Annotated in this window: 54 protein-coding genes and 2 pseudogenes (1 of these 56 running past the window's edge); 39 read left to right on the top strand and 17 right to left on the bottom strand. The window is 37.2% G+C overall.

Going from position 1 to position 57,671, the window contains the following annotated elements; translation table 11 throughout:
- Positions 1–8 precede the first annotated feature (8 nt).
- From VB694_RS01000 to VB694_RS01010, 3 genes are all read left to right on the top strand, one after another.
- Positions 9–452 (top strand): SRPBCC family protein, encoded by a 444-nt coding sequence (locus VB694_RS01000; RefSeq protein WP_323358539.1) that lies wholly within the window; start codon positions 9–11, stop codon positions 450–452.
- Between the two features lie 112 nt (positions 453–564).
- The gene (locus tag VB694_RS01005) at positions 565–1,872 is read left to right on the top strand and encodes a DNA methyltransferase (protein ID WP_323358447.1); all 1,308 of its coding nucleotides are present in this window, start codon (positions 565–567) and stop codon (positions 1,870–1,872) included.
- On the top strand, positions 1,856–2,224 hold the full coding sequence (locus tag VB694_RS01010; RefSeq protein ID WP_323358448.1) for a hypothetical protein: 369 nt from the start codon (positions 1,856–1,858) through the stop codon (positions 2,222–2,224). The genes VB694_RS01005 and VB694_RS01010 overlap by 17 nt, the downstream gene beginning before the upstream one ends.
- Positions 2,225–2,305: 81 nt before the next feature.
- On the opposite strand, the pseudogene VB694_RS01015 reads toward VB694_RS01010, so the two are convergent.
- The 4 genes and pseudogenes from VB694_RS01015 to VB694_RS01030 all read right to left on the bottom strand — a co-directional run.
- Positions 2,306–2,463: pseudogene (locus VB694_RS01015) on the bottom strand (type II toxin-antitoxin system HicB family antitoxin); the annotation flags it as partial.
- The gene (locus tag VB694_RS01020; RefSeq protein ID WP_416233455.1) at positions 2,456–3,583 is read right to left on the bottom strand and encodes an ImmA/IrrE family metallo-endopeptidase; all 1,128 of its coding nucleotides are present in this window, start codon (positions 3,581–3,583) and stop codon (positions 2,456–2,458) included. The pseudogene VB694_RS01015 and the gene VB694_RS01020, both read right to left, overlap by 8 nt.
- A 40-nt stretch (positions 3,584–3,623) precedes the next feature.
- Positions 3,624–3,953: a killer suppression protein HigA gene (locus VB694_RS01025; protein ID WP_323358449.1), complete on the bottom strand. Its 330-nt coding sequence runs from the start codon at positions 3,951–3,953 to the stop codon at positions 3,624–3,626.
- 222 nt (positions 3,954–4,175) lie between these two features.
- Complete coding sequence (locus VB694_RS01030; protein WP_323358450.1) at positions 4,176–5,141, bottom strand: glycosyltransferase family 2 protein; 966 nt, start codon at positions 5,139–5,141, stop codon at positions 4,176–4,178.
- A gap of 254 nt (positions 5,142–5,395) precedes the next feature.
- Here VB694_RS01030 and VB694_RS01035 point away from each other — a divergent pair, with 254 nt between their 5' ends.
- Complete coding sequence (locus VB694_RS01035) at positions 5,396–6,595, top strand: argininosuccinate synthase (RefSeq protein WP_323358451.1); 1,200 nt, start codon at positions 5,396–5,398, stop codon at positions 6,593–6,595.
- Positions 6,596–6,729: 134 nt separating this feature from the next.
- Here VB694_RS01035 and VB694_RS01040 read toward each other — a convergent pair whose 3' ends face one another.
- Positions 6,730–7,356, bottom strand: a complete 627-nt coding sequence (locus tag VB694_RS01040; RefSeq protein WP_323358452.1) for a DedA family protein — start codon at positions 7,354–7,356, stop codon at positions 6,730–6,732.
- Positions 7,357–7,783: 427 nt separating this feature from the next.
- On the opposite strand from VB694_RS01040, the gene VB694_RS01045 reads away from it, so the two are divergent.
- Entirely contained in the window at positions 7,784–8,137 is a 354-nt protein-coding gene (locus tag VB694_RS01045; RefSeq protein WP_323358453.1) for an STAS domain-containing protein, read from the top strand.
- A gap of 257 nt (positions 8,138–8,394) precedes the next feature.
- On the opposite strand, the gene VB694_RS01050 is transcribed toward VB694_RS01045, so the two are convergent.
- Both VB694_RS01050 and rpsF read right to left on the bottom strand, forming a co-directional pair.
- A complete protein-coding gene (locus VB694_RS01050; protein WP_323358540.1) occupies positions 8,395–8,961 on the bottom strand; it encodes an Npun_F5560 family protein in 567 nt (188 codons plus the stop codon).
- A 445-nt stretch (positions 8,962–9,406) separates the two neighbouring features.
- Positions 9,407–9,733, bottom strand: a complete 327-nt coding sequence (gene rpsF / locus VB694_RS01055) for a 30S ribosomal protein S6 (protein ID WP_323358454.1) — start codon at positions 9,731–9,733, stop codon at positions 9,407–9,409.
- Between the two features lie 182 nt (positions 9,734–9,915).
- On the opposite strand from rpsF, the gene VB694_RS01060 reads away from it, so the two are divergent.
- Complete coding sequence (locus VB694_RS01060) at positions 9,916–10,689, top strand: fumarylacetoacetate hydrolase family protein (protein WP_323358455.1); 774 nt, start codon at positions 9,916–9,918, stop codon at positions 10,687–10,689.
- A gap of 198 nt (positions 10,690–10,887) precedes the next feature.
- On the opposite strand, the gene VB694_RS01065 is transcribed toward VB694_RS01060, so the two are convergent.
- Both VB694_RS01065 and VB694_RS01070 read right to left on the bottom strand, forming a co-directional pair.
- Entirely contained in the window at positions 10,888–11,367 is a 480-nt protein-coding gene (locus VB694_RS01065) for a Tic20 family protein (RefSeq protein WP_323358456.1), read from the bottom strand.
- An 82-nt stretch (positions 11,368–11,449) separates the two neighbouring features.
- A complete protein-coding gene (locus VB694_RS01070; RefSeq protein WP_323358457.1) occupies positions 11,450–11,647 on the bottom strand; it encodes a hypothetical protein in 198 nt (65 codons plus the stop codon).
- A 483-nt stretch (positions 11,648–12,130) separates the two neighbouring features.
- Between VB694_RS01070 and glyA the strand changes: the two genes are divergently transcribed.
- The 31 genes from glyA to VB694_RS01225 all read left to right on the top strand — a co-directional run bounded on the left by glyA (position 12,131) and on the right by VB694_RS01225 (position 46,560).
- Positions 12,131–13,414, top strand: coding sequence for a serine hydroxymethyltransferase (gene glyA, locus VB694_RS01075; protein WP_323358458.1), 1,284 nt, complete (start codon positions 12,131–12,133; stop codon positions 13,412–13,414).
- A gap of 169 nt (positions 13,415–13,583) precedes the next feature.
- Complete coding sequence (locus tag VB694_RS01080) at positions 13,584–14,627, top strand: MraY family glycosyltransferase (protein ID WP_323358459.1); 1,044 nt, start codon at positions 13,584–13,586, stop codon at positions 14,625–14,627.
- 133 nt (positions 14,628–14,760) lie between these two features.
- Positions 14,761–16,041: a competence/damage-inducible protein A gene (locus tag VB694_RS01085; protein WP_323358460.1), complete on the top strand. Its 1,281-nt coding sequence runs from the start codon at positions 14,761–14,763 to the stop codon at positions 16,039–16,041.
- A 606-nt stretch (positions 16,042–16,647) separates the two neighbouring features.
- Complete coding sequence (locus tag VB694_RS01090) at positions 16,648–17,967, top strand: glycosyltransferase family 4 protein (protein WP_416233456.1); 1,320 nt, start codon at positions 16,648–16,650, stop codon at positions 17,965–17,967.
- Positions 17,968–18,159: 192 nt separating this feature from the next.
- Positions 18,160–18,585 (top strand): hypothetical protein, encoded by a 426-nt coding sequence (locus VB694_RS01095; RefSeq protein WP_323358462.1) that lies wholly within the window; start codon positions 18,160–18,162, stop codon positions 18,583–18,585.
- Positions 18,586–18,643: 58 nt separating this feature from the next.
- Complete coding sequence (locus VB694_RS01100) at positions 18,644–19,480, top strand: ABC transporter permease (protein ID WP_323358463.1); 837 nt, start codon at positions 18,644–18,646, stop codon at positions 19,478–19,480.
- Between the two features lie 401 nt (positions 19,481–19,881).
- Entirely contained in the window at positions 19,882–20,436 is a 555-nt protein-coding gene (gene cysC / locus VB694_RS01105; RefSeq protein WP_323358464.1) for an adenylyl-sulfate kinase, read from the top strand.
- 85 nt (positions 20,437–20,521) lie between these two features.
- Positions 20,522–21,790: an ABC transporter ATP-binding protein gene (locus tag VB694_RS01110; protein ID WP_323358465.1), complete on the top strand. Its 1,269-nt coding sequence runs from the start codon at positions 20,522–20,524 to the stop codon at positions 21,788–21,790.
- Between the two features lie 96 nt (positions 21,791–21,886).
- Entirely contained in the window at positions 21,887–22,726 is an 840-nt protein-coding gene (locus tag VB694_RS01115) for a sulfotransferase domain-containing protein (RefSeq protein WP_323358466.1), read from the top strand.
- Between the two features lie 43 nt (positions 22,727–22,769).
- Positions 22,770–23,435, top strand: a complete 666-nt coding sequence (locus tag VB694_RS01120) for a sulfotransferase family 2 domain-containing protein (RefSeq protein WP_323358467.1) — start codon at positions 22,770–22,772, stop codon at positions 23,433–23,435.
- A 239-nt stretch (positions 23,436–23,674) separates the two neighbouring features.
- Positions 23,675–24,895, top strand: a complete 1,221-nt coding sequence (locus VB694_RS01125; RefSeq protein WP_323358468.1) for a glycosyltransferase family 4 protein — start codon at positions 23,675–23,677, stop codon at positions 24,893–24,895.
- 62 nt (positions 24,896–24,957) lie between these two features.
- Positions 24,958–26,232 (top strand): glycosyltransferase, encoded by a 1,275-nt coding sequence (locus VB694_RS01130; RefSeq protein ID WP_323358469.1) that lies wholly within the window; start codon positions 24,958–24,960, stop codon positions 26,230–26,232.
- A gap of 26 nt (positions 26,233–26,258) precedes the next feature.
- Positions 26,259–27,086: a glycosyltransferase family 2 protein gene (locus VB694_RS01135; protein WP_323358470.1), complete on the top strand. Its 828-nt coding sequence runs from the start codon at positions 26,259–26,261 to the stop codon at positions 27,084–27,086.
- Between the two features lie 36 nt (positions 27,087–27,122).
- On the top strand, positions 27,123–27,776 hold the full coding sequence (locus VB694_RS01140) for a sulfotransferase family protein (protein ID WP_323358471.1): 654 nt from the start codon (positions 27,123–27,125) through the stop codon (positions 27,774–27,776).
- 36 nt (positions 27,777–27,812) lie between these two features.
- The gene (locus tag VB694_RS01145) at positions 27,813–28,751 is read left to right on the top strand and encodes a glycosyltransferase family 8 protein (protein ID WP_323358472.1); all 939 of its coding nucleotides are present in this window, start codon (positions 27,813–27,815) and stop codon (positions 28,749–28,751) included.
- 306 nt (positions 28,752–29,057) lie between these two features.
- Positions 29,058–29,786 (top strand): putative capsular polysaccharide synthesis family protein, encoded by a 729-nt coding sequence (locus tag VB694_RS01150; protein WP_323358473.1) that lies wholly within the window; start codon positions 29,058–29,060, stop codon positions 29,784–29,786.
- A gap of 9 nt (positions 29,787–29,795) precedes the next feature.
- Complete coding sequence (locus VB694_RS01155) at positions 29,796–30,806, top strand: hypothetical protein (RefSeq protein ID WP_323358474.1); 1,011 nt, start codon at positions 29,796–29,798, stop codon at positions 30,804–30,806.
- Positions 30,807–30,876: 70 nt separating this feature from the next.
- A complete protein-coding gene (locus VB694_RS01160) occupies positions 30,877–31,806 on the top strand; it encodes a sulfotransferase (protein ID WP_323358475.1) in 930 nt (309 codons plus the stop codon).
- A 38-nt stretch (positions 31,807–31,844) separates the two neighbouring features.
- On the top strand, positions 31,845–32,972 hold the full coding sequence (locus VB694_RS01165) for a glycosyltransferase family 1 protein (RefSeq protein WP_323358476.1): 1,128 nt from the start codon (positions 31,845–31,847) through the stop codon (positions 32,970–32,972).
- Between the two features lie 19 nt (positions 32,973–32,991).
- The gene (locus VB694_RS01170) at positions 32,992–33,630 is read left to right on the top strand and encodes a class I SAM-dependent methyltransferase (protein ID WP_323358477.1); all 639 of its coding nucleotides are present in this window, start codon (positions 32,992–32,994) and stop codon (positions 33,628–33,630) included.
- A 79-nt stretch (positions 33,631–33,709) separates the two neighbouring features.
- Positions 33,710–34,594: a sulfotransferase gene (locus VB694_RS01175; protein WP_323358478.1), complete on the top strand. Its 885-nt coding sequence runs from the start codon at positions 33,710–33,712 to the stop codon at positions 34,592–34,594.
- Positions 34,591–35,544 (top strand): hypothetical protein, encoded by a 954-nt coding sequence (locus VB694_RS01180; protein WP_323358479.1) that lies wholly within the window; start codon positions 34,591–34,593, stop codon positions 35,542–35,544. Before VB694_RS01175 ends, VB694_RS01180 begins: the two co-directional genes overlap by 4 nt.
- A gap of 84 nt (positions 35,545–35,628) precedes the next feature.
- Positions 35,629–36,684, top strand: a complete 1,056-nt coding sequence (locus tag VB694_RS01185; protein WP_323358480.1) for a glycosyltransferase family 4 protein — start codon at positions 35,629–35,631, stop codon at positions 36,682–36,684.
- 117 nt (positions 36,685–36,801) lie between these two features.
- Positions 36,802–38,169, top strand: coding sequence for an O-antigen ligase domain-containing protein (locus VB694_RS01190; protein ID WP_323358481.1), 1,368 nt, complete (start codon positions 36,802–36,804; stop codon positions 38,167–38,169).
- On the top strand, positions 38,166–39,359 hold the full coding sequence (locus VB694_RS01195) for a glycosyltransferase (RefSeq protein WP_323358482.1): 1,194 nt from the start codon (positions 38,166–38,168) through the stop codon (positions 39,357–39,359). The genes VB694_RS01190 and VB694_RS01195 overlap by 4 nt, the downstream gene beginning before the upstream one ends.
- A 97-nt stretch (positions 39,360–39,456) precedes the next feature.
- A complete protein-coding gene (locus VB694_RS01200) occupies positions 39,457–40,263 on the top strand; it encodes a phytanoyl-CoA dioxygenase family protein (protein ID WP_323358483.1) in 807 nt (268 codons plus the stop codon).
- Between the two features lies 1 nt (position 40,264).
- Positions 40,265–41,239: an aldo/keto reductase gene (locus VB694_RS01205; RefSeq protein ID WP_323358484.1), complete on the top strand. Its 975-nt coding sequence runs from the start codon at positions 40,265–40,267 to the stop codon at positions 41,237–41,239.
- Positions 41,239–42,003 carry a glycosyltransferase family 2 protein gene (locus tag VB694_RS01210; RefSeq protein WP_323358485.1) on the top strand — a complete coding sequence of 255 codons (765 nt, stop codon included), beginning with the start codon at positions 41,239–41,241 and terminating at the stop codon, positions 42,001–42,003. Before VB694_RS01205 ends, VB694_RS01210 begins: the two co-directional genes overlap by 1 nt.
- Before the next feature lie 77 nt (positions 42,004–42,080).
- The gene (locus VB694_RS01215) at positions 42,081–42,668 is read left to right on the top strand and encodes a YdcF family protein (RefSeq protein ID WP_323358486.1); all 588 of its coding nucleotides are present in this window, start codon (positions 42,081–42,083) and stop codon (positions 42,666–42,668) included.
- A gap of 669 nt (positions 42,669–43,337) precedes the next feature.
- Positions 43,338–45,554 carry a polysaccharide biosynthesis tyrosine autokinase gene (locus VB694_RS01220; RefSeq protein ID WP_323358487.1) on the top strand — a complete coding sequence of 739 codons (2,217 nt, stop codon included), beginning with the start codon at positions 43,338–43,340 and terminating at the stop codon, positions 45,552–45,554.
- Positions 45,555–45,765: 211 nt separating this feature from the next.
- Positions 45,766–46,560 carry a DUF2993 domain-containing protein gene (locus VB694_RS01225; protein ID WP_323358488.1) on the top strand — a complete coding sequence of 265 codons (795 nt, stop codon included), beginning with the start codon at positions 45,766–45,768 and terminating at the stop codon, positions 46,558–46,560.
- Between the two features lie 102 nt (positions 46,561–46,662).
- On the opposite strand, the gene VB694_RS01230 is transcribed toward VB694_RS01225, so the two are convergent.
- From VB694_RS01230 to VB694_RS01265, 8 genes are all read right to left on the bottom strand, one after another.
- Positions 46,663–48,054: a UDP-glucose/GDP-mannose dehydrogenase family protein gene (locus VB694_RS01230; RefSeq protein ID WP_323358489.1), complete on the bottom strand. Its 1,392-nt coding sequence runs from the start codon at positions 48,052–48,054 to the stop codon at positions 46,663–46,665.
- Between the two features lie 85 nt (positions 48,055–48,139).
- A complete protein-coding gene (locus tag VB694_RS01235; protein WP_323358490.1) occupies positions 48,140–49,075 on the bottom strand; it encodes a UDP-glucuronic acid decarboxylase family protein in 936 nt (311 codons plus the stop codon).
- A gap of 275 nt (positions 49,076–49,350) precedes the next feature.
- Positions 49,351–51,495 carry a cation:proton antiporter gene (locus VB694_RS01240; protein WP_323358541.1) on the bottom strand — a complete coding sequence of 715 codons (2,145 nt, stop codon included), beginning with the start codon at positions 51,493–51,495 and terminating at the stop codon, positions 49,351–49,353.
- A gap of 38 nt (positions 51,496–51,533) precedes the next feature.
- Positions 51,534–52,190 carry an HAS-barrel domain-containing protein gene (locus tag VB694_RS01245; RefSeq protein ID WP_323358491.1) on the bottom strand — a complete coding sequence of 219 codons (657 nt, stop codon included), beginning with the start codon at positions 52,188–52,190 and terminating at the stop codon, positions 51,534–51,536.
- A gap of 84 nt (positions 52,191–52,274) precedes the next feature.
- The gene (locus VB694_RS01250; protein WP_323289286.1) at positions 52,275–52,469 is read right to left on the bottom strand and encodes an NAD(P)H dehydrogenase subunit NdhS; all 195 of its coding nucleotides are present in this window, start codon (positions 52,467–52,469) and stop codon (positions 52,275–52,277) included.
- A gap of 277 nt (positions 52,470–52,746) precedes the next feature.
- Entirely contained in the window at positions 52,747–54,060 is a 1,314-nt protein-coding gene (rodA, locus tag VB694_RS01255) for a rod shape-determining protein RodA (protein WP_323358542.1), read from the bottom strand.
- A gap of 111 nt (positions 54,061–54,171) precedes the next feature.
- Entirely contained in the window at positions 54,172–55,245 is a 1,074-nt protein-coding gene (locus tag VB694_RS01260) for an Mrp/NBP35 family ATP-binding protein (protein ID WP_323358492.1), read from the bottom strand.
- A gap of 96 nt (positions 55,246–55,341) precedes the next feature.
- A complete protein-coding gene (locus VB694_RS01265; RefSeq protein ID WP_323358493.1) occupies positions 55,342–55,866 on the bottom strand; it encodes an SRPBCC family protein in 525 nt (174 codons plus the stop codon).
- A 364-nt stretch (positions 55,867–56,230) separates the two neighbouring features.
- Between VB694_RS01265 and hemF the strand changes: the two genes are divergently transcribed.
- Both hemF and VB694_RS01275 read left to right on the top strand, forming a co-directional pair.
- Positions 56,231–57,274 carry an oxygen-dependent coproporphyrinogen oxidase gene (gene hemF / locus VB694_RS01270; protein WP_323358494.1) on the top strand — a complete coding sequence of 348 codons (1,044 nt, stop codon included), beginning with the start codon at positions 56,231–56,233 and terminating at the stop codon, positions 57,272–57,274.
- Between the two features lie 363 nt (positions 57,275–57,637).
- Positions 57,638–57,671: pseudogene (locus tag VB694_RS01275) on the top strand (STAS domain-containing protein) (its annotated part continues 326 nt past the right edge of the window); the annotation flags it as partial.

Raw genomic sequence — 57,671 nt, forward strand, 5'->3', positions numbered from 1 at the left:
AAAATCTAATGGCTGAATGGTTAGAACATAGTGTACAGGTAGAAGTCGAAGCTCCCATAGAATTAGTATGGGGGTTATGGTCTGATTTGGAACAAATGCCTAAATGGATGAAATGGATTGAGTCGGTAAAGATTTTGCCCGATGATCCTGAAATTTCACTTTGGAAATTGAGTACAGGTGGTTGGGATTTTACTTGGAAATCTCGCATTCTCAAAGTTGTTCCTAACCAAATTATTCAATGGGAATCAGTTGATGGTTTGCCAAATCAAGGGGCGATTCGTTTTTATGATCGTCATGCTGGTAGTATTGTGAAAATGACTGTTTCCTATGCTATCCCTGGTCTTCTTGGTAAGCTCATGGATAATCTGTTTTTAGGAAAGGTTGTAGAATCGACAATTCAAGCGGATTTGGAGCGGTTTAAGGAATACGCTTTGAATGTGAAAGCTGATTGATATAGATGGGGAAAACAGGCAGTACAAAAGCTTTAATTTAAAACTTTTCCTGATTACTGCCTGGTAAAATTTATAATTATGAATAAATAGGAAATTATTACAATATAATTCTATGCTTCAATTAAATTTATTTGACTCAAATACCAGTTTAATAGAAACCCAAAAATTACCAAATAATCAAAAATTATCTACTAATATATTTACTAATAATTACCCGATTCATAGATGGTACAATTTCATAGCTGGGTTTTCTCCAGAATTTGTGAGGTTTTGCATACAAGAAGCTAAAGTGAATTGTGATGATATTGTAATTGATCCTTTTTCTGGATTGGGGACTACACTCGTTGAAGCAACTTTTCAAAATGTTTCTTCAATAGGATTTGAAGCCCATCCTTTTTTCTATGATATATCACAGGCAAAAATATTTCCTACATCAGATATACAACAGGTAAAATATTTAGAAAATCTCTTGTTATCAATTCAACCTTACACTGGCAGTTTTAAAGCGATATGGTCTGAATCTGCTTTGATTTTTTTAAATAAGCTTGTTTCAGAAGATAATTTAGCTTTATTAGCAAGCTGTCTAGGAATAGAAAACACAATTTCTCAAGAACATAAGTCATTATTTCGTTTAATAGTATCTAAAGTTCTTGAAAAAACTTCTTTAGCTCAAACTGATGGTATTTATAAAGCTCCCACAACTTTAAAAAAATCTATATCTTTTTATGATTCTGTATCTATTGTATGCAAACAAATATATGAAGATGTTGAAAATCTACAAGATAATTTTTACTCAAAAGCAAAATTAAATTTTGGAAGTTCAGAAAATATGGAGTTAGTTGAAAATGAAAGTTGTTCACTTTGTATTACTTCTCCACCTTATTTAAACAACTTTGATTTTGCGGAAATGACACGGATGGAATTATATTTCTGGCGTTATGCAGGTTCATGGAGAGAAATCACAGAAAAAGTCCGTCGTCATTTAATCGTTAATACGACAACAGCACCTACAGATTTAAAAAGAAATCAAGATTTTTTCTCTTCTGCATTATCAGAAAATTTTAAGTTAAAATATTTAAACTCTATAATAGAGAATTTAAAAAATGAGCGGAAAATCAGACCTGGTAAAAAAGATTATTACTTATTAATATATCCATATTTTGCCCAAATGCAAAATGTTATTAGAGAATTGCATAGAATATTGCGTTCTGGTAGTAATCTTCATCTTATTGTTTCTGATGCAGCATTATATGGAGTTTATATTCCCACTCATGAAATCTTGAGTCAATTAATGATAGAAACCGGATTTAATATTATTAATATAGAGAATATGAGAAAACGGGGTGAACGTTGGCTACTTAAAAAAAGGACGGGTTCAAATAAATTAGGAGAGTATCATATTCATGCAAAACGAATTTAATATAGACTTAGATATTGAGCAAACCAACGATTCAGACGAAAGTAGCGGTACACTGTATGCTATTGCTATGGATTTCATGAAAGGTTATATAGATGTTTATTTAAAATTAGTAAATGAAACAAAAGGATTTGCTATAGTTGAAGCTAAAGATGCTCAAGATTATGAGCAAAAACTAATAATTTTAACCGGAATTAATAGCAATCTTGATCCGAAAAATGCAACCGCAATTGATGTAGTTCAAGAATGGCAAAGACGACAAGCGATAATCTTTGATGTAGAAGCATCAATAACTAAAGGTGTTTATATCAAAATGCGAGAAGTAGCACAAACCCTTATTATGGATATACAGTAATTATACGTAAACCTATAATTACGTAGGGTTTGCTTAATAAACCCAACAACGCTTGTTGGGTTATTATATATAAATACTCTTCTATGCTGCGTGACAAACTGTGTGTTCTGGAAGTGAATCACCGACACGACAGCTTCATAAGCAATAATGAGAGAGTCTAAGGCTTCAATTCTATTTGCTACTATTAATTCGTAAGTATCCCCATGAGTGTGCCATTTTTGTCCTGGAAAATCAGGGAATCATACTTTGTTGTTCTAAATCACCAATGCTAAAACTTGTTTTTAAGTCGTTCATCTGATTTCGTTCAATTAAGCCATCATTCTGAAGCCTTCCCACAACAATACCTGGATGAATACCAAGCAGTTTGGAAAAATCAATCACAATTTCTTTAGAATTTAACTGATATAGTTCATCATTATACTGATTCGGGATTAAAAATTCCCGCGCCCATTGATTCGCTTCCCTTTCTTGTTCTGATTCTAAACTTTCCTCTCCATCAAATTCATCCAAAAAAATATCTTGCTTACTGTGAAGTAATATATGTGCTGCTTCATGGAAAAATGTAAACCAAAAACGATCATTACTTTTACCGTAGTCCGAAATTTGAATAAGAGCTTTATGAGTATTTAACCAACGTGCCATTCCACTAATATGCGCTCTCTTGATAGATGGCACTAGAATAAGCAAGACTCCTGCATCCTGACATAACTGTTGAATTTGAGATGTAAAATCCTGTGGTGACAGCATTGTTAATGTGCGTATTTCACGTACTGCATTCTCAAATTTCTCTTTACTATATTGTGGACATTCAATTTCTTCAGCTTCTATTTCACCTAATCTTATCCATGCTGAAATTGCACCAATATCACTTTTTTCTTGGCGGGTTCGGCGAAAAGCAACTTCCATTGTTTCATAGTTATTTAACCATTCTTCTGGGGAAGAAACATCGAAGAAATATAGTAATTCTCGAACTAAACTAGGTCTATTGGTTGCGTCTATACGATATTTAGTAATTGCTCCTCGCTTCATCAATTCTCTAACTGGTAATTTTTCCAGCCAATCTGTCCATTTTTGCAACTTTTTTTCTTCTTGTTGAAGACGCACAAGTTCTGAACGATAATCGGATTCTCGATTCAGCCAGAACCTTGCTGTACCTCCTAAGACTTGTTCAAGCTTGAAGGCCATTTTATCGTCAATAGACTCTTGTCCTGTGATCAGCTGACCAATATATTTATTAGTGCATTCTAAGTCTTCAGCTAATTGTTGTTGCGTCCATTGACGCTCTTCTAATAAATCGGCTATTGTATCACCAGGAGGAGATACCCAATCTGGAGTAAAGGGACGAGTTAATTCAGTCATAATAATCAACAATCTCAAAAATATGAATTTTAATTACTTCTTAAGGATGATAATCAACAATCTCAAGAATACAAATTTTAGTTACTTGTGACCAATCAATACTTCCATCATCTTTGAGAGGAACTGGATAATTATCAGGCTCAAATACAAGACGCATTCCTCCTGCTAAATATACGGCATATTGACCTAATCTGTCACGTTCTAAACGATGTGGTTTTCCTGCTGTTAAACTTGTTACATTTTCGACAGTAACTAGCTCTCTCATTCGTGCTTTCAGTTTTTTAGCATTATCTGCACCTAATTTTCTTTGTGCTTCTGTATCTCGCTCACATAGCTTTTGCACTTTGTTATTTTTAAAGCTTATTTCCATTTTTAATATATATGTACTATTTTAGCATTTCGATCAATGTTTTTCAATATAACCCAGAATATTGATGAGATTCTCGCTTTTACCTGCGACCATTAGCAAGTGCGATTGCCCCTACCTTATTGGTATATAAAGGCACGGTAATTATACATCAATATACTATTTATGCTGCTTTAGCATCAAGACCGTGGACAACTTTGATAATTTTACCTTTAGCCTCTAAAATCATTTACCCTGCATCTCAGCATAAGCAGCATAAACACCCTTCACGTTATACCAATTCAAAAAAATCCGCGCAATTTCTAACGCCAACTGAGGCTTACCCAAATTAATCAACCATTGCAAAAAAGGAGCCATTGTCCTTTCATTTAATAACCCATTTAACGAAAGCATACCCCACAACAAACGATGAAACCAAGTCATTTGAATCATCATTTTTACTTCCCATGTAGGATGCTTTTGATAAAACAAAACTCCCATCCTTCCCCGTTGAATTTCCTGATCAATTAACTTAGGAATTTGTTGTAAACTAAATGCCGGATGCCAGTGATAACCAACAGCTTCAGGACATTTAATTAATTGCAAACCCAAATTTTTTAACCTCACACCTAATTCCAAATCTTCCCAACCATAAAGTTGAAAACCAGTATCAAATAAACCAGCTTTTTCTAACCAATGTTTAGGAATAGCCACATTACCCGTCGCAAAGAAAGCCGCAGAAAAATCGGTGATTTTATAAGGTTCAGCAGTAGGATTTTCAAAATTACAAGTATTAATTACAGCACCATAAGTAAAAAAGCAATCGCTTCCTAATTTCTCCCTTCCCTGTACCAAAGCATCCGCATGAGCTTCTAAGAAATTAGACAAAACCACCAAATCACTATCAATAAAAATAATTGTGTCACCTTGCGCTTTTTCTACCCCTAAATTTCGCGCCGCAGCAGGACCAGCATGATTCTGCTCAAAACAATGTACATGAATAAACTCATCTTTATGTGCTGCTAACCAATCTAAAGTGCCATCAGTAGAACCATCATCTACTAACACAACTTCATAACCTTGTATATATTTTTCTTGACTAAACTCCTGTCCTTCCAAAGCGCGGAGGCACTTTTCCAAAATTGGTAAGCGATTATAAGTTGGAATTACAATACTAAAAAACACAGTTTCACCCCAAAAAATATTGCCCATATTGAGAATAAGACAAATATAACAAAGTCACGGTTTCTGAAAAAAGCACCTGTTGAAGTGACCTGATCTGAATTGTAAGATACCATATTTGTACGGATAATCTATTCTTTAAATCAATAAACAGCTTATAGGGTCAGGATTTTTAATTTTTAATTTTTAATTTTTAATTAGATTACCGTTGCATAAGAAAATATACGCTAGGCAAGTCAGATATAATAATGACTCATTCTTTGTTTTCCTAAGTGGAGAAACTAATGGGTCGCGCCAAAAAGGTTGTCTTAGCATATTCTGGTGGAGTTGATACTTCTGTTTGCATACCCTACTTAAAAAAAGAATGGGGAGTTGAAGAGGTAATAACCCTAGCAGCAGATTTAGGCCAGGGAGATGAATTAGAACCAGTTCGAGAAAAAGCTTTAAAATCCGGTGCAAGTGAATCCTTGGTAGCGGATGTTAAGGATATTTTTGTTAAAGAGTACGCATTTCCGGCAATTCAAGCCAACGCTCTCTATGAAAATCGCTACCCTCTGGGAACAGCCCTTGCTCGGCCTTTAATTGCCAAGATTTTAGTAGAAGCAGCTGCAAAATACGGTGCTGATGCGATCGCTCACGGTTGTACAGGTAAAGGAAACGACCAAGTTCGCTTTGATGTCTCCTGTACAGCCCTCAATCCCAATCTTAAAATCCTCGCACCAGCTAGAGAATGGGGAATGAGTCGAGAACAAACCATAGCTTATGGTGAAAGCTTTGGTATTCCTGCACCCGTCAAAAAATCCTCTCCCTTCAGTATAGATAAAAACTTACTTGGTCGCAGCATTGAAGCTGGTACATTAGAAGATCCAGCAAATGAGCCACCAGAAGAAATCTATGAAATGACCAAAGCCATAGCTGATACTCCCAACGAACCGGAATATCTAGAAATTGGCTTCCAAAAAGGGCTTCCTACCACCATTAACGGTACATCAAAAAACCCAGTTGAGTTAATTGAACAACTCAATAAAATCGTGGGAAATCACGGTATTGGCAGGATTGACATGATTGAAAACCGCCTAGTAGGTATCAAATCACGGGAAATCTACGAATCACCAGCAATGATAGTTCTCATTAACGCCCACCGTGATTTAGAAAGCTTGACTTTAACAGCAGATGTCAGTCAGTACAAACGGGGTATTGAAGAAACATATACCAAACTCGTATACAACGGACTTTGGTATAGTCCACTTAAAGCCGCAGTAGATGCCTTTATTCAACAAACACAAGAAAGAGTTTCTGGTGTTGTGCGGTTAAAACTGTTTAAAGGTAACGCTACTATAGTTGGTCGTTGGAGTGATAATTCCCTTTATACTCCTGATTTAGCAACTTACGGTGCAGAAGATCAATTTGATCACAAAGCCGCTGAAGGCTTCATTTACGTGTGGGGTCTACCTACCCGCATTTGGGCGCATAACAACAAGTAAAAAGCAGGGAGCAGGGGAGCAGAGGAGCAGAGGAGCAGAGGAGCAGGTGAAAATATTGTTCTTTTTCCCCCCAATCCCCAATCCCCAGCCCCCAGCCCCCAATCCCCAATCCCCAATCCCCAATCCCCAATCCCCTATTCCCCCAAATGCTTGACCTGGCGTGATTCCCACCAAATAGGAACAGCAATCACAGCAACTAAGATAAGTAATGCCAAAATTGCAAATTGACTTACCCACGCTACTAATTGTTCTAGGGACACAATTCTTCCTGCAAAAAAAGCTAATGTTACCATCACACTAGCCCAAGCTGTAGCCCCTGCTACGTTATATACCAAGAATTTACCAAAAGACATTTCCGCAATTCCAGCGAGTGGAGAAGCAAAAATTCTTAACAAAGCGAAAAAGCGACCAAAAAATACAGCTTTAGCAGCATTTTCACTAAATTGATCTTTAATACTCAGCAGTCGGGTTTCAGATATACGGAATATCTTGCCAACTTGTAGCAGGAAAGTCCAACCACCAAACCTACCAATCCAATAGCCACAAGTACCGCCAATTACAGCACCTGTAATAGCGTCACCCAGAACTAGCCAGTAATTTAGTTCATCACTACCAGCCAGGAAACCGCCTACTAAAGTCACGGTTTCACCGGGAAGAGGAATGCCCAAATTCTCTAGCAAAATTCCTAAAAAAATTGCCCAATAACCATAAGATTGAGCAAATTCTTGGATATTTTCTAGTGAAATTAGCTCAAAAGACATCCAGCACCGCCGACTTTATAAATTTTTACGTTTACTATATCTTGGCTTGGTTTTGGTGAGGGTGTCAATATAATTAATATTTATCAATTCAATGAATTACCAATTCATAATTTTATGTGCATTCTGGAGATGAGATTTAATTATTAAAAAGTTATAAAACTACATATAAACCATAAGAATTCTGTAACAGTTAAATTCGCTACCGAAATTCACAAGCATTTATGCCTATACTGTATATATCTAGGAAATTTTATACTCTATAAAACCATGATTCTTGTAGCACATCTATCTATATAGACTATAATTACATTAAGTGCTGGTTAATTAATTAAAACCAGTATTTTCACTGTTGACGCTTAATCACTATTAATATGTGTTCAGTTCCCTGAACATTTCCACTGCCCAGTTCAACTACCCAGTTAAATTCATGACTCTTACACAAGAACGCCAAGTGATTTTGTTTAAACCCCAAGGAAGCATAGACTTACAGGTTGGTAAGTCCTTGAGCGAACAGATGGCTGGAGTAATACCTCAGCCTGATCAACTTTGGGTCATCGATCTAGCAGAAGTTGAATTTATGGATAGTTCTGGTTTAGTTCCCCTAGTCCAAGCACTTAAAACTGTACGTCAAAGCGGCTGTCGCTTAGTCCTTTGTAACGTACAGGCTCCTGTTAGGTTAATTTTAGAACTTACCCACTTAGATTCAGTGTTTGAGATAGTTAACGATTACCAAGATATACTTTCTGAAATTAACGGGCAAAGTCTGGTGACAGCGGGTTAAATAATCAAGTTCAGTAAAATTTTTCCCCCTTTCTAGATTTGTAACGTATTACTCGATACAAGCAACCTTTAAACTGTCGCTCTAGCAAGCTGAATCTCTATTTGACCTCCAAAATATCAGTAGGTTAACTAGAAGTTCGGTAGCTAGGCGATAAAAATTTTATTGTGGCTAACATTGACAAAATTTGCCGGCGTTTTTCGGGTAAATGCGGGGAATAAATCACCTGCTTAAAAAAATTAATCAAATTTAATATCCATTTAGATATTCTGATGAGCAGACAAATTAGCTTCTCCAGGGATAGGACTAGAGAAGTTTGGTAAATCAATACCACTATGACTTGAGTTGCGAGTTTTTAGTGCTAACCGATAACTCACGCTTTGTAATTCTGCCTGTAGCTGGCGATTTTCTCTTTGGAGTATTGCTACCTTATCTCTGACTGGAGCCATCCGTTCCTCAAATTTACGACGATAAATTTGGGGTAATTCTTGTACTACTTGCTCTAACATCCGACTGCGATCAGTTAATTCTTGAACTGACTGTCTTAACTGATGAATCTCTGAATCACGAGATGTAATTTGCTCTTGATAAAACGTTACTTGCTCCTCGACAGCTTGAAGTTGTTCTCTTAGAGCCTCTAATTGATTCAAATCGTACTCCGACTCTGAGTCAGTCCGTTGAGGGATAAAACTAGTATTACCCTTGACCAGTCGGAACAGTTCTTGAGATAGCTGTTGTACTAATTGATCTCGGAGTTGCAACTCTTGACGCAACTGCGATACTTCAGTAGAAAGAGCTTGGATGTTGGGGGTTTCAGGTTGGCTCACAGTGGCTGACATCTCTTAGGTATAACTGCGACAATATTAATTTTGGCAAGTGCTGAAAGAATTATTCAAGTTTGGAAAAAAGTTCCAATCTATGTTTGTTATGTCCTTTCCTATACTTTATGTGTATGAGAGAAACACTTACTTCATGATTTGATCAAAAACATATCGCAATTAAGGGAAATTGACAACTGTTAAAATACCCAAATTTATGCAAAAATGCCGATTATTAACTAATAAAATTGTCAATATTCTAGCAGAGTAGTCAATTCGCAGTTATGCACCAAGATTAATGGTGGAGAAAGGATATAGGGTGTAGGTAAAAAAATATCTTACCTGCACTTAACATCCAATCAGAACAAAGTATTTGTATGCTGCTGCTGCTACCCAAAATCTTGGTAGATTTGGTGTGAGAAATTTTGGAAAAATTCCTCACTCAGAAGTTTTTTTAAGCGGTTACAGCTTCTGTCTCAGGTTTTTCTTCGCGTACTTCCTGTTTAGTAGTCATGTAGCGAATTACTTCTTCACTTAATCGCATAGCACGTTCCAAAGGAGCGATCGCACCTGTTGGGGCTGTGTAATTAAATTGGATGTAAATGCCATCTCGATGCCTGTTGATTTCATAAGCAAGACGACGCTTACCACGATTTTGAATTTCCAGATTCTGTGCGCCTTGTTCAGTTAACAAGTTCTGGTATCTAGAAACTGCTTGCTCTACTTGCTCATCTCCCAAGTCAGGGCGGAGAATGTACATTGTCTCGTAAACTATGGTCATATATTTTTATTCACCTTATGGACAAAAAAGGCTGCTGACGTAGATTTATACAAGTAAAAATAGAACCTACTGGTAAAAATCAGCATCTGAAGCAACAAGGAACTATAATCTTACCAGTTTTCAATTTAAATCATCAGCCTAATCTACCAAAATTTGGATCTCTAAGGATATTCATCAAGCTTATGGCACAACGCTATGTGCGAGTTAAAAGTCAGGAAGGGCAAATTTACTATGGGTTGCTGCAATTATCTCTCAAAGTGGAAGTGTTGGACGCTCCACCTTGGTTGGAAGGGCAACCCACTGATTTAATTTTGGAACCAGACAAATACCGAATTCTGGCTCCTTGTTCACCTTCTAAAATTGTGGCCGTAGGCAAGAATTATGCAGATCATGCCGCAGAAATGGGAACTTCCGTACCTGCTGAACCGCTGATTTTCTTCAAGCCATCTACATCTGTGATTGCCTCAGAAATGGAAATTAAATATCCTCCACAGTCACAACGGGTAGACTATGAAGGCGAGTTAGCATTAGTGATAGGCGATCGCACTTGTGACTGTACACCAGAGGAAGCTCAAAGCAAAATTTGGGGTTACACCATCGCTAATGATGTCACAGCCAGAGATTTACAAAAAAATGATGCTCAATGGACTAGGGCTAAAGGTTTTGATACATTCTGCCCTCTAGGTCCTTGGATTGTCCGAGAATTGAACCCAGGAGCCAGATTACAGACCTTTTTGAATGATGATCCCCACCCAGTCCAATCTGCCTGTATTGATCAGATGGTTTTCCCCCCAGATTTTTTGGTGTCTTATATTAGTCAAGTGATGACACTATTACCTGGGGATGTAGTGCTAACAGGTACACCTTTTGGCGTAGGTGCATTAAATGTAGGCGATCGCATCCGTGTCGAAATCGAAGGTATTGGCCGACTGGAAAATAGTGTGATCAGCCGTTAAGATCAAGCTAGTACCGCTTTGCGAAAGTCAAAAGTCAAAAGTCAAAAGTCAAAATTAAAACAGAATAGACTTTTCGGAGATTGAAAACGGTTCATTCACTTACGCCGCCGTGTACTAGTATTTTTTGAGATTTTGGGAACAGATGATTGTCAAAACTACTGTTAATCCAAAATCTAAAATTTCCAATTAGTAATACTCCTAGCGCACTTGCATATGCACAGCATCAGAAATAGCTGGTATTTCTGCATAACGCCCCATCAGCGACTGAAACACAGAATAGACAACAGCTACTACAATACCTAAAAAGATAGTATTAGCCAGAGTTTCTATAGCAAAACTAGCACCAGGAACAGGAGTTAAAATTCGCAGTAGTATGGAACACAAAAATATGACAATATCTAGAAGAATCGCCTGCATTGTGTTGAAACGAATAAAATGACTAATTTTTTCGTTTCTCACCACCAAAATGAACAAGGCAAAAAACACAATAATTTGACCTATTGATCCTAAGCCATCGTACACTAATTTAACTGGTAGCACTGGCAACAACACCACTCCCAACACTGGAAACTGTCTCAACAAAAAGCTACCAAAGACTAGACTCTCGACCAGAGGCAGTAAATAAGGTAAGCAAGCGAAAATTCGATCAGGAATCGTTGTAGTGCCGCGCCAAGACATAGTAAATTCTCCTATGGCTAAATTTGAATAGCTATTTGAGCGTTATGATAACGCAGTTGCTTGATATTGCTGGAAAATTAGATTATTTTATATTGGCGAGTCGGAAACCCATCACACACTCATACTGCTCTGACTGTTGTTCCGTCAATTTGTTAATAGCTTGACCACAGCGCAGTTGACCCCTATACCAACGGGGTTGACCACTGTTGTTAGCAAGCAAACAAGACTGACAAACCTGCTCAGGGGCAAAGATTTGATCATCAGTTAAAATGACTAACATCTAAATCCCTCCTGTAAATCCTCATTTTTAACCACATTTCACTCAGAGATGGACATTCTTGATCAAGGAACAAAGAATAATTTAAAAGCATGAGAGGTTAACATAGCAACCTTACAATGCTCTTTTGAGCAAAAATGTTGACAATAGCAAAAAGTTGCTAACTGCACTTATATTTATTGTATATTGTATATCTTAGAGATTAATTTTTTTTGTAAAAAGTAATACCTATAAATTCTGATAACCAGGTTGATTCCAGACGATTAGCTTTATATGATGACATTCCTGTTAATTTAATCATAGTAACTATCAAACCAAAATGAATGATAGTAAAGCTTGCTTCTAGTGAATGCATTCATTGAGAGCGTGTCTAATCATAAATAAATCAGCAACAATCACTCTGATCAGTCGACAGTCCTAAACATTTACTTTGATTTTTTTCCACCCAAAAATAGAGTTTTGCCAAATTCCACAAGGATAATTAACGTGAATAAAACTAACTCAGACTTGCTTAAATCCTCAGATTCTGTTATCGACGACTTAATCAACCAAGAATTACAACGTCAACGTGACCATCTAGAATTGATCGCCAGTGAAAACTTTACTTCTGCTGCTGTATTAGCTGCACAAGGTTCTGTATTAACCAATAAATACGCAGAAGGCTTACCAGGTAAACGTTACTACGGCGGTTGTGAATTTGTTGACAAAATTGAACAAATAGCCATTGACAGAGCCAAACAACTATTTGGTGCTGCTCATGCTAACGTTCAACCCCATTCTGGCGCACAGGCAAATTTTGCCGTGTTCCTGACCCTGCTAGAACCAGGTGACACAATTATGGGGATGGACTTGTCCCACGGTGGACACTTAACCCACGGTTCACCTGTGAATGTTTCCGGGAAATGGTTCCAAGTGCGCCACTATGGAGTCAGCAAAGAAACAGAACAACTAGACTATGACCAAATTCGTGATTTAGCCCTCAAAGAACGTCCTAAGCTATTAATTTGCGGTTATTCAGCTTATCCTCGGATCATTGACTTTGAAAAATTCCGCAGTATTGCTGATGAAGTTGGCGCTTACCTGCTGGCAGATATTGCTCACATCGCTGGGTTAGTAGCGACAGGTCATCATCCTAACCCCCTTCCCTACTGTGATGTTGTGACGACAACAACTCATAAAACCCTGCGCGGTCCTAGAGGCGGTTTGATTTTAACCCGTGATGCAGAATTGGGTAAAAAGCTGGATAAATCAGTTTTCCCTGGTACTCAAGGCGGACCATTAGAACACGTAATAGCTGGTAAAGCCGTAGCATTTGGGGAAGCACTCAAACCAGAGTTTACAACCTATTCAGGCCAAGTGATTGAAAATGCTCGTGCTTTAGCTACCCAACTACAAAACAGAGGCTTGAAATTAGTATCTAATGGCACAGATAATCATTTAATGCTGGTAGATTTACAGTCTATTGGCATGACGGGTAAAAAGGCAGATCAGTTAGTGAGTGGTGTAAATATTACAGCTAATAAAAATACAGTGCCTTTTGATCCAGCATCACCATTTGTTACCAGCGGTTTAAGACTGGGTTCACCCGCTATGACGACAAGAGGCTTAGGTGTGGCAGAATTTACAGAAATTGGGAATATTATTAGCGATCGCCTACTTTCTCCAGATTCCGAGGCAGTAGCCAAAGATTGTCAACAGAGAGTAGCAGCCTTGTGCGATCGCTTTCCCTTATATGCTCACCTAGAAATCCCCGTACCAGTTCTAGCCTAAGCGATTTTAGATTTGAGATTTTAGATTTGGGATTACCACCTCAAATCTAAAGTCTTATCTTCACTATCTAAATATTCTTATGCTGATAAATGCCTAAAATGTAGTAGATATTAAGTATAAAACGCCCTCGCACATTTTTCTCTTACTAAATACTTCTTAAAAAATACCGATGCCTGCTCAGATTTATCATCTGCTTGCTTTTCTTATCTCCGCAGTAGTCGTTCTCTGGACTATACCCGATGTCAAAAAAATTGGCATCAAAAGCGGAAATTTAGATAAACCCGGCGGTCGAAAACTTCATCAACGTCCAATGGTACGCTTGGGAGGAGTTTCTATCTTCGCAGGTACTTTCATATCCCTATTAATTGTCTGGTGGTTAGGTGGATTTACTAACTTACCACCAGAAAAAGAATGGCAAATTTGGGGTGTAACATTAGGTGGACTAGGCTTTTTTCTCATCGGTTTAGCAGACGATTTATTAAACCTGTCTCCCTTAGTACGCCTACTCATACAAATAATTGTTGCTGCTGGAGCATGGAAAGCAGGAGTTAGCATAGATTTTATTACCATTCCCACCATCGGCATAGTTAATTTAGACTGGCTGAGTTTACCAATCACAGTAATTTGGCTAGTGGGAATGGTGAATGCGATTAACTGGATTGACGGTTTAGATGGACTAGCAGCTGGTGTCACAGGAATTGCTGCTGTAGTGATGTTGTTAGTATCCTTGTTTATGCACCAACCAGAAGCAGCCTTAATTGCAGCCGCCTTAGCTGGTGCATCATTGGGATTTCTTCGCTACAACTTCAACCCAGCCCAAATCTTTATGGGTGATGGTGGCTCTTATTTTATGGGATTCACCTTAGCATCCGTAGGTGTAATTGGTCTGGTAAAAATCCCCGCTTTTACAGCTGTCATCTTACCCTATTTGATTTTGGCAGTACCAATTGTGGATATGTCAGCCGTGATTTTATCCCGACTCCGCCACGGTAAATCCCCTTTTATCGCTGATAAACGCCATTTACACCACCGTCTACTGCAAGTTGGTTTATCCCACAGATTAACGGTTCTGTTTATTTATTCCTTAACTCTTTGGGTAGGTAGTTTAGCATTAGCTATTGCCGGTATTCCCAGTGGCGTTACCTATGCCTGTGCATCTACCTCTGTGTTAAGTTATGCTATTTGGCGAGTCTGGAAACTTTCTCGACAATAAGGTGACAGTTGACAGTTGACAGGTGACAGGGAATAGAGAGTAGAAAATAGGGAGTAGAAAATAGAAAATAGAAAATAGGAAAGTTGATGAATTTTCCCCAATCCCCAATCCCCAATCCCCAGTTCCCGATCTCATGAGTGCAGAAATTATTTGTGTTGGTACTGAATTGTTACTAGGAGATATCCTCAACAGTAATGCTCAATTTCTTGCCCAGCAATTAGCACAGCTAGGCATTCCCCATTACTATCAAACTGTGGTGGGGGATAATCCTGATAGACTTAAGCAAGTTATCGAAATCGCTACTTCCAGGGCAGAAATTTTGATTTTCACTGGTGGGTTAGGACCGACACCAGATGATTTGACCTGTGAAACCATCGCTGATTTTTTCGGCGTTCCCTTAGTGGAAAGTGCCGAAATTATTGAAGATATAACTGAGAAATTTACCCAACGGGGACGGGTGATGTCTCCTAGCAACCGCAAACAAGCCTTAATTCCCCAAGGGGCAGAAATTTTACCTAATCCCACAGGAACAGCACCGGGGATTATTTGGCAACCCCGACCGGGATTAACCATTTTTACTTTCCCTGGTGTTCCTAGTGAAATGCACCGAATGTGGTCAGATACAGCAGTACCTTGTCTTAAAAGTCAAGGTTGGGGACAGGAAATTATTTATAGTCGGAGTTTAAAATTTTGGGGTATTGGCGAATCAGCTTTAGCAGAAAAAGTATCTGCTTATCTGAATTTACCTAATCCTACAGTTGCACCTTATGCTGGTAACGGAGAAGTAAGACTAAGAATTTCTGCCAAAGCATCTGATGCAAAAGCAGCAAAGGATTTAATAGCACCGATTGAAAAACAACTTAGAGAAATTGCTGGATTAGATTATTACGGTGCGGATGATGATACATTGGCTGCTGTTGTTGGTGAATTATTGCGGTCATCAGAAGAAACTTTATCAGTAGCAGAATCTTGCACTGGTGGAGGACTAGGGCAAATGTTAACAGAAATTCCCGGTAGTTCTGATTACTTTTGGGGTGGAGTAATTTCTTATGATAATTCTGTAAAAATAGGATTATTGGGAGTTAACCCCGAAGATTTAGACAAATTTGGGGCTGTGAGTGCTACTGTAGCCGAACAAATGGCTGTTGGTGTCAGAAACCGTCTGCAAACTACTTGGGGATTAAGTATTACAGGAATTGCTGGGCCGACTGGGGGAACTAATACAAAGCCTGTGGGTTTGGTGTATATTGGTTTAGCTGGTTCAAGAGATGAGGTAACAAGTTATGAGTATAGATTTGGAACTATGCGAACTCGTTCTTCTATTCGTCACTTGAGTTCCTGTACAGCTTTGGATAATCTGCGTCGTATTTTGTGCAAGCAAAATGACGGATGCTTTGATAATTCAGCACCATAATCATAAATTAAGCTTATGTAGGTAATCTTTGTGTTAAAGGGTGTTAATATAATCAAAATCAATCTAGGAACACGAAAACAAAATGTAACCCATTAAACATCGGAACTTTCTTGAATAATTTAATTCTGAATATATAAATAACAATTTTATCAAATGTTGATAAGGCTGTTGTCTAGTTTCTGTTATTATTCGAGAGAAATTTTGATAATGATTTTTGTTTTAGTTTACTAAAATAAACATCTGAAGTCCTTAATTTTGCATCTACTGTCCTTTGAAATAGGGACAAATGGAGCATTAATTTAAAACAGTGATATTGCTGAGTTATTTTTTCCGGAACAGATTGTAATTTGTTGTCAATTAGTATATGTAACCTTTTGACAACACTTAGTAAAAATTCAATTACTAAGAACAAGCAGGTTAAAAAAAAACCGGAAAATCTTTGTCAATAATCTTGCCTGATCAGCCTAAAAATTTCTACAGTAAAATACGCTCATGGCATTCTGGCCGAAAAAATTAATTACTTCCAATCGAAGCACGTCCTCATTGCCCCATCAGGATTTGAAAAATGATACAGACAGCCTAGCTATATCAAACAATGCAAATACTGTGAATCAGCCAGGTTACAAACAGACAAATTTTACTAAAGCGAGGTTATCTGCTAGAGATTTAACCGATATTTCTCAAACCCAGGAAAATCTCAATTCCCAAAAAACTAAAGTATCAATAATCACGGAATTTTTTCCCCCTGATTATGCGGCTACGGGGCAGCTGATTGAAGAACTAGTCAAACAATTAGAGCCGCAAGGGGTAAGTATTGAGGTGTTTACGGGGCAGCCAGGGTATGCCTTTTCTACTGCCAATGCTGCGGCTGTTGAGCAATCCGGTGATATTCGCATTCAGCGATCGCGATCAACCCAAGTGTGGTCTGGAAGGATTCGTGGTAAGGCAGCAAATGGAGTTCTCTTTACATTGCGTGCCTTTTTACACATTATCAAAAATTTCCGTCGGCATAATGTATTTTTGGTAACTTCTGCCCCGCCTTTCTTGCCCATAGCAGCATATCTGGCGCACCTAATTTTGAGAATTTCTTATGTTTGTTTAATCTATGATCTTTATCCAGATATTGCGATCGCATTGGGAGTAATATCCAAAAACCATTGGCTGGCAGGGTTTTGGAGAGAACTCAACAGAAAGATTTGGCGTGGTTCTAAAGGGATTGTGGTTCTGAGTCCTGATATGAAGAAGAGAGTAATAGCAATCTGTCCTGAAGTGGCAGATAAAGTCTCTGTAATTCACAGTTGGGGAGATCCTGAATTGATTGTACCCATTCCCAAAGAAAAGAATTGGTTTGCCCGGGAACATAATCTAGTTAATAAATTCACCGTCCTCTATTCTGGTAATATGGGCAGGTGTCACGATATGGACACCATTCTTGAAGCTGCTAAACAACTGCAAGACGAACCCATTCAGTTCGTTTGTATTGGGAGTGGAGCAAAGCGAAAAGATTTTATGGAGGCAGTGAATAAATTAGGACTAAGAAATTTCCTATTTTTACCCTATCAAGACAAGCAAGTTCTGCCTTACTCTCTGACAGCTTGCGATCTCTCCCTAGTGAGTGTAGAAGCTGGAATGGAAAGTCTAGTAGCTCCCAGTAAGCTTTACCCAGCTTTAGCTGCTGGAAGACCGATAGCCGTGGTTTGTGCAAATGACTCTTATTTGCGACAGATGATAAATGATAGTAAGTGTGGGGTGAGTGTGGAGAACGGAGATAGTTTTGCTCTAGCTGAATTTATTCGGCTGCTGAATAGCGATCGCAAACTAGCAGAACTAATGGGCAAAGCATCTCGACAGTATTTGCAGTCAAATTTTACGCCACAAATCATTGCTAAAAAATATTTCCGTGTGCTACAGAGTTGTAATCTGTAATCTGTGAACTAAACTAATCCCAGAAGTACAAATGTGATAAGATATCGAACTGATTAACAAAACTGAAATTTTCAAATTTAATAACTTAACTTTTAAATTAGGAGCAGGGCTTTGATGGTCTTACTTGATCTCAGTCCCTCCACCGCAACCTTCTGGTGATCTTTTTGTATCAAACTGATTTGGGAGGCCGAAGTGCAGAGAAGGTGTGATCGAAATCGGAATCGTTCTAAACGTCGAGCTATCTATTGTCCAGTACATAACTGCTACATGGATAGCATGAGTCAAAAATACAGCTTATTTGCTGAAAGTGCCGGACAACTACAACAGAGAGGGATGAGACGGAAAGAAGCCCTGATGTTAGTAGCAGCCAAAACCGCAGTCCCTTTACAGGGAGAGTGGTTAGAAGCTTTTTGGTGTGACGATTGCCAGGAAACAAAATGGTATCACATCCATAAACGTGAATCTGTATATGAGTTATCATTAGCACGAGCCGAACTTTGGCAACAGGCTACAGGTGTAATTAATCCCCATCGAAATCCTTCCGTGGGAGAATTTACCTTCAGGCAATCCCAAGTAATTGGTGGTAACAGTATCAAAGATTTTTGGGTGAGTAACTAATAATTAATAGCAAGTATTTGCAGCCAGTAATTGAGATTGGCATCACTAAATTGATGATATGAAAGACACCATTTCCCAGCCAGAATTAATAATTGAAGCCGGAAGAGCAGAAAGTCAATATTGGAAAGATTTATGGCGCTATCGGGAATTATTTTATTTCCTAGCTTGGCGAGATATTTTAGTAAGATATAAGCAAACTAGCATTGGTATTGCTTGGGCTTTAATTCGTCCTTTTCTAACAATGGTTGTGTTTACAATCGTGTTTGGTAGGTTGGCAAAATTACCATCTCAGGGTGTGCCTTATCCTATCCTGGTATTTTCGGCCATGTTACCCTGGCAGTTTTTCGCCAATTCTCTGGCAGAATGCAGCACTAGTTTAATTACCAATTCTAATCTAGTTTCCAAAGTTTATTTTCCACGATTAGTAGTACCGACAAGTGCGGTAGTAGTAAGTTTTGTGGACTTTATGATTTCTGGAATAATTTTATTGGCACTCATGGCCTGGTACAATTTCGTTCCCAGTTGGCGAATTGTGACTTTACCGTTGTTTATTAGTATTGCCTTTGCTGCTTCAATGGGAGCAGGATTGTGGTTTGCTGCTTTAAACGTTCAATATCGAGATTTCCGTTATATTGTGCCGTTTATTGTCCAATTTGGTCTGTATGTTTCCCCAGTAGGTTTTAGTAGTAGCCTTGTTCCCGAACAGTGGCGGTTAATTTACTCATTAAACCCAATGGTAGGAGTAATTGATGGTTTCCGGTGGGCAATTTTAGGCGGTAATTCAAATTTGTATCTACCCGGATTTATTCTCTCTTTAGCACTAGTATTTTTGCTATTGTTTAGTGGTATTTGGTATTTCCGCAAAATGGAAAGAAAGTTTGCCGACGTGATTTAGACTCGCTGATAGATATCTTTGGATAATAAAGACTTTTATTATCTATACTAAACATGGTTGGGACATGGACTTTTTCAAGATTACGAAAAACCTCAATGTCTAGGGGTTTAGCTCATGCTTTAACCATACCTATAAAATCCAATAATTAAGCCGTTTTGAGTATATCAAAAACTAAGTAGAAAATATATTGGACATTAGCAACAGAAACACTATAATGTCATAGATGTCATACGAGATTTGATACCCAATCTGCTTTTCGGGAAGTTACTTATTACCGATTGTAGGTAGTAGGATTTTTGGACAGACATATTATTCAGAACTAATAATTAAAGTCCAACCTACAAACAAGGAAAAGCAAAGTACATAACTATTGATAAACAGATTATACCAAGGAGTGAAAAATGATAGATATTGGAGCAACAATTTGGTTTACAGGATTGAGTGGTGCTGGTAAAACAACCATCAGCACTGAAGTTGCGAAAACATTACGTCAGCGTGGACTCAAAGTAGAGATATTAGATGGAGATATAGTGCGCCAAAATCTCACCAGAGATTTAGGGTTTAGTAGAGCAGATAGAGATGAAAATATTAGACGAATTGGTTTTGTGGCTAATTTATTAACGCGGAATGGGGTGGTAGTATTAGTTTCTGCTATTTCACCATATCGTGATGTGCGGCAAGAAGTACGCCAAAAAATTGGTAGTAGTTTTATTGAAGTTTATGTCAATGCGTCCTTGGCATCTTGTGAAGATCGTGACGTTAAAGGCTTATATAAACGAGCGCGTCAGGGGGAAATTAAGTTTTTTACAGGTATTGATGATCCCTATGAACCACCTTTAAAAGCAGAAGTTGAATGCTTGACTGATCAAGAAGATATTGAACAAAGTGTGACAAAAGTAATAGAACAGTTTGATATTCTGTGTAGCAATGCAGCGGTATCTTCTGCTTGTTTATAATTGAGCTAATCTAGATTATTTGGAATTATCAGAGAAGCATTAACTTTGAGAATGGTTAATGTTTCTCTTTACAAAATTTGTACCTATGTCAGACACAGTTATTCGCGTTGAAAATCTGGGTAAAAAATACATTATTGGCCATCAGAAGCAGGAACGTTATACTGCTCTGCGAGATGTGGTTAGTAATCAAATTAAGTCTCTTGGTAGTTTCATTCATCCTAAATCTGAAGTTGAGAATCCTAATGTTGAAGAATTCTGGGCTTTAAAAGATGTTTCTTTTGAGATTAAGCAGGGGGATAGAGTTGGGATTATTGGCCGAAACGGTGCAGGAAAATCAACTCTATTAAAGATTTTAAGCCGAATTACTGAACCCACTGTAGGAAGGATTAAAATTAAAGGTAGGGTTGCGAGTTTATTAGAAGTAGGTACTGGGTTTCATCCAGAATTGACTGGGAGAGAAAATATATTTCTCAATGGGGCAATTCTCGGAATGAGTAAGGTAGAGATTAAACGCAAGTTTGATGAAATTGTGGCGTTTGCTGAGGTGGAAAAGTTTCTAGATACGCCAGTGAAGCGGTATTCTTCGGGGATGTATGTAAGATTGGCGTTTGCGGTAGCAGCGCATTTAGAACCGGAAATTTTAATAGTAGATGAAGTGTTAGCCGTTGGGGATGCGGCATTTCAGAAGAAGTGTTTGGGTAAGATGGAAGATGTATCTAAAGGTGAAGGTAGAACAGTATTATTTGTTAGTCATAATATGGGTGCGATTAATCAATTATGTGAAGATGCTATTTGGTTGGATCAAGGAAAATTAATTGTTCATCAAAGCACAGAAAATGTAGTTTCTCGATATCTCACGAAAAATGCTCATGAAGGTCAATTTTTATCGGACAATGGCATTGCTAATGTAGGAGTTGATGAGTTTAAACTTTTATCTATATCAATCAAAAATATACAAGGAGAGGTTACATCTTATATAGACTTTCGACAACAGTTTTTTATTGAAATTCAATATCAAATAAACGAATATTTACCATATTGTAGAGTTGGTTTTTTATTGTCAACAACAGATGGAATTACTTTGTTTGAATCTTATGATACAGATGGGCATAATTTAAAAACTCCACGTCAACCAGGTAAGTATATAATTAAATGTAAAATCCCAGAGAAATTATTAAAACCTGGTCAGTATATACTGACTTTTAATGCGGGTATTCCTTCAGTGAAAAATCTGGTGTCGTTAGAAAGTCTTATCAAGATAAATATAGAAGATACTTCTGGTGATTCTTTGTCTTTAAATATCAAGAGAAAGGGGATAATTTTTCCAGCCTTAAATTGGGAAAGTGTAGGTTAATATTATTTATTTAATCACCAATATTGATTCAACACAATTCATAATTTGATTACAGTAAAAAAATATAAATGAGTATATCATAATACCAAGACAATCATGATTAAAGCTTTGAAAGGTCTGAATAAAATACTAGATGCTACCATACAAAGAAATTTGTTGGCAGCCCAAAAAAAGTATATACCCCTACAAAGTGACTTATTTATTGTAGAGTTTCCTAAGTCGGGAGTAACTTGGTTAACCAACATATTAGCAAATGTTGAGCTTTTAACAACTTCAGACATATCTCCAAGTTTCCAGTGCGGAAAACCCATTTCCTTTGGAAACCGTGAGTCGTTCATATCTGATATACACGTTGGTTATCCATCTAATTATTACTCACATATTTTCGGTGGGAAACTTATCAAAAGCCATGCAAAGATGACATCTGATATTCAGAGATTAATTTATCTTTATAGGCATCCTGTGAGTGTCATGAAGTCTTATTATCGTATGTGCAAAGGTTATCAAACAATTTCAAATCAAATTACATTTTCAGAATTCGTAAGAGATTCCAATATGGGAGTTGAGGCTTGGAAACAGCATATTAGAAGCTGGTTATTTGATTCACGAGTATCACAAAGAATATTTTTTGTTTCTTATGAAAATCTTGTTGATAACACAAGTCTTTATATTGAACAAATCTACCAATTCTTTGGAATTTATGCTTTGCCTCAACATATAATCGAGGAAGCAATTCAAATATCTAGTTATGAAAATATGAAAATCTTGGAAACAAACCGTAGAGAAATAGATTTGAGATTCAAATGGAGATTTGATAATAATTATAAATTTATTAAAGGCAGCACAGAAGAAAATCTTGATAATGAACAGGAGGCAGTGGAGTATATACGTTTGCAATGCCTAGAAGAATTACGGTGGCTTGGATATGAAAGTTAACTAAACCAAACACATTCTAATATAGAACATATAGACATTTAAAATGATGTACTCAAAATTAAAAACAAAGTTGCTGTCATTCAGTTCTCATCGTAATTTATATAGTAGTGATGTTCTATTAAAAATCCCACGTCAATTCAGACGTGATAAAGTGATATTTATTCATGTCCCAAAATGTGCTGGTTCGGCATTTTTAGATTCTTACTTAGGGTATCAACTTGGTCATGTAAGGGTAGAGACTTATTTCAAGTTAGATCCATTACTATTCTCCGAATCATTTGTATTTTCATTTGTCAGAAATCCTATTCATCGCTTTATATCTGCATATAATTATATTCAGCGCACTACACTGTGGAGTTATTTGCCTGAGATAAAGCAAAAACTTGATACCTATGCTTCGTCTGTAGATGAACTTGCTAAAACTCTCTCCAAGGAGTCAGAAATTCTATCCCTTCCGTGGTTTGAACCTCAACATCATTACTTAACAGTCAATAATATTGTAGCTGTTAACAGAGTGTTTAAAACAGAAAACTTTGCTGAGGACTTAGAGGTTTTAAAAACTGAAACTGGTTTGAATTTTAGATCAGAATCACCAATCAACGTTTCTCCTAAGCTTGTAACAGATTATAAAGAAATCCTTTCATCTGAATCTATAAAAAATCTGGAAATGGTTTACGAAAAAGATTTTACTCTTTTTGGATATTTTTAGGTACTTATGAGGGTTTCGTCTTTGAATCTTCTTGAAATCAGATAACATGAATGAGAATGATGAATATAAAACATTTTATTAAACTCTTAATTAAAGAAAAGTGTAGAAGACAGTTTTTTTGCACGAGAAAAACTAAAATCAACTTCTAGGTATATATCTACTAACACAGATATTCTGGGCATAGAAATTGAAGTTGTTGATTCTGATTCTTTGTATATGGAAGCTTTAAAAGCAGTATAATGAAAATTTTACATATTAATCAGTCTGATATTGGAGGAGGAGCAGCTATAGCAGGATATCGCCTTCATCAAGGATTATTACAACAAGGCATTGACTCAAAACTGTTAGTTGGGATTGTGAAAACTGATCGCGACCCGCGCATAGCAGATGTTTCTCGTAAATACCGGGTTGACAATCATATTTATCGGTTTACTAGTGGGCTTGGACTCAACTATATTAACCTACTGAGTACCTTTGATATTCCCCAACACCAATTTTATCAAGAAGCAGATATTCTCAATTTTCATAACTTACATACTGGCTATTTTAACTATTTGGCTATTCCTAAATTAACTGAAACCAAACCCGCTATTTTTACACTCCATGATATGTGGAGTTTTACTGGGCATTGTGCTTATAGCTATGATTGCGATCGCTGGAAAATAGGTTGTGGTAAATGTCCCTATCCAGATATATATCCTAAAATTCGCCGTGATAACACTCAACTAGAGTGGAAACTGAAAAATTGGGTTTACAGTAGTTCTAATCTAACTATTGTTGCTCCTAGTAATTGGTTAGCAGAGCAAGCCAAAGCAAGTATACTGAGTCGCTATCCCATTCACTGTATTCCTTATGGGATTGATACAGAAGCTTACCAACCAATTGACACTCAACAATGTAGGGAGGTACTTGGACTACCAATCGGTCGAAAAGTTATCATGTTTGGAGCTACAAACCTAAATGAAACTCGCAAAGGAGGAGATTTAGTTTTTAATGCTCTGCAAAATTTACCTCACTCTCTTAAAGAAGAAACTGTATTATTGACCTTTGGTAATAAAGGAGAAGAAATTGCCAAGCAGATAGGAATGAAAGTTTTCAGTCTAGGCTATCTTAACAGCGATCGCTTAAAATCTATTGCTTACTCTGCGGCTGACTTGTTTATATTTCCCACCCGTGCAGATAATTTACCCCTGGTATTACAAGAAAGTATGGCGTGTGGAACACCAATGGTATCTTTTAAGATAGGTGGTGTACCTGATTTAGTCCGTCCAGGAATTACAGGTTATTTAGCTCAACCAGAAGATACGCAAGATTTTTGTGATGGAATTGTCAAATTACTGGAAGATGAACAATTACGGAAAACAATGAGTCAAAATTGTCGAGCGATCGCCATTTCAGAATATTCCTTAGAATTGCAAGCAAGCCGCTACATAAAACTATATAAACAGGTGTTGCAATAATATGCAGCCGCTAGATTGAGATTATATAATCAACAATTTATGTAATTAAATCCCCAATGAAAATGAAAAAAATTCTTTTAGTTGATTTATGTATTCTAGGATCACAAGGTGGAGGACATAGTGAATTTTATTTCATGAATATTCTTTCCATCTTAAGTAATCACAATGATATTGTGTATGCCTGTTGTAGTAACAACAAGACATTGAGAGAGAATATCGAGCGGGAGAATTTAAAAAATTGCCAAGTCATAGATATTGATGTAACTTTATCAGATAAAATTATCCGCAGATTATTATTGCTCCTTGATACATTTATCCCTAAAATACCCGGAATGAAATATCTCCGGTTTAGTTCTTTAATTAACTTAACTATCGTCAAACGGCTGATTGCCAATTTAGGTGAGGAAATACCTGTCTTTTTCCCTCATACAGATTCCATGATGCCAGCAGTTCCCACATTTATGTCTAGGTTTTTTTTACCCAAGAAATGGGCAGGTTTGCATATCCTACCTTCTTATCAGTTAAACATAACAGATGGTAAAGAGAAAAGTAGAAAACGCTTTTATGCAGAAAAAAATTTCTTACTTCCGTCTTGCCAAGCTATTCTAGTCTTGCACCCACTTTATCAACGGTTCTTAGCCAAAAGATTTAAAGGATTGACTTCCTTTTATCTCCCCGAATTAGTTAATATTAAACCCACATTAAAAAACCATAAGAAGATAAATACCGAACTATTACTCAATATTAAGGACAATGCTAAAGGGAGAAAGATTATCTCCATTTTGGGTAATTTAACACCAAGAAAGAATCTTCCCCTGTTTCTAGAATCTGTATCTAAACTGAGTGCGGAAAAATATTTTGTTTTAGTTTTAGGAAAAATAAAAATTCCCCAATCCACTACCTTAGATCCAGAAATAGATAAAATTGAATATTGGATAAAAATGCTCAATCATAATTCTTATATAGATGTTCATTATTATATAAAAAATGAAGAAGAGTTTTCAGAACTAATTCAATTATCAGACATCGTATTTTGTCATTATAAATCCTATCCTTTTAGCAGCAGTATTTTAACAAAAACTATGGCACATCATAAACCAGTTATTGTTGACAAAGGATACTTGATGGAAAAAATTATTAATAAATATAACTGGAAAATTGCCGTTGAAGGTGAGCCTAATGCTATAGCACAGGCTATTCAAAATTTGATAGATACTGATTTCCAAATAGAAGACTCTAGCTATTCCTCTTTTAGAGAAGATCACTCTCTAGAACGCTTTCAATCAGTTATTCTTCAAGCTTGCAAAACCCTTCAAAACTCAACTCTGAATACATAACATCTATAAATATTGGAACTATAAAAATGATAAATATATACTATCCAAAAGTTTCTGTGGTAACAGTCGTCAGAAATGCTGAAAACTTAATTGACAAAACTATCCAAAGTGTACTCAATCAAGATTATCCTAATTTAGAATATATAGTAGTAGATGGAGATTCCCAAGATCGAACAAAATTAATTATTGAAAACTATATTCATCACATAGATAAATATATCAGTGAGCCAGATGGAGGTATTTACGATGCCATGAATAAAGGCGCAAATCTGGCAAATGGGGATTGGATTTTATATATGAATGCAGGAGATTATTTTTATGCTGGCAATTCTCTTAGCAGTTTAACTAGTACCTTAAATAGTGGTGCTGATGTAATTTTGGCTGGTTTGGAAGAAGTTTTGGTAGATGATTTAGAAATACGACGTTTCCAAAAAATGCCTAAACCACTCAAGGAAATTTGGCGTTCTATGCCAACATCACATCAAGCTACTCTAGTTAGATTGTCTTGTCAGCTAGAATATGGTTTTGATACCAGTTATATCTGGTGTGCAGATCATGATTTGTTGGCAAGGATGTATAGAGATGGTAAGAAATTTGTAAATCAAAATGTGTTATTTTGTGTGTTTGATTGTAATAGTAGTAGTTCCAGAGATATTATGCTATTTATTAGCGAACGCTGGAAACTGAGCAAGGGTTTAGTTCCTCTGTATCGTCGATTAATTCAATATGGTAGTGAATGGATACATTGTAAAGTTTGGGGTCAAATTGTGAAAATAATTAAGTCTATTTTACCAGCAGCAGTAATTCTAAAAATTAGAAACTGGCGTGGTACTTCTGGAATTCAAGCTAATTGAATAAATATATGATTCTTATATCTAAAAAAAGTAATTATGCGATTTAATAAAGTTTTCGGAATTGGTTTACCAAGAACAGGAACTACTTCTTTAAATCTTGCTTTAAACGAACTAGATATAACTTCTGTTCATTTCCCCTTCAGTCTTTATGAAACTGATGATTTATCAATACTGAACGAATACACGGGTTTTGTAGATACTCCTATACCTATGCTGTACCAGAAATTAGACAAGTTATGTCCTGATTCTGGATTTATTCTAACTACAAGACCATTGGAAGGGTGGTTAAACAGCATGGAATGGTTGTTGAGGGAAGGACGTTACATTTGGGAATGGAAATCTAGTTATGATGCTTTTAATCAAGAATTTTTTGGTGCAAGTAATTTTAATTTTGAACTTTATCAATCACGCTATCATACTTTTCATGCAGAGGTTTTTGACTATTTTGAAAATAGAGAAAATTTACTAGTTCTGGATTTGAATTTAGGCTATGGCTATGATGATATTTGTAATTTTCTAGATGTACCAGTTTTGCAAACAGAATATCCCCGTGGTAACGAATCACGCCAAGCTCGATGGTTACAGAAACTAGCTTATAAAAGTGGAAAGTATAACAAGTATTTAGAAAAATTAGTCCGTCGTTGTGATTATTATTATCAACGTACCCAAAACAAACTTAGGTTGCTTTAGAATAATGCTTTTGAAGTGCAGACAGGAGTTAGTACAGTGTTAGATGAAATATCTGTTTTTTTCTCTGCTGATGAGCGTTACGCTCGGTATTGTGCTGTTACAATACTCTCGATTTTAGAGAACACATCTAGTCCAAACAAGTTGCACTTTTATATCCTGTCACCGGATCTCTCTTTGGAGAATACTCAAAGAATTGAAAAACTTTGCGCTCAATTTGCTGCTCAAGTATCGGTCATACCGATTGATTTGGCTTTGTTTAGTTCTTTACCAGAACTTCAACATTTAAGCCTTAACACTTATTCCCGTCTCCGCTGTGCAGATGTGTGTGACGGCTGTGAAAGAATAATATATTTGGATTGTGACCTGATTATATTAGGAGATATTGCTGAATTGTTTGAGTATGATTTTGGCACTAAACCAATTGGCGCAGTGCCTCATGTCCAATTCCCTTACCAAGATTTTTTTCTCAAGCATTTTGATGTCGAGGGCAATGATATTTACTTCAATGGTGGGGTAATGCTAATAAATACTGTTTATTGGCGTGAGAAACAATATGGTGAAGAAACTCTGAAATGGGCAGATAAATATTCAAATAAACTTCATTTTGGTGATCAAGATGCTTTAAATGCTGTCTTTTGGAAAAACTATTGTCACCTACCGGGAGTTTGGAATGTGGAAGCACGACTTTTTAAAGAAAAATTGCTAGGTTTACCTCAAAATGAAGAAATAACCAAGCGAATGGAAAATCCCAAAATTATTCATTATACAGGAGCAGATAAACCTTGGTCATCTCAAAATTATGTGCCTATGCGCCACCTTTACACACACTACAGTGAACAGCTATCTCAAAACTTTGCCTGGTTTCCATCTAAACCAGAACCTAAAAAATGTACCATCCAATCTTTCTTAAAGTTTGTATGGTCATGTTTATATTTTCGTGCCAGCTACAATTTTCATGCTATTTTTAATACTTAATATGGTCAATTAAACACACAAAATAACACAAAATAATTGTATGATAAAACGTAAATATAAGCAATTATTTGATTTGCTTGCTCACATCATTTCCTTTGAAATTTTAATATTTAATGACTAAAAAAAATATCAATATTTTCAATTCAAAACAACAAACAAATCATTGAGTATATAAAAATGAATAATCTTACGATGTCTCTGCGAAGAAATGGAATAACCAAGAAAAATCTACATAAGCTAATAAACAGAATAATTTTTCCAAAACTTTATTGGTCTTTCAAAGATAACATTTACCTAGTGTACACAATGGGTAAAGTAGGTTCAAGCACAATTTATACAACCCTAGACACAGAATTAAAAGTAGCCAATATTGTTCATGTTCACTACTTATCTCGTAAGTGGTTGGAAACAAGAGATCCTTCCATAAGTGACAATCATCCTTCTGTCAAACAAGCCAAGCAAATACAAAAGTTAAAGTCTACTCCTGGTAAGCATTTTAAAATTATTAGCATTGTTCGTGATCCAATTGCTAAAAAAGTTTCAGGATTTTTTCAAAATCCCCATTTATATGGTTTAACACAGCAAGAACTATTAACAATATCTCCTTATGATGCTTGTGATTTGATCGTCAAAAATCGCATGAAATTCTATGATGCAGTTGAGTGGTTCGAGCAAGAATTTGCTGAATTTACAGGAATTGATATTTATCAGCAATCCTTTAATCACTCTGAAAAACAACAATTTATTGCTGGTAAAAATTTAGATGTCATGATTCTACGGTTGGAAGATTTTAAGGATAACGAAACTATTTTGCTTAATCTCCAAAAGTTTATTGATTTCCCAATACAAAAAATAACTAATGCAAACGTTACAGAGGAAAAACCATTTGCTGCTTTAAATAAGCAAGTAGTTGATATGATTAAATTTCCTGATGATTTTGTCAATGATATCTATGCTTCTAAATATTGTCAACACTTCTATACACAAACTGAAATTAATAAGTTTAAAATTAAATGGACTGGTGCAAAAGGGTGATAATTTTAAATGACTAATATTTTTCAGGAACAAAATATCGGTGTTTACTTTTCAGCCAATGATAAAGTTTACGATTGGACAATAGCATTTCTTAACAGTTTTCGCACCTTTAACCCAGATTTACGGCTGATTTTAATTCCTTTTACTGAGGAGTGCGATCGCCTTTTACAACTACAAGAAAAATACAATTTTGAACTATATATTGATTCCTCATTTCCGCGTTTAGAAGCCATTGGTAAAGCCTTTGAACTAGGACTTACTCCCACAGGACATTACTGGTTCAGACGCTATGCTGCTTTTTGGGGACCATTGGATAGCTTCATTTACTTAGATGCTCGCCAAGTAGTATTGGCAAATCTGACACCCTTGATTACAGCCCTTGATCAATTCGGTTTTGACTTCCTACATTATGACTGTGCTATTAACCAAGTATATGAGCCTGGAGAATTCCGCCAACAGTTATTGAGACAAGGACGCGGAAGAGGCTTTAATTCTGGTCGGTGGGCTTCTAAAAAAGGGCTTTTTTCTCTTGAAGAATTTGAAAAATTAGCAGCAGAATCATTAAAAATCCGTGAACAACTTAATCCCCGAAATACGGATCAGGCATTTATTAATTATTGCTGTGATATGAAGCCTGTGATTTATGGTCATTTTGCAGAAGTGCTAGGAGGAATTTGTCAAAATGGTTGGGCAAGGCAATCTGGACATATTTATCAAGAAAATGGTAAATATTATTTATGGGATTATGGCGGATTAGATCATAAAAAGCAAGTTGTATTAGTTCATTGGGCAGGATACAAATTAAATAGTTTAATGCCTTATAAACTTTTATTCTATCAATATTATATAGACAAGCTACAAAACTTATTATTAATAACTAACAACCCTTTGAAAAGGATAATAATTATTTGGGTAAATTATATTATTGAACTTAATATTGATTTTGTAAAAAGGCAGAGAATACTAAACCAATTATATCATAAAATCTCTAGTCTATATAATGAAAAAATGAGCAATTAATCAATTCCTTGGAAATTACAAAGTTCACTTTTGATCACTTATACTTTACTTTCATTTAAATAAAGCACATATGAAAACACTTTCTAGCAGTCTGAAAATTAATCAAATCCAACTACCTAATTTTCTCGGAATTGGCAGCGAAAGATGTGCAAGTACTTGGCTGCATTATGTGTTATCAAAACATCCTCAATTATATTTACCAGAACGCAAAGAATTTAATTTCTGGTCTGGTACAATAACTAAAGAAAAATTAGAAGAATATCTGAAAAATTTTGAACATGAAAAAGCAAATGCTTGTTTATTGGGAGAAATTTCACCCACTTATGCGGCAATGTATTCGGAAGAAGTAGCTTTACTGAAAGAAGTGATTCCTGAGCTAAAAGTTATCTTCATCATCAGAAATCCAGTAGATCGTCTCATATCTTCCATTACTCGACAGTGGACATTTTTTTATGTAGATAAAGGAGCTTCAACTAATAGGAATCTTTTCTTTCTTTTAAGATGTGTAGATAAAGGATTATCACGAAGACTCACTGATTATCTAAGAACCTATCAGATTTGGTCTAAATGCTTGGGTAAAGATCATGTTTTTTTAGAGAAATTTGAAAATCTTTCTTCCAATCCTCAAGGTTTCTTAATACGAGTTCTAGAGTTCTTGGGTGTTCAGCCCATAATAGATGAAAGTGTAATGAATTCTAAGCGTAACAAATCAAACGAGGATGTGAAAACTGAAATACCAGAATTTCTCAAATGGTATATGGCTGTAGAATGGTTGCCTAAAGTCAAACAAATGGCAATCATATTACCACTAGATTTATCTGACTGGATTGAAAATTTAGAATTTATTGTAGGTAAAAACAAATTTAATATTAAATTCTGGTTCATTTATATCGTTCACAAGATTTATTTTTATATTCCCTATAGTTTACTATACTCTTTAGCAAAGTATTTTCAAGTACAAATGAAAGTTGCAAAAACAAGACGAGATTTAGGTTTATAAACTTTAAGATTCATTATTCTTGATTTAATTTTTTTTGCGTGAATATCATTTCTTATCTCCACCCTATTCGCACCTACGTACCCTGCACAGGTGCAGGAAGACATATCAACAATACCTTGCTGGGATTAGCATCTCAACAAAATATAAACTTAGAGTTGCTATTTTCCCATCAATGGCTACAGGCAGATGGTAAGCTAGATCCACGTTCCCCACTGCGAGACATACCATTAAATACTTTCCCATTACCAGAGAACCTCACAGAAAGACTTTGGAAATTAACTCAATTTCCTAAAATGGATAAATACCTTCCTGCAAATACAGATTGGTTATTCACACCAATGGAAACTTATATTCCAGTATCACGCTGTCCAGTAGCTGTTACTATCTACGATATTCAAGCATTTGAGACTGATTTACCTTGGTCAAATACCCGTCAACATCGTTGGTTTCGTTATAAATGGAGTCAGTGGATTTATAAGGCTTTGGCTAATTATCGCGTTATTTTTACCATCTCCGAATTTTCTAAACGCCGGATGATTGAATTATTGGGAGCAGATGAAAATAAAATAGTTATTGTCGGCTGTGGTGTGGAACAGCAGTTTTATGATATTGCCAGTATTAATCCAGTTGAACTAGAAAGACCTGTAAACAATCCGTATACCTTTGTAATTGGTGGATTAAGATTAAGAAAAGGCGCGGATTTTGTCCTAGATGTAGCCAAAGGGTTATTAAACGCAAATTCTGATATACAAATTGTCGTCGCTGGAGATTCAGAACCAGAATATGTTGCAGCAGCTAAAGATTTACCTAATCTGAAACTATTAGGACTTGTAGCAGATAGTGATTTACCTCGGTTAATGCGTTGTGCTTCTTCACTATTGTTTCTTTCCCATTATGAAGGTTTTGGTATTCCGGCAATAGAAGCAATGGCTACAGGTACTCCTTCAGTAGTTAGTAACCGCGCTTCATTACCAGAAGTAGTGGGGACAGCAGGTATTGTTGTCGAACCAGAAGATACAACCACCATTGTTGATACCTTGATCCAACTTCAAGAAAATTCACAACTGCGAGAAGATTATAGCCGGCGTGGACAAGAACACGCAAAATACTATACTTGGTCACGCTGTGTTGATCTTGTCCAGAAAGCATTTTACGAGTATATTTAACGCACTATAGGTAAAATAAATGTTATCAGCAACAGAAGCTCGTTTTACTCAGTTCGGTTGTGGGCTTTGCGCTCCTCCTAAATGGTTAAATTTTGATTCCAGTCCAGCCATGCGTTTGCAGAGATTTCCTCTTATTGGCAATTTAGTTCCATCGGGACCTTTTGGACGGTATCCAAAAAATGTTAAGTATGGCGATATTGTTCAGGGTTTACCAATTCCTGACGACAGTGTAGAACTTCTTTACTGTTCTCATGTACTAGAACATATTAGCTTAGAAGAATTACGTTATGCCTTGGCTAATTGTTACAGACATCTCCAACCAGATGGAATTTTTCGTTTGGTAGTTCCAGATTTGGAAATTATGGCTAAAGAATATATTCACTCAAATACTCCCGAAGCTGCCCATGAATTTATGAGAATTACTTGGCTGGGTAAAGAAAATCGTCAAAGAGATATACTTAGTTTTATCAAAGATTGGTTAGCTGGTAATACTCATCTGTGGATGTATGACTACAATTCTCTATCTTTAGAATTGAGCAAAGCTGGGTTTCAAAACATTCGCAGAGCTAAATTTGGCGATTCTGGTCTTGATTTGTTTAAAGATGTTGAAAATCCAGAACGATGGACATTAGAACTAGGTATTCAATGCCAGAAATGATTAGTTAAATTACTAAAGTGCTAAAGTATCTAGCATATATATTGAAAATAGATTAATAATAACAGATGAAAAAGTAGCAATGAACACCACCAATCAAAAGCAACGTTGGCAAAATTTACCACTGACTAGACAATTTTTAAACTCTTCCCTTTATCGTCCCTATATGTGGACAAAATATACGATTGATAATTTAACATTACCATTTTTATCTTCTCTCAAAAATCCTAGAGAACGTCAATTCCATTGTTATGTTATCGGTACGATGAAGAGTGGAACAACTTCTTTAGGGCGGATATTAAAACCCTATTATAATACTGCTCATGAAGCTCTACCCAGGCAATCATGTCTAACAACGGCACTTTTTTTGCAAGGGAAAATAAAGCGAGAAGAATTAGCCCAATATATTCAAAGACGAGACAATTTCCTTAACCTAGAATTAGAATCCTCATGGTTTTTAGTTGATTGGTTAGAGATTTTGGTTAGCAAATTTCCTGATGCTAAGTTTATTTTACCTATTAGAGATCCTTATTCATGGGTTGCTTCAATGGTAAATCAAGAAGCTGCTACTAATACGGGTGTTCAAGAATCTTACTGGAAGGTTTTATTTAACGAGTATTTTAAAGATAATGATGCTGAAACAGAAGATACTCCATTACTTGCCAAAGGACTACATTCAGTATCAGCTTATCTTAAACACTGGAATTACCATCATCAGAAAGTAATTGAAACTGTGCCAGCAGAAAAGTTGCTGATATTAAAAACCAGCGAATTGAATTACAAAATAGAGGAAATTTCTAATTTTTTGGGGATAGACCATAGTAAGTTTGAAACCAGTAAAATGCACCAAAACAAAACTAAAAATCGTCTTGTCAACATAGATAATATTCCCAAAGAACATATCAATAAGTGTGTTGATAGGTACTGTTTAGAACTCACTCAATTATATTTTCCGGAGTTTTTATGAAAAAAATAGCTATTGTTGCACTTTGTAATAATTACTCGTGTAAGCAAGATTGGTTTCCATTGTGTGTTGGTACTTGGAAGCATTACTTAACTGGAGTTGATAAATTTTTTGTATCTGATGGAACTCTAAATCTAGAACAAAAACAAGAAATCGAACTATTAAGTGGTGGTAAATTTCTCAATACAGAGTTATATGAAGAAAAAATAAACTCGATATTAAAACAATATCCAGCAATTGATAGTCAGCGTAAGCTTTGTGTTTTTTATAAGCGCATTGTTGATTTTTCAATTTATTTTTCCGACTATGACTATATATTGAGCATAGATACTGATATAGGTATAACTGCACCAATAAAATTACCGCCAGAGTTGCCAGATTTTGCTTTTTGTGTTGATGAAGTACCCGGTTATTCTGCTGCTCCTTTAGTTGCTTTTAAGACAAAAATCATTACTGGAGTCAATGCTGGATTGTTGCTTTTTAGACCCCAAACAATTAGTTTCGATTTTATCGAAGAGATGACTAAAAAGTATATTAGTAAAGGTAAAATTAATTGGTGGAGCGAACAAACTTGTTGGGCGTTAATTGCTGGTCATCTATGTAAAGATGTCCGCGTTTTTTCACCCAGTTCGGTGGCTATAGTAAGTGGTACAAAAAAAAGAACTCTCAATAATATTAAACAAAATAAAACCACGTATATCGGTAAATCTAAAAAAATCAAAGATTTACAATCTATTCAAGAAATTATTGGTAGTGCTAAAGTGATTCACTTTGCAGGACCTGGTAAACCTTGGATTAAACCAGTTATGGAGAATGCTATTAGCAATAATTCATTGCAGCTACTCAATGAAACAGAATTGTTAAAATTTGAATCACTACCCTCTTTTTCACTGGTGGAAAAATTTATGCTGTTCTTACGCCTTCTTATTCAACAGTATAAACTGTCTAAATAGAAGAACTTTAAACATTAAAACTTATCCAAGTTTATGAATTCAAGTGTAATTGATAACAAGGTTTTTTAGAGACAGGCTCAAATAATGCCTAAAGTTCTTTTTTGCTGGTCTGATATTTCTGGCTACATGACAGCTTGCTGGCGAGCATTGCAAGCTATACCTGAGATAGAACTATTTATCATTGCCTTCCAAGCTCGGACTCAAACTGCTTTTGCTGATGAGTTAATGCAGGGTATTCCCCACTGTCTTTTAGATTTACAGGAGAGAAACAAAGCAGAATTAATAGAGCAATTAGTTATTGAACAAAATCCTGATGTGGTAGTTCTTTGTGGATGGTTTCATTCACCCTATCGTCAATTAGCTTTTTCACCACGACTGCAAAATGTCAGTTTCATCATGGGTATGGATACTCCTTGGTGGGGTAATTGGAAACAATATTTAGCACCTTTGATGTTACGCTCTTATTTACAACGCATGGCTCATGTAGTTGTGACGGGAGAGCGCAGTTGGCAATATGCTCGGCGTTTGGGAATACCATTAGAAAATATTTCTTTGGGTTTGTATGGAATAGATTCTCAATCTTTGTCTCCTCTATTGCAAGAACGTCGGTCATTTTGGCCGCGTTCTTTCCTATTTGCAGGACGCTATAGTCATGACAAAGCAATAGATATTTTAGCTGCCGCCTATCAACAGTATCGCCTGGAAGTTAAAGACCCTTGGAATTTAATTTGTTGCGGTAAAGGTGAATTAGAATTTCATCTACAATCACAACCAGGGATTGAAAACCGAGGTTTTGTGCAACCCAGTGAGATGAAAGATATTTGGTTAAATACAGGTGCTTTTTTATTACCTAGTCGCTTTGACCCCTGGCCATTAGCACTGGTTGAAGCAGCGTCTGCTGGTTTACCAGTTGTCTGCACTCAAGTTTGTGGTTCGTCAGTAGAGGTTATTCGCTCTGGATATAATGGCATAATTATTCCTGCTGATGATACCCATGCTTTGACTACAGCTTTACTCAGAATACATAATTATTATCATGATTTGCCAGTGTGGGGAGAACGCGCTCAAGCCCTAGCTAAACCGTACTCAGCAGAAATATGGGTAGAGCGTTGGTTAACCATAATCAAATCCTTACATTAACTAGTACAGCACGGCGTAAATAAACCAACCATTCTCAATCGCCAAAAAGCTTATGACCTATTACTTTTGACTTGTGACTTTTGACTTTTGACTTTCGCGAAGCGGTACTAGGCATCTATGGATTTTATCAATCAATTATTTGATTTTATTGCCACCCCTTTGGGTTTGATACTCATAGTTGGTGGTTTATTCATTCTTTTACAAGCTAATCAAAAACGCCCGCGCTTAGGTTGGTTTTTAGTAGCTCTTTTTGGTTTTGCTGCATCACTTAGTAAATTTGGCAACGAATTTATCACGGAACCACCACCTTTAGTTTTTCCTCTACAACAAATTCGTGAATTAGGAAGACCATTAACAATAGTGTTATTAGGATTGTTAATAGTTATTGCTTTAAAAACCAAAAATTACTGGCGAAAAAAAATTATACCCAAACCCATTGTTTATATTGTCTTAGTTCAAAGCATAATTTTCTTCAAGATACTGGCTTATGGGAATTTAGGATTTGCTTTTTTGAGTGCTGCTACCTTTGGAGTATTGGTTTTAATGGTGATTTTGGGTCCATCACGATGGCTTCAGAATGAGCATAATTTTCAACTAGGGGTGTGGGCGATCGCTATGGTAGGAGTAATTTTTGGTATTGCTAATATTTATCAAGCATCTATTAACTTATATGCTATTACTTTTATCCATGGATGGTTCTTAGGTACTACAGGTAATCCTCACCATGCCGCTGTTTTGATTACTGCTACTCTGCCTTGTTTTCTGTTCTTGTTATTTAATCAAAAAAACCTGTGGTTCAAAGGTCTATGGGCTGTATTTTCGGCTTTAGCAATATTTGGCTTATTGATGACAGCTTCGCGCACAGGTGCAATTATGTCTGTTGTATCCATCCTGATTTTCTTCCGCTACCGAGGTGGAAATCTATTGCGAATAGTTTTGATTTTTGCAGTAATTGCAGCACTCTTACTACCTTCCCTTAGTCCTACAGATGTAGATACATCAGGAATATTATCCAATACTTGGAATAAGTGGGACAACTTGGACAGCAATACTCGTGCAGGAGTTTGGAGTGGCTATTGGGGAAGATTTCTAGAGTATCCTCTATTTGGCGCACCCTTCAGAGGTGATCGTCTGCTCTTTGGTGAAAGTTCATGGCTGGGTGTGTTGGGAAGTTTGGGTTTAGTTGGTGCAGTACCAATGTTCATGTTTGCTTGGAGTAGCATACAAATGATTTTCAAGCTGGAGCGTCTATCAACAATTAGTCAAGACTATTATCTAAAATGCAGTGTGGTCATGTCTGGGTTACTTTCTCTGCTGGTTGGTGGTATTTCCGAAGCCTATCTATTAGGTAATTTGACATTTTCTATTTTGGCAGTTTTTCTATATCTTGTCCTTGGCAACTATATTATTGAAGTTGCACAGCGAGATTATGATTATTTCAGATCTCAGCAACAAAAAAATTATATGTTCTCATCTGAATCATGAAGATTCTTCATGTCACTCCTTCTGTTGGTTCACTCCGTGGAGGAGTAAGCCAAGCCGTTTTGGAAATGCTGCAAGCTTTACAAACTAGCGGAGCTAATGTAGAACTAGTAACAACCGATGATAATGGAATTGATTTGCTTGATGTACCATTATGTCAGCTAATTCAGTATCAAAAAATTCCGACTTGGTTCTTCCCCCGCTTCTCTCCCCAAGTCTCTTTTGTCCGTGAATTTGCTTTTTCCTGGGAATTGACAAAATGGCTCTGGAAACATATTAGTGACTATGACATAGTGCATATTCATGCCTTATTTTCCTATGCCTCAACTATAGCGATGATAATTTCTAGATTGAAGCAAATACCGTATATTAATCAACCTCATGGTTTACTGTGTGAGTGGTCTTTACAACAAAGCCAACTGAAAAAAAAGATATATTTATCATTGATAGAACGTAGCAACCTGAAACATAGCCGCATTTTACAACTTACTTCAGCGAAGGAAGTTCAAGAAATTGAAAGATTAGGGCTAGGAGTTGCACCTGTTGTTATGCCGTTAGGCTTAGAAATTAGTCGTCCCATTCCCCAGGCTCGCCAGAAATTACGAGAGATGTTTAACATACCTCCAGAGCAAGCAATTATCTTATTTCTATCCCGATTACATTATAAAAAAGGCTTAGATTATCTCATTCCTGCTTTGAGTAAGTTCAAAGAACAAAATTTTACATTCATCTTAGCAGGTAATGGTTCTCCAGATTATGAAGCCGAAATCAGTGAACTATTGATCAGTAACCAACTTGAGCATTTCACCCATCGTCCTGGATTTGTGACAGGCGAAATCAAAGATATATTGCTACAAGGATCTGATATATTTGTTCTGACCTCTCATTCGGAAAACTTTGGAGTTGTCGTATTAGAGGCAATGGCAGCAGGTCTTACTACTATTGTGACTCCTGGTGTGGCTTTGGCTTCTATGATTCAGGAAAATCATGTTGGTTATGTTCCCGAACTAGATATTATGGAAATTGCCAAGACGATAGAATATTGTCTTAATCATCCTCAAGAAGTAAAAGCTACAGGCGATCGCGCTCGTCAGTTTATCCTAGAAAATTATACATGGGATAGAGTAGCAACAAATATGGTTTCAGTTTACCAAAACATTATTAATAACTGTAATCCAACAATATCGAAGTGAGCTAAAATTATGACTCAGCCTAACTTAGTATATACATCTGATAACCCTAAATTAGATTATCGCGTTATCATTCAGAAGATAATATTTAAGGGGGAATTTGGATATATTTTTGGGAGATTTCATACATTTAGAAAATATTATTCTTTCTATAAGAAAATATCGCAATCTTTTCAGAAAAAAAAACTTTGATCATTTAATACTTGATACCCAAGTAATAAATGAATCTCATCTTGATATCCAGGAAATATCACTTTACATTCATCAAAATTCATACTATGACCAACTTCAACTAAATCAACAATCAGTTGCGTCTATAGTAGCAGCAGCTAAGACTAAAAACCTGATTGTATCTGCAAATGGTTTGTCTTTTACCTATCCTGAATATCAGGATCAAATAAAACCGTTTCATAAAATTGCAACGGCTGATGTAGAGCAGCCTATAGAAATAAAAGAAGTATACAAACTTAGATATGATAGTTATTTATTAGATATTTCATCGCAATACCTGGGTTACTATCCTACAAATTGTGATGTCAAACTGTGGTGGAGTTTTGCAGATAATTTATCTCCAGAAGAAAGACGCAGCCAGTTTCAAACTATTGACTACCATTACGATATACATGGATTCAACTTCTTCTATATTTCTTTCTATCTAACTGATGTCGATGTCAAAAGTGGCGCACATATTCTAGTCAAAGGTAGTCATGTAAATAAAAAGATGTCTATGCTTTTGCGTAGTGCGCGTGTTCCTGAAGAGTTAATTCATCAAAATTACTCGCCAACGGATATTATTACAATTGAAGGTAAAGCAGGTAAATGTTTTCTTGAGGATGCTTCATGCTTCCATAAAGCTTTAGCTCCCATTGAACGCGATCGCTTATTTTTACAATTGAGGTATTTTTGATATGATAGCAACTAAACTGGGTTTTGGCTGTGCTTCTATATTAGGCAAAATTGGCAAAAAAGATAGTCTTTATGCTCTTAAAGTCGCACACGAAGCGGGTATTAACTATTTCGATATAGCCCGATCTTATGGTTGGGGTGAAGCAGAATCACTTTTAGGAAACTTCTTCATACAAGAAAAAATTTCTAGAGAAAACGTAGAAATTACCACCAAGTTTGGTTTGAGTCCACGTAATAATAAATTTATCAGAATAGCTAAGACGTTAGCCAGAAATTTTGTTACTTCTATCCCCCAAACTCAAACAATAGTAAAGTCTGCTGCTAGTCAAGTTGCACCAAAGATAGACTTTACAGTAAAAAACGCAATGACTAGCTTAGATGCTAGTTTAAAATCTCTGCGTACTGATTATATTGACAATATATTATTCCATGATTATAACTTTAATAATGAGTCAAATGAAATTTTTGAGGTGATTGAATTTTTAGAAGAACAAAAAAAAATTGGTAAAATTAAAAACTATGGATTTACTACATATCAATCTATAGATTTACTAAATAATTTCTTTACTTCTAACAAGATTAAGCCTGATTTAATTCAAATTGCTTGCGAGTCTATTGGTAAGTATAATCCTATAGTTTTGAAAAATCTTGCAGATCAAGATATCAAAATTGTCATGTATTCTCCTTTGAGGATCTCTCCCAGCATTCCATTGATATTTGAGCAAATCACCGAGAAGAATCTTAGTTCGGAAATTGAATCTATTTTTGGTAGAAAACTGGAACGCCAAGAAGATATGTATGAAATAATATTATCCTATTTTCAAGCTATTTATTCACCCTATGCGATTGTAATCAGTATGTTTAATTCTCAGCATATTCAAAGAAACCAACAAGCAATTAAAGAATCGAAAATTAGTAAGGAACAATTTGAATCTTTTGAAAAATTATTAATTAATAATAGATTAATAGAAATCTAATGCTAGAACAGATTACCGCTCTTATTCTTACCTATAATGAATCACCTAACATTAAGCGCACCCTCCAAAGCCTAACTTGGGCAAAGAGAATTGTTGTCATTGATAGTTATAGTACAGATGAGACTTTAGATATTTTGTCTTCCTATCCTCAAGTTGAAGTTTTTCAAAGAAAGTTTGATTCTTTCGCTGGTCAATGCAACTATGGATTAGGAAAAATTACATCAGAATGGGTACTATCTTTAGATGCAGATTATGTATTAACTGATGGTTTAATTAATGAAATTAAAACACTAGCAATAGATTCAGATATATACAGTTATGGTGCAAGATTCAAATACTGTGTATTTGGTAAACCCTTACGTGGTACTTTGCTACCACCTAGAAAGATACTTTACAAAAGAGAAAAAGCAATTTACCAAGATGATGGACACTCTCATAGAGTAATTGTAGAAGGTAAATCTAGTCAATTATCTGCTTATATTCACCATGATGATCGCAAACCTTTAAGTCGTTGGCTATGGGCGCAAGATCGTTATATGATTCTTGAAAGTAAAAAGCTTTTAGACACACCAAATCATGAATTGAGTTTAGGCGATCGCATCCGCAAACAAAAAATATTAGCACCTTTGATAATTTTGCTCTATTGCCTGATCCTCAAAGGTGGTCTTCTTGATGGTTGGCATGGTTGGTATTATACATTTCAGCGAGTATTAGCAGAAATTTTACTCAGCATCCACTTAATAGAAGCAGAAAAACTAAAATGAAGCTGGAAACGTAGTATAGAAATACAAAAAAATCTAAATAGAATTGTATAGAATAGAAGCTGATTTCAGTTGATGCCATGAAAAAACTGAGGAAAAGATATTGGTTTCTAGCACTAATCGGCTTTCTAATGGTTTTTATCGGTATTATCCCCATCAGAATAGCGATCGCCTCTTACCAAGCACCCTATCCCCAAGCTATTCTTACCCTTGGTGGTGATCCTAGTAGAGAAACATTTACAGCCAAATTTGCTCAAGAACATCCTCATTTAGATATCTGGGTTTCTAGTGGTACACCTCCAGACCAAGCCTTGGCTATTTTTGAGAATGGCAGTATTTCTACTAACCGAATTCACCTTGACTACCGTGCTGTTGACACAGTTACCAACTTTACTACCCTCGTCCACGATTTCCAAAAACGTCATATTCAGCACATCTACCTGATCACTTCAGATTTCCATCTTCCCAGGTCAAAAACCATAGCCACAATAGTTTTAGGTAGTCAAGGTATCACATTTACACCGATTTCTATTCCCTCCGAACAACCCAGCGAATCGATTTTTCGCATTGTCCGTGATGGTGGACGTTCTCTATTGTGGATTGTATCAGGTCGAACTGGAGCAAGTTTAAATCCTCGTTTTCATCCCCCAATATATGCGTCTAGATAATTACACCAACTGCTTTGGTAGTTATTGGGTTCTCCTTTAGTTGAGAGTCATTGGTTGCCGATTTAATCGGCCAAAGTTTGCATACTCAGGTTTTTTAGAGCCAGCATCGGTAAGGATATCCGTAGAAAACCTGGGGTGCGAATCAAGTTTCCTTGGCGCACATTCTTTAGCTCCGATGACAATTTATCCTATTAAGGAACGCCGGATAGGACAAACAGAAGACTTCTTGCCAATTTCCGCACAGAATGAATAGTGCCTCTAAATAATTAGTTACGCTTTAGCTAAAAATATATTTAACCATGCGTATAGATAAATGAACTGCTAGGGTGTAGAATAATAATATTCCTGGCATCTGACGATACATAGCAATTTTGTTAAATATCGCCATCGCATTCCAGATTTTGATGCCCTTTTAATACTCACTGCATTGACTTAGACTATGAAATTCTCACTTGGTTCCCATGTAAATGTAACAGTGGAAGAAAAAAGCCAAAAGATCAATTATCTAACTAAGTTAATCAAAAATAAGTATTATTTAAGGTGTGCAGAGTGTAAGTATGCAAATTATTGTAAATTTGCTGGATGGGAAATCCAGTTATATTTTTAACTCTCTGCTACCATAGCAAAAGATATTTACTTAAATAAATAATTATCTAAATATATAAATCCATGAAAAATCAGAATTCTACTAGAATATCAAGTCTTAATGAGAATGGCCGGGTCATTATTCCACCTGAATTAATACCATCTCAGAATTTCTCATCCTTTGAAGTAGAAAGTGATGATGGCAATCTCAAAGAATTCTTAGATGTTGTCCAACGACGAGCATTTGTGATCGCAGGCGTAGTTTGTGTAATGATGGCTACTGTTATTTATTCGACCATGAAGGAGGAAAAAATCTATCAAGGTAATTTTCAACTTCTAGTCGAACCTGTTAACAGTGATAGTAATTTAGGACAAATACCTCTACCGGATGCCACCATCAATAAATCCAGTCTAGATTACGAAAGTCAAATTCAGGTTCTCAGAAGTCAGGAACTGATGAAAGATGTTATACCTAAGTTACAATCTTCCTACTCTGATATCACCTATAATTCACTACTGAAAAATTTAACTATTCGACGTTTAGGTGCAACCAAGGTTATAGACATAAGCTATAAAAACCAAGATCCCAAGAAAATTAAATTAGTATTAAATACTCTTTCGGAATTTTATTTAAAATATAGCTTGGAAAAGCGGAAAACTAAGCTCAACCAAGGAGTTGAGTTTGTAGAAAAACAACTGCCCACCATTAGAAATCGGGTTGCACAATTACAACAAACACTACAAATATTCCGACAAAGAAACAGTTTTGTTGATCCAGAAAACCAGTCTAATACAGTTGTGGCACAACTTCAAACATTGGAAGAGCAACGACTGGGAATTGATCAACAGTTAGCAACAGCACGGGCTAGTTATGTCAGCTTATCAACACCGGAAGGACAACGAGCAACATTAAATGATGCGACTATATATAGTCAATTAATATCTCAACTGCGGCAATTAGAATCCCAGCTATCTGCTGAATTAGTGCGGTTCCAACCAGATAGCCCATCCATAGCAGTATTAGAAGAAAAAAGGCAAAATCTTTTACCTCTGATAGAAGATGAGCAAAAGCGTTATGTGGGGCTAAAATTGGCTGAAGCATCAGCTTTGATTCAGAAATTAGAGGTACAAAGCCAAGAATTGGCTAGAGTAGAGCAGCAAACAAAGGTCAAATTCCAGCAATTACCAATTTTAGCCAGACAATACAGTGAAATTCAGCGGAATTTACAGCTGGCGAATGATAGTCTTAATCGTTTTTTAGCTACCCGTGAAAACCTAGTGATTCAAGTAGCTCAAACAGAACTTCCTTGGGAATTAATACAACCACCAAATCAAGGTGAATCCCCTATATTACCAAATATACCCCGCAATTTGTTGATGGGATGTTTTGGTAGTTTAGTTGCCGGAATTTCTATTGCCTTCCTTCTAGAAAAACTAGATAATACTTATCATGATGTAGGCAGTTTGAAAGAAAAGATCAAGTTACCTTTCTTGGGTACTCTTCCCATCGATAAGGATATTATAGGTTATCAATCTTCTTACTCCAACTCCACTGGATATAAATCGGAATCACGGAGAAATTCTGGAGGAAATGGCTGGTTATCTAATATTTTCCGTCGTCAGATTAAGAGTAATAGCTATTATGGACAAGGGGTATTTTGGGAATCTTTACAGGTTCTTTATGCCAATATTCAGATGCTCAATTCTGACCAACCAATTCGTTCTTTAACTGTTTCTTCCACTATGCCTGGAGATGGAAAAACTACTGTTTCATTTCATTTGGCCCAAATAGCAGCAGCCTTGGGTAAAAAAGTATTGCTTGTGGATGGTGATTTACGCCGCGCCCAGGTTCATAAATTATCAGGGTTTAACAATTTCTCTGGTTTAAGTAATGTCCTGACATCGAATATTCCGGTTGAGCAGGTGATTCAACAGTTACCAGATATGAATTTATTATCTGTGATTCCCGCAGGACCAGTTCCACCAGATCCGGCAAAATTACTGGGATCAGAGAAGATGAAGCAGCTGATGGAATACTTTAATGAAAATTTTGATTTGGTGATTTATGATGCTCCTCCCATGCTGGGGTTAGTTGATGCCAGACTACTAGCACCCCGGACTGATGGGATGCTGCTGGTGGTAAGGATTGATAAAACAGATAAGTCGGCTTTGATGCAGCTTCAAGATAGTCTCAGAAATTCTCCTATCAATGTCTTAGGTGTGGTTGCTAACGGGGATAAGCAAAAACTCACTAGTTATAACTACTACTATAGTGCTGGCAAAGAAGCTAGAGGCGCTTAATTTAGTGGCAATGCCATATTTTTGCTGACTTTTCTTTTTTCAATTGATATCTGAAGCTCTCACTACAAAAAATGTAATATAAGACACATTTAATTATCAACCATCAGTTATCCTGCTCACACCTATCAGAACAATAAATCTGGGGATCGCTTGCAGTATTGTTCATAATTTGTTACAAAAGTACAAAGAACTTCTAGAGACCCAGAACCTAATGTTAGGCGGACTTACTGGTTTTACAGATCCCAAAGGCAGCGATTGGGGAGAGCGAATGCTCAACACGGTCGCCAGCCAAACGATTCGCCACCTGTTTAGCATGAGCGAGTCAGTAGAAGTCTTTGTGCGCTGCTATCCCTCCAGCAAACTGTTGCAAGGCAGCATTGATAGCTTTAAAATGAGCGGTCGTGGTTTAGTAATTCGTAAAGACTTCGCAGTTGAAGAAATGTCTTTTGAAACCGATGCAGTGTCTATTGACTTCGGCTCGGTTTTGAGTGGCAAACTCAATCTCAAGCAACCCACCCAAGCGGTAGCACAAGTAATATTATCAGAAGCAGGAATTAATCAATCTTTTAAGGCAGAACTGGTAAAAAAACGCCTGCTTGACCTTTCGGAACCATCTTTAACAGCAATATCGGCTGGAGAACCTGTTTCCTTTACAGAAGTCCAAATACAGCTATTACCAGGAAATCGGTTACATCTTGTAGCTCAAGCCGATTTAAACAACGGACAACTCATACCCCTGAGTATGACTCTTGGTATCGGTATTGAACGACGGCGACGGGTTTCTTTCAAAGACCCAAAAGTTGAACTTGAACAAATACCAGAAGCACAACGGGAAATTTCCCAAAGCTTAAGTATGGCATTAGTGGACATTTTGGATAATATGGTCGATTTAGACCGCTTTGACCTGGATGGCGTAAAAATGCGACTTAATCGTTTAGAAACTGAAGGTCAAAAGTTAATTTTTAGTGGATATGCAGAAATAGAACGAATTCCTCACAGTGCTTAATATCAAAAAAAGTAACGCCGCCGAGTTGATTCTGGGCGGCGATGTCATTAAAAATTCAAAAACACGAGTTTTATTGTTCTTTAATTTTTAACTTCTAATTTTTTAGCGTCCAACACCTACATATTGGAATCCAGCCCTGACCATTGTTTCCGGGTCTAAGAAGTTACGACCATCAATCATGACGGCGTGGTTCATCAATTTTGCCATTGTTGCATAGTTCAACGTGCTGAACTGTTGCCATTCTGTTACAAGTACCAAAGCATCACAACCATCAGCTAATCTTTCAGCATCAGTTTCTACCAATACTCCCGACAGTCCATGACGCATACCCGTTTGGGAAATAATCGGGTCATAAGCTTTAACTTTAGCTCCCAATCGGTTGAGTTGTTCAATCAGGTTGAGTGCGGGAGCATCGCGCAAATCATCTGTATCTGGTTTGAAAGTTAAACCCAGCAATCCCACGGTTTTACCTTTCAAGATTTTCAACGCCTGTTGCAATTTTTCCAAAGCAATTAAACGTTGACGTTCATTTACACTAACTGCGGCTTTCATAAGTTGCGCTTCATAGCCATAATCATCAGCAGTGTGAATCAGCGCCGATACATCTTTAGGGAAGCAGGAACCACCCCAACCAATCCCAGCTTGTAAGAATTTGTTACCAATTCGAGAATCTAAACCAATACCTTTTGCTACTTGAGTGACATCAGCACCAACGCGATCGCAAATATTCGCAACTTCATTAATAAAACTAATCTTAGTTGCCAAAAAGGCATTGGCGGCATATTTGATCATTTCTGCTGAACTCAGGTCTGTTACCAGCACTGGTACAGGAGGTAAAGATTTATCAGCCGCAAACTTGCGCTCCACAATTGGGGTATAAAGTTCTTTCATCATTCCAATAGCTTGTTGACTATTGCCCCCCAAAACAATCCGATCAGGATTAAATGTATCGTACATAGCCGAACCTTCCCGCAGAAACTCTGGATTGCTAACGACATCAAACTGAGCGACGCTATCAGTCAGTTTTTCTTCAACGGACGCACCACCACCGGATATCAATGTTTTTTGGCGTTCAGCAATGCCATCTAACACAATCATTCGCACCCAGTCCCCAGAACCGATGGGTACAGTAGATTTATTGACAATTACTTTATAACCACCATTGAGATTAGCTCCAATACCACGAGCTACAGCTTCTACATAACGAGTATCGCTCTCACCATTAGGTAAAGGAGGCGTTCCCACAGCAATAAACAAAATTTCTCCGTGAGCAACACCCGCAGCCAGATCAGAGGAAAATTCAATATTTCCACTATTAATGGCAGATTGCATAATTTCCGAGAGTCCTGGCTCGAAAATCGGCGACTGCCCAGATTTCATTAATTTTACTTTCTCTTCGTTATTATCTATACAAATAACATTGTGTCCAATATGAGCCAAACAAGCACCTGTCACTAAACCAACATACCCAGTACCAATTACACAAACACGCATTTTTTTAAACTCCTTACTTTTTTGTGATCAGTCTTTGGCCATTAGTCATTTGTGAATCAAAGACTAATGACAACTGACCTATTGACTAATTATTAGTTTTGACACGTTGACGAAAATCTTCTACTGTCAGTTTTAACCCCTCTTGCAGGGGAATGGTAGGTTCCCAATTTAACCAAGTTTTTGCCTTGCTGATATCGGGACGACGACGACGAGGATCATCTGAAGGTAAGGGTTCAAACTTAATTTCTGCATCTGGGTTAATTAAATTTTGCACAGCCTGCGCCAATTGTAAAATGGTGTACTCATCAGGATTCCCCAGATTGATGGGACCAATGTATTCACCATTCATCAGTCTGATCAGACCTTCAACTAGATCAGAGACATAGCAGAAGCTGCGAGTTTGTGTACCTTCACCATAAACAGTTAAAGGAATACCCTGTAGTGCTTGCACAACAAGATTACTCACTACCCGACCATCGTTTTCTAACATCCTTGGTCCATAGGTGTTAAATATTCTGGCTACCCGAATATCGACTTTATTTTCTCGGTAGTAGTCAAATGCCAAAGTTTCCGCAATTCTTTTACCTTCGTCGTAGCAAGAACGGATGCCGATGGTATTGACACTACCTCGATACTCTTCTGTTTGAGGATGAACTTCTGGATCTCCGTAGACTTCGCTGGTGGAAGCTAATAAAAATCTAGCTTTAACCCGTTTAGCCAAACCCAACATATTCATCGTTCCTATTACGTTAGTTTTAACGGTTTTAATAGGATTATATTGGTAATGTACCGGAGATGCAGGACAAGCTAAATGATAGATTTGATCCACTTCTAAGCGAATTGGCTCAGTGATATCATGACGGATCATCTCAAAATAAGGGTTATTTAACCATTTGAGGATATTACGTTTATGCCCTGTATAGAAGTTGTCTAAGCATATAATTTCATTTTCTTCGGCCATCAATCGGTCGATCAGATGGGAACCAATAAACCCAGCACCGCCAGTCACCAAAATTCTCATAATTTCCCACTTACCTTACAGATATTTCCAGAGGTATTATCCTTATTTTTAGATTATCCAGCTTCGGTACAAAAAAATATATAATTAACCAAGCTCAGTCTCATGATATTAAGTAATTTTCCTATAGATTCTGTGCAGAACTAATGATTATTTTCTAATAATTGTGTAATTTTTAGTTATGGTTCATAAAATCTTCAATATATAAATTTTTGGAAAATTAAACGTATTATATTTTGTGATTATAAATACATAAGTATTACTTAAGAACACCGTTGTTACATAGCTGTTTTTTTAGCAGAAAAACTATTTGACAAGACGAGTTTGTGATGATGTTGTGGTTCTCCTAGAATGATAATTGAGCAAGTAAGTTGCCTAGCTAATTCAGTTGTGACATCACTAATGGCTAATCCACCAGGGCTAGTACGATTACGGATAAAAGGCAATACCACTAAATCATACAGTCTTGCAGCTTGTAAAACAGCTTGAGCAACATTTTCATGAGTAATAATTTGAATGTCTGGTGGATTTGACACAGCCAATTTAGATACTAATTGGGAGAGATGCGATCGCCTAGCAGCGATTTGACTAGGACTGGTGCGGCGATCGCAAACATTTAACACAGTAATTTGGCTTTGATTGGCATCTGCCAAGGTTTGAGCAAATTGTAAAGGAGTGAGTGTTGGCGTGATTAAGTTTTCTATCGGCACGAGGATGCGCTGAATTCTTTTAGGTGATTCTACCAGACGTGCTACAGCTACTGGACAATGGGCAGCCCAAAGCACATTATCAATCACATTACCTAATAAACGCGCCCTCAAACCAGTACGTTTACCCCAACCCATGATAATCAAATTTGCCTTTTGTTCACGAGCCGACCTACAGATTGCTGGAGCAAAAGCATCATCAATTCTAAGTAACGGTTCTGCTCGTGCGCCTAATATCCTACTTTGTTCTGTGGCTTTTCCTAATAACTTTTCACTTCGCTGCCAAGCAATATCTAATTGGGGTGCATCCATTTGAGACGTAGCATGAGCGATCGCTAATGGTAAAATTTTTCCCTGGGATTGACAAGCTAATAAGGCCGCCATTTCAATCAAATATTTTTGAGTTTGCGGATTTTGGACAGGTACAATTATAGTAAAATTACTGTGTATCGATTGTGCTTTTTGTTTTAATAAAGTTGTGATAGGTGCTTCTCCCACTGAGGAACAAGTCAAACCCACCGCATCCCCAGCCATGATATTTGTCAGCCACGTTCCAAAAGTCGCTGTAATTAACATTAAAACAATCACACTGTTTAAGACTTCCGCTGGTAGCAAACCCGACCTATATCCCTCCAAAGCCACCCCTAATGTCGTACCTACCAAGGGAATAGATAGAGACCAAATCGTTAATGTTTCCTGCCAACTATAGCGGTAAACTAGCTTCGCCAACACAGCTGCTATAAATTTGCTGGACATCAAACCGACGAAAATCAATAATAATAACTTGATTGTGCTGTATCCATTAAAAAAAGCGGGTAAATCAATCCTTAAACCCAGATCAATAAAGAAAATGGGAATGAATAGCACACTACCAATAAACACTAATTTTTCTTTAACCGGTCCTTCACCTATTGCTTCATTGACCGCCAAACCTGCTAGGAAAAAACTAACAATTTTTTCTAAGCCCATCAATTGAGCCATCAGCACGGACAGAAATACAGACATTAACACACATAAAAACTTATTGCCCTCGTCGTCCCCGGAACGGCGGAAAAATTCTTTGCTGACCCAATCAAAACCGAATAAAACGATCACGAAGTAGATGATTGCCCACCCCAATATAGTAATTAGTTGAGCAAAGCTGAATGTTCCAGCATGAAAGCTGGCTATAGAAACAGCTAATATTAACAATGTGCCGATATCTGTAAAAATTGTCGATCCCATTGTCATGGTGACAGCCTGATTATTTACTACTCCCAAACGACTGATAATCGGATATGCCAAAAGGGAGTGAGAGGCCAATAAGCAGCCTACTAATATTGAACTATGCCAGTCAAAACCTAAAAATTTTCCTCCCCATGTTCCTAGCATCAGGGGTACACTGAAAGTCAAGCTACCAAATACCAAGGAACGACTTTGCTGTTGACGGAAAAGCTGGATATTAAATTCCAATCCGGTTATAAACATCAAGTAAAATAACCCAATGTTTGATAGCAAAGTCATCATTGGCGATTCATGCTCGAATAATCGCCAACCTGATGGACCAAATACCAATCCAGAGCAAACAAGACCCACTAATGCGGGCAACCTTAGCCGTTCAAAGAGGATAGGTACAACAAGGATGACTAACAGTAAAATAGCAAAGGTAATCAGTGGTTCCTGTCCGAGAACTTGGGCGGTTGGGTATAAAGTTAGAACTTGTGACACAAGTAGCATCATGTAAAACAGTTATCAGTTATTCAGTTAACTGATATCTAGGGGTGAATTTGACTCAAAATAAATCGTAGACGATCATAATCATCTTTTAGTAGTACACTGAGATGCCGACCAGCTTTGAGCAACCATTCTCTGTCAGCTTTGCGTAACTGGTAAACTTCACGAATGGCAGATGCGGCTAAAGATTCTACAGGCGCACCATTAATCAAAAGTAAAGTTCTTAAAAAATCTAATTTTTCGGTGAACTTGATAATTGCTTCCGGTTGACACCGATAAACAGCTTGATGAATTTGGGGAGGACGTGGTGGCAGATACTGGTATATTCCTTGGTTATAACTAATATCTTGTGGCTGTTGCTCAAACCCGACAATTGCCGCCCGAAATTCAGTTCTGAGCATAGCAAATATCTGGGGTTGTTCCTCGCGCAGAGTTTGCAGGGACAACCCCAAAGCCCTGGCCCGATGTACAGAATCTATAGGCATAGTCGTGGCATGATACACCACAGCATAGATTTTATTACCAGACTCTTCATCTACAGCACACACCCAACTACCAAAAGGGGGCATAACTGGAAAACTTAAGTCTTCTGGTTCTAGACACTGTGCCAAAAATTCAGTAGTTGTAGTTTCGATTACCTCCCCTATATGGTGAGGGTGGCGATCGCCGATAGTAAACTGTGGTAAAGGTAGACGCATATTAGTCCTTAGTCCTTAGTCCTTAGTCCTTAGTCCTTAGTCTTTTACTAATGACTGATAACCACTGAACTAATGACTAAACAATTATTTTCCTTTTTTCTTGCCTGTTGTTTCTACGAGTTCTAATTCTGGTAAGCGGAAGGTAATTATTTTATCCCAGTTACCACCTTCAAATAGTACAGCCACCTTACCATCACTCACCCGCTGTACAAGTCCTTCATAGCGATAATATGTGTCTGCGGGATTTTTGATGCGAACAGTTGCTCCAGGCAGAATCATGTTTTTACCCTCGATTTCTTCTCGGTTATTAATTTAATATTAGTTGATTGTCAGCAGCAAAAGGCAAGAGGCAAGAGGCAAGAGGCAAAAGTGAATTAATTTTAGGCAATTCCCCTATTCCCTATTCCCTATTCCCTGTTCCCTATTCCCTATTCCCTGTTCCCTATTCCCTATTCCCTATTCCCTATTCCCTGTTCCCTATTCCCTATTCCCTATTCCCTATTCCCTGTTCCCTATTCCCTATTCCCTGTTCCCTGTTCCCTATTCCCTGTTCCCTTTAATAATATTTTTGACGTTGGCGGAAATTAGCTACAGATTCTACTATTCCTAGCGCAATAAAGTTAGTCAACATAGCAGAACGACCATAACTCATCCAAGGTAAGGGAATTCCCGCCACAGGTGCTAAACCAACCGTCATACCTACATTAACAATTAGTTGAAAGATAATCATGGATAAAACACCAATAGCCAACAGAGAGCCGAAATTATCTTTGGCGGTTTGAGCTATGTGCAGTATACGGAAACAGATCAAGCAATAAACAAACAGCACTATTAAACAACCAACAAAACCAAATTCTTCACCAACGGCGGAGAAAATAAAATCTGTATGCTGCTCAGGGACAAAATTTAATTGAGTCATCGGACCCTTAAACAAACCCCAGCCCCAAATTTCCCCAGCCCCAATAGCAATACGAGATTGTATGAGGTGATAACCAGCACCAAGGGGATCATGTTCAGGGTTGATAAATACACTGAGCCTGTCTTTTTGATATTCTTTTAATACATGATTCCAGGCAAAAATCCCTAATTCACCGCCCAACATATTGAGACTAAAAGAGGCGATCGCACTAATTTTAAATTTGCGCCATGGTAAAGTTTGCCACCCAAGAATACCCATAGCACCTGCCCAGAATAAACCCAAGGGACTAAACGTTAGTTCTTTTAGCAACACTATTGGTGCTGACAAAGGCCAGGATATACTGAAGAGAACAGCAGAAATAACAGGGGAAATCATCAGAACCAACCAACCAGGGTTGGCGTTTGCCCAATACAGCATTCCCAAAACTATCGCCGCAAATACGAGTGAAGTAGCTAAATCTGGCTGTAAAAATATCAATCCCCAAGGAACAGATGTAATTGCCAAAACACGGAAAACACTCTCCAATGTCGAAGCAGTACGCCTGTGTAACAAAGCTGCGAGGGTGATAATTACGCCTATTTTGGCAAATTCCGAAGGCTGGACATTGAAGCCCGCAATACTAATCCATCGCTGTGCGCCTTTGGCACTTGTACCAGCCACCATCACCACTATCAGGCTGAAGTTAGTCAGAGCGTAGGTTATCCAGTGCCACTGGAGCAGATTTTCGTAGCGGCAGCGAGCCAACAACAAAGCTATGATAGAGCCAATGCCAGCTACAAGCCAGTGCCACCACCAATCAGTGACTGGCTGCTTGAGTTCTGTACTGAGGATCATAAGTCCGCCAAACATACTCACAGCAATAGATAGACACAATAATAGCAAATCTATTTGCTGCCAGGGCTTAACCCAATATTGCCAGCGGAGTTTAGGAAGCGAGCGTTTTAACAACATTGTGCGAAGAGCGACTTGAGCTTTTAATAGGGACTGGAGACTGGCGACTAGGGACTGGGTAATATTGTTTCTCTTCACCAATTACCAATCACCAATTACCAATCACCAAGCTTATGTTAGAGCAGCAACTGATACTTTCCCGGCGATAGTCAGAGCGATCGCTGTCAGTGCTTTAGCAGAAGCTGAATCTGGTTCAGCGACTACTATGGGTATACCACTATCTCCACCAATTCTGGTAGAAATTTCTAGAGGTACACAACCCAAAAGTGGTACTCCTAATTCTGCTGCTGTTTTTGAACCTCCACCGGAACCAAAAATGTCATATTGTTTATCTGGTTGATCGGGAGGAATAAAATAACTCATATTTTCCACAATCCCCAATACAGGTACATTCATCTGTTGGAACATCCGCAAACCCTTGCGAGAATCTAACAGTGCTACATTTTGGGGTGTAGTGACAATTACTGCTCCTGCCATGGGTACAGCTTGGGTTAAAGTTAATTGAGCATCTCCAGTACCTGGTGGCATATCCACAATCAAATAATCAATTTCTCCCCATTCCACCTGATAAAGAAACTGACGAATTACACCATTGAGCATGGGTCCACGCCAAATCACAGGCTGATCACGGTCAATCAAAAAGCCCATTGATACTAACTTGACTCCATGATTAAACGCCGGTTCGAGAATGTCGCCTGTTTCTGTGGAGCGAACAACAATTTCAGCATCAGCTAAACCCAGCATAGTCGGATCATTTGGTCCGTAAATATCTGCATCTAGCAAGCCGACCTTTGCCCCTGTTTGTGCTAAAGCAACTGCGACATTTACCGCTACTGTGCTTTTACCCACACCCCCTTTGCCACTAGAAACAGCAATAATATTTTTCACCCCAGCAATACCAGTCCGGTCAGGTAGGCTTTTTTGTTGAGGAGTTTCTGCTGTTACTTCCACGCTGATATCTGTCACACCTGGCAGTTTTTGAACAGCTTTTTTACAATCTTCGACAATAAATTCCCGTAAGGGACAGGCGGGAGTAGTCAACACCAAAGTAAAGCTAACCTGACCACCGTCAATTTTCACATTGCGAATCATATTCAGTTCTACCAGACTTTTGCGAAGTTCTGGATCTTCCACTGGTCGCAACACATCTAGAACTGACTGGGAATTGAGGACATCATACGTCATGCTTTGTACCGTTACTGCCGTGATAAAATTTTAAAAATGTAATTTTTACCTATTTTACAGCTTTTAGATATTCCTAAATTCCTGATTCCCTACTTTCTAAAAATCAAAACAACTGTCATCTAAGGATTTTTTCTGACGTGACACCACTGGTAATGCTGCTTTTTCTACCGCTTCGACTAGAGAACGTGCTACCCGATCTGTATAAGGACGAGAGAATAACCAAATTAGAGGTGATAACCAACCGCGTAGAGTTACAGAATATGACAAATAACTGCCACAAACTGTGGACTCTACTTGGTATGTTATCCGTTCCTCAATCCCAGGAATTGCCAATACACGGATACTCAGCATTTGTTTAGGATTGACCCGTTCTACAAAAATTTGAATGGGAATTGGCCAAAATCTGGTTACAGCTTGGAAAATTAATCCGGGTTGAGGTACTAATCCTAATGGTACGTTGGTACTTTTAAGTAGTGGATGCCAGGAAACATCTGTTAAATCCACTACTTTTTGCCACAGTTCATCCACCGAAGCCGAACTGATCTCTCGATAAGTCCGCACCAGAGAAGCGCAAAAACGACGACGTTTGCGGTGGATGAATTTGGATAACCACTTTTGCACTGTCCTAATCCTCCTAGCTTCAATCGCTCTGGTTACTCTGGACATCTGAGAAAATTTGAGTCAAGCTATCTACTCACAACACATACCATACAAAAAATCGGCTGCTTTGTGGACTAATTCTTCAGGGTCTGGTGTTAATAACAGAATTTTCTCCACAATAATTGCAAAGAAACTTAATGAATCTACAAGCCTATACGCATTTGAGGGACAATAAACTTTAGTCAAGATCATCAATTTGGTTTTGTCCACTCAGAAAAAGCAGTTTTGGCAAATTGTGTCAGGTTTTTGGCTTCAAGTGCCAACAAATTTTTAAAATGAAAATTTGTAGCTTTCACAGAAATTGTAATTTTAGGTTCGGGAATCTATGTTGACCAACTCGCAAACCCCTACTCTGACAGCAGAATCATCCAAGTTTCTTCCTGCACCTGACGCGCAGACTAGAGTCAGTCAGTTTATGAAACAGTTACAAAACGAAATTACTCAGGCTTTAGAAGCATTGGATGGTGTTGGTAAGTTTCAAGAAGACAGCTGGGAGCGTCCAGAAGGGGGTGGTGGGCGATCGCGCGTACTGCGTGATGGCGCAATTTTTGAACAAGCAGGTGTAAATTTTTCTGAAGTTTGGGGTTCTCATCTGCCCCCGTCAATTTTAGCCCAGCGTCCAGAAGCAACAGGACACGGCTTTTATGCAACGGGTACTTCTTTGGTGTTACACCCTCGTAATCCTTATGTACCTACAGTTCATTTGAATTACCGTTATTTTGAAGCAGGTCCAGTTTGGTGGTTTGGTGGTGGTATTGATTTGACACCTTATTACCCCTTTATTGAGGATGTGATTGAGTTTCATCAAACTCTCAAACAAGCTTGCGATCAACATCACCCAGAATACTACCCAGTTTTTAAACGTTGGTGCGATGAATATTTTTATCTCAAGCACAGGGATGAAACCAGAGGTATTGGGGGACTATTTTTGGATTACCAAGATGGTCAAGGTGAAATATATCGCGGACCTGATCCAAAAGGGGAAGCGGCTATTTATAGCAACAAAGTAGGAACTTTACCAGCACGCACTTGGGAAGAATTATTCGCTTTAGTACAAGACTGTGGCAGAGCTTTTATACCAGCTTATTCACCAATTGTCAAGCGGCGACATGGCATGGAATATGGCGATCGCCAACGGAATTTTCAACTATACCGTCGGGGAAGATATGTAGAATTTAACTTGGTTTATGACCGAGGTACAATTTTTGGACTGCAAACCAATGGACGCACAGAATCCATTCTCATGTCCCTACCACCTCTAGTGCGTTGGGAATATGGCTACCAACCAGAACCACATACTCCTGAAGCTGAACTGTATGAAACTTTCCTGAAGCCACAAGATTGGCTCAACTGGAAACTAAATCAATAGTCACGAATAGTTAATTTTGAGTAAAATTAGACACATTTACTCAGAGTAAGTAGAGCAGACTTAGGCGGGTCAATGAACAATCAAGGGTTTGGGCTGGGTTAAAGAGAGAGAATGAAAGAAAATATTGGTGAATTTTCGGGTCTTAATCCCCGGATAATTCAGCAAATAGTCGCTTTTTCTGAGGAAAAATCCACTTTTTTTCTCTCTAAAGAACTCGTAAATTCTATTCACTAAGGCTAACAATTCCCCAAACCCAGCCTAAATCAATAAATCTGTCATCTATTGAATTTAGATACTCAGCAGTTAAACTACTAAAATATAAGCATTGAGTCAAAAAAAAGTAGTTTATCTTTTCAGGACAAGATCACGGAGAATACAGTGAATATAAACCAAAAAA

Origin of the sequence: Anabaena sp. UHCC 0451, from assembly GCF_034931405.1 — a bacterium.
GTDB lineage: Bacteria > Cyanobacteriota > Cyanobacteriia > Cyanobacteriales > Nostocaceae > RDYJ01.

What these genes read in the sequence shown, in the direction of transcription:
- VB694_RS01000 (WP_323358539.1), top strand. Translation starts at nt 9, where the DNA reads ATGGCTGAATGGTTAGAACATAGTGTACAGGTAGAAGTCGAAGCTCCC.
- VB694_RS01005 (WP_323358447.1), top strand. Translation starts at nt 565, where the DNA reads ATGCTTCAATTAAATTTATTTGACTCAAATACCAGTTTAATAGAAACC.
- VB694_RS01010 (WP_323358448.1), top strand. Translation starts at nt 1,856, where the DNA reads ATGCAAAACGAATTTAATATAGACTTAGATATTGAGCAAACCAACGAT.
- VB694_RS01020 (WP_416233455.1), bottom strand. Translation starts at nt 3,583, where the DNA reads ATGACTGAATTAACTCGTCCCTTTACTCCAGATTGGGTATCTCCTCCT.
- VB694_RS01025 (WP_323358449.1), bottom strand. Translation starts at nt 3,953, where the DNA reads ATGGAAATAAGCTTTAAAAATAACAAAGTGCAAAAGCTATGTGAGCGA.
- VB694_RS01030 (WP_323358450.1), bottom strand. Translation starts at nt 5,141, where the DNA reads ATGGGCAATATTTTTTGGGGTGAAACTGTGTTTTTTAGTATTGTAATT.
- VB694_RS01035 (WP_323358451.1), top strand. Translation starts at nt 5,396, where the DNA reads ATGGGTCGCGCCAAAAAGGTTGTCTTAGCATATTCTGGTGGAGTTGAT.
- VB694_RS01040 (WP_323358452.1), bottom strand. Translation starts at nt 7,356, where the DNA reads ATGTCTTTTGAGCTAATTTCACTAGAAAATATCCAAGAATTTGCTCAA.
- VB694_RS01045 (WP_323358453.1), top strand. Translation starts at nt 7,784, where the DNA reads ATGACTCTTACACAAGAACGCCAAGTGATTTTGTTTAAACCCCAAGGA.
- rpsF (WP_323358454.1), bottom strand. Translation starts at nt 9,733, where the DNA reads ATGACCATAGTTTACGAGACAATGTACATTCTCCGCCCTGACTTGGGA.
- VB694_RS01060 (WP_323358455.1), top strand. Translation starts at nt 9,916, where the DNA reads ATGGCACAACGCTATGTGCGAGTTAAAAGTCAGGAAGGGCAAATTTAC.
- VB694_RS01065 (WP_323358456.1), bottom strand. Translation starts at nt 11,367, where the DNA reads ATGTCTTGGCGCGGCACTACAACGATTCCTGATCGAATTTTCGCTTGC.
- VB694_RS01070 (WP_323358457.1), bottom strand. Translation starts at nt 11,647, where the DNA reads ATGTTAGTCATTTTAACTGATGATCAAATCTTTGCCCCTGAGCAGGTT.
- VB694_RS01080 (WP_323358459.1), top strand. Translation starts at nt 13,584, where the DNA reads ATGCCTGCTCAGATTTATCATCTGCTTGCTTTTCTTATCTCCGCAGTA.
- VB694_RS01085 (WP_323358460.1), top strand. Translation starts at nt 14,761, where the DNA reads ATGAGTGCAGAAATTATTTGTGTTGGTACTGAATTGTTACTAGGAGAT.
- VB694_RS01100 (WP_323358463.1), top strand. Translation starts at nt 18,644, where the DNA reads ATGAAAGACACCATTTCCCAGCCAGAATTAATAATTGAAGCCGGAAGA.
- cysC (WP_323358464.1), top strand. Translation starts at nt 19,882, where the DNA reads ATGATAGATATTGGAGCAACAATTTGGTTTACAGGATTGAGTGGTGCT.
- VB694_RS01110 (WP_323358465.1), top strand. Translation starts at nt 20,522, where the DNA reads ATGTCAGACACAGTTATTCGCGTTGAAAATCTGGGTAAAAAATACATT.
- VB694_RS01115 (WP_323358466.1), top strand. Translation starts at nt 21,887, where the DNA reads ATGATTAAAGCTTTGAAAGGTCTGAATAAAATACTAGATGCTACCATA.
- VB694_RS01120 (WP_323358467.1), top strand. Translation starts at nt 22,770, where the DNA reads ATGATGTACTCAAAATTAAAAACAAAGTTGCTGTCATTCAGTTCTCAT.
- VB694_RS01125 (WP_323358468.1), top strand. Translation starts at nt 23,675, where the DNA reads ATGAAAATTTTACATATTAATCAGTCTGATATTGGAGGAGGAGCAGCT.
- VB694_RS01130 (WP_323358469.1), top strand. Translation starts at nt 24,958, where the DNA reads ATGAAAAAAATTCTTTTAGTTGATTTATGTATTCTAGGATCACAAGGT.
- VB694_RS01135 (WP_323358470.1), top strand. Translation starts at nt 26,259, where the DNA reads ATGATAAATATATACTATCCAAAAGTTTCTGTGGTAACAGTCGTCAGA.
- VB694_RS01140 (WP_323358471.1), top strand. Translation starts at nt 27,123, where the DNA reads ATGCGATTTAATAAAGTTTTCGGAATTGGTTTACCAAGAACAGGAACT.
- VB694_RS01150 (WP_323358473.1), top strand. Translation starts at nt 29,058, where the DNA reads ATGGGTAAAGTAGGTTCAAGCACAATTTATACAACCCTAGACACAGAA.
- VB694_RS01155 (WP_323358474.1), top strand. Translation starts at nt 29,796, where the DNA reads ATGACTAATATTTTTCAGGAACAAAATATCGGTGTTTACTTTTCAGCC.
- VB694_RS01160 (WP_323358475.1), top strand. Translation starts at nt 30,877, where the DNA reads ATGAAAACACTTTCTAGCAGTCTGAAAATTAATCAAATCCAACTACCT.
- VB694_RS01170 (WP_323358477.1), top strand. Translation starts at nt 32,992, where the DNA reads ATGTTATCAGCAACAGAAGCTCGTTTTACTCAGTTCGGTTGTGGGCTT.
- VB694_RS01175 (WP_323358478.1), top strand. Translation starts at nt 33,710, where the DNA reads ATGAACACCACCAATCAAAAGCAACGTTGGCAAAATTTACCACTGACT.
- VB694_RS01180 (WP_323358479.1), top strand. Translation starts at nt 34,591, where the DNA reads ATGAAAAAAATAGCTATTGTTGCACTTTGTAATAATTACTCGTGTAAG.
- VB694_RS01185 (WP_323358480.1), top strand. Translation starts at nt 35,629, where the DNA reads ATGCCTAAAGTTCTTTTTTGCTGGTCTGATATTTCTGGCTACATGACA.
- VB694_RS01190 (WP_323358481.1), top strand. Translation starts at nt 36,802, where the DNA reads ATGGATTTTATCAATCAATTATTTGATTTTATTGCCACCCCTTTGGGT.
- VB694_RS01195 (WP_323358482.1), top strand. Translation starts at nt 38,166, where the DNA reads ATGAAGATTCTTCATGTCACTCCTTCTGTTGGTTCACTCCGTGGAGGA.
- VB694_RS01205 (WP_323358484.1), top strand. Translation starts at nt 40,265, where the DNA reads ATGATAGCAACTAAACTGGGTTTTGGCTGTGCTTCTATATTAGGCAAA.
- VB694_RS01210 (WP_323358485.1), top strand. Translation starts at nt 41,239, where the DNA reads ATGCTAGAACAGATTACCGCTCTTATTCTTACCTATAATGAATCACCT.
- VB694_RS01215 (WP_323358486.1), top strand. Translation starts at nt 42,081, where the DNA reads ATGAAAAAACTGAGGAAAAGATATTGGTTTCTAGCACTAATCGGCTTT.
- VB694_RS01220 (WP_323358487.1), top strand. Translation starts at nt 43,338, where the DNA reads ATGAAAAATCAGAATTCTACTAGAATATCAAGTCTTAATGAGAATGGC.
- VB694_RS01225 (WP_323358488.1), top strand. Translation starts at nt 45,766, where the DNA reads ATGTTAGGCGGACTTACTGGTTTTACAGATCCCAAAGGCAGCGATTGG.
- VB694_RS01230 (WP_323358489.1), bottom strand. Translation starts at nt 48,054, where the DNA reads ATGCGTGTTTGTGTAATTGGTACTGGGTATGTTGGTTTAGTGACAGGT.
- VB694_RS01235 (WP_323358490.1), bottom strand. Translation starts at nt 49,075, where the DNA reads ATGAGAATTTTGGTGACTGGCGGTGCTGGGTTTATTGGTTCCCATCTG.
- VB694_RS01240 (WP_323358541.1), bottom strand. Translation starts at nt 51,495, where the DNA reads ATGCTACTTGTGTCACAAGTTCTAACTTTATACCCAACCGCCCAAGTT.
- VB694_RS01245 (WP_323358491.1), bottom strand. Translation starts at nt 52,190, where the DNA reads ATGCGTCTACCTTTACCACAGTTTACTATCGGCGATCGCCACCCTCAC.
- VB694_RS01250 (WP_323289286.1), bottom strand. Translation starts at nt 52,469, where the DNA reads ATGATTCTGCCTGGAGCAACTGTTCGCATCAAAAATCCCGCAGACACA.
- rodA (WP_323358542.1), bottom strand. Translation starts at nt 54,060, where the DNA reads ATGTTGTTAAAACGCTCGCTTCCTAAACTCCGCTGGCAATATTGGGTT.
- VB694_RS01260 (WP_323358492.1), bottom strand. Translation starts at nt 55,245, where the DNA reads ATGACGTATGATGTCCTCAATTCCCAGTCAGTTCTAGATGTGTTGCGA.
- hemF (WP_323358494.1), top strand. Translation starts at nt 56,231, where the DNA reads ATGTTGACCAACTCGCAAACCCCTACTCTGACAGCAGAATCATCCAAG.